The sequence below is a fragment of the Comamonas humi genome (assembly GCF_054782535.1).
The window spans coordinates 55,775-112,310 of sequence record NZ_BAAGSH010000003.1 but is presented as its reverse complement, the minus strand read 5'-3'; the positions used below and the strand labels follow the sequence as shown (position 1 = coordinate 112,310).

Annotated in this window: 49 protein-coding genes and 2 tRNA genes (2 of these 51 cut by a window edge); 25 read left to right on the top strand and 26 right to left on the bottom strand. The window is 66.0% G+C overall.

What is annotated here, in order from left to right; translation table 11 throughout:
* Nucleotides 1-2,581, top strand: partial view of a DUF7927 domain-containing protein gene (locus tag ACYVKR_RS02845; protein WP_460479237.1) — the 3' portion only. Its footprint begins 857 nt before the window's first position; only the last 2,581 of its 3,438 coding nucleotides appear in the window; its start codon lies beyond the left edge, outside the window; the stop codon is at nt 2,579-2,581.
* A 270-nt stretch (nt 2,582-2,851) separates the two neighbouring features.
* On the opposite strand, the gene ACYVKR_RS02840 is transcribed toward ACYVKR_RS02845, so the two are convergent.
* On the bottom strand, nt 2,852-4,123 hold the full coding sequence (locus ACYVKR_RS02840; protein ID WP_460479236.1) for a Shedu immune nuclease family protein: 1,272 nt from the start codon (nt 4,121-4,123) through the stop codon (nt 2,852-2,854).
* Nucleotides 4,124-4,526: 403 nt separating this feature from the next.
* Here ACYVKR_RS02840 and ACYVKR_RS02835 point away from each other — a divergent pair, with 403 nt between their 5' ends.
* Together ACYVKR_RS02835 and ACYVKR_RS02830 are read left to right on the top strand one after the other, a co-directional pair.
* Complete coding sequence (locus ACYVKR_RS02835) at nt 4,527-6,128, top strand: ATP-dependent nuclease (protein ID WP_460479235.1); 1,602 nt, start codon at nt 4,527-4,529, stop codon at nt 6,126-6,128.
* Nucleotides 6,121-7,215: a DEAD/DEAH box helicase family protein gene (locus ACYVKR_RS02830; RefSeq protein WP_460479234.1), complete on the top strand. Its 1,095-nt coding sequence runs from the start codon at nt 6,121-6,123 to the stop codon at nt 7,213-7,215. Before ACYVKR_RS02835 ends, ACYVKR_RS02830 begins: the two co-directional genes overlap by 8 nt.
* 312 nt (nt 7,216-7,527) lie before the next feature.
* Here the strand turns inward: ACYVKR_RS02830 and qatD are convergent, their stop codons facing one another.
* From qatD to cysS, 9 genes are all read right to left on the bottom strand, one after another.
* Nucleotides 7,528-8,262: a TatD family hydrolase gene (qatD, locus tag ACYVKR_RS02825; protein WP_460479233.1), complete on the bottom strand. Its 735-nt coding sequence runs from the start codon at nt 8,260-8,262 to the stop codon at nt 7,528-7,530.
* Nucleotides 8,259-9,551 (bottom strand): Qat anti-phage system QueC-like protein QatC, encoded by a 1,293-nt coding sequence (qatC, locus tag ACYVKR_RS02820; protein WP_460479232.1) that lies wholly within the window; start codon nt 9,549-9,551, stop codon nt 8,259-8,261. The genes qatD and qatC overlap by 4 nt, the downstream gene beginning before the upstream one ends.
* Nucleotides 9,548-10,186, bottom strand: coding sequence for a Qat anti-phage system associated protein QatB (gene qatB, locus ACYVKR_RS02815; protein ID WP_460479231.1), 639 nt, complete (start codon nt 10,184-10,186; stop codon nt 9,548-9,550). The genes qatC and qatB overlap by 4 nt, the downstream gene beginning before the upstream one ends.
* A gap of 188 nt (nt 10,187-10,374) precedes the next feature.
* On the bottom strand, nt 10,375-12,252 hold the full coding sequence (locus ACYVKR_RS02810) for a KAP family P-loop NTPase fold protein (RefSeq protein ID WP_460479230.1): 1,878 nt from the start codon (nt 12,250-12,252) through the stop codon (nt 10,375-10,377).
* Nucleotides 12,253-13,090: 838 nt separating this feature from the next.
* Nucleotides 13,091-13,183, bottom strand: a tRNA-Ser gene (locus ACYVKR_RS02805).
* Between the two features lie 24 nt (nt 13,184-13,207).
* Complete coding sequence (locus tag ACYVKR_RS02800; protein WP_460479229.1) at nt 13,208-14,488, bottom strand: aspartate kinase; 1,281 nt, start codon at nt 14,486-14,488, stop codon at nt 13,208-13,210.
* 91 nt (nt 14,489-14,579) lie between these two features.
* Nucleotides 14,580-15,530, bottom strand: coding sequence for a tRNA lysidine(34) synthetase TilS (gene tilS / locus ACYVKR_RS02795; RefSeq protein ID WP_460479249.1), 951 nt, complete (start codon nt 15,528-15,530; stop codon nt 14,580-14,582).
* Between the two features lie 153 nt (nt 15,531-15,683).
* Complete coding sequence (locus ACYVKR_RS02790; RefSeq protein WP_460479228.1) at nt 15,684-16,658, bottom strand: acetyl-CoA carboxylase carboxyltransferase subunit alpha; 975 nt, start codon at nt 16,656-16,658, stop codon at nt 15,684-15,686.
* Between the two features lie 157 nt (nt 16,659-16,815).
* Nucleotides 16,816-18,258: a cysteine--tRNA ligase gene (gene cysS / locus ACYVKR_RS02785; protein WP_460479227.1), complete on the bottom strand. Its 1,443-nt coding sequence runs from the start codon at nt 18,256-18,258 to the stop codon at nt 16,816-16,818.
* Between the two features lie 152 nt (nt 18,259-18,410).
* Here cysS and ACYVKR_RS02780 point away from each other — a divergent pair, with 152 nt between their 5' ends.
* The 6 genes from ACYVKR_RS02780 to ACYVKR_RS02755 all read left to right on the top strand — a co-directional run bounded on the left by ACYVKR_RS02780 (nt 18,411) and on the right by ACYVKR_RS02755 (nt 22,961).
* Nucleotides 18,411-18,983 (top strand): tetratricopeptide repeat protein, encoded by a 573-nt coding sequence (locus ACYVKR_RS02780; RefSeq protein ID WP_460479226.1) that lies wholly within the window; start codon nt 18,411-18,413, stop codon nt 18,981-18,983.
* Nucleotides 18,984-19,060: 77 nt separating this feature from the next.
* Nucleotides 19,061-19,642 (top strand): peptidylprolyl isomerase, encoded by a 582-nt coding sequence (locus tag ACYVKR_RS02775; RefSeq protein WP_460479225.1) that lies wholly within the window; start codon nt 19,061-19,063, stop codon nt 19,640-19,642.
* A 37-nt stretch (nt 19,643-19,679) separates the two neighbouring features.
* A complete protein-coding gene (locus ACYVKR_RS02770; protein ID WP_460479224.1) occupies nt 19,680-20,186 on the top strand; it encodes a peptidylprolyl isomerase in 507 nt (168 codons plus the stop codon).
* A gap of 8 nt (nt 20,187-20,194) precedes the next feature.
* Nucleotides 20,195-21,007, top strand: coding sequence for a metallophosphoesterase family protein (locus ACYVKR_RS02765; protein ID WP_460479223.1), 813 nt, complete (start codon nt 20,195-20,197; stop codon nt 21,005-21,007).
* On the top strand, nt 21,004-21,831 hold the full coding sequence (locus tag ACYVKR_RS02760) for a M90 family metallopeptidase (RefSeq protein WP_460479222.1): 828 nt from the start codon (nt 21,004-21,006) through the stop codon (nt 21,829-21,831). Before ACYVKR_RS02765 ends, ACYVKR_RS02760 begins: the two co-directional genes overlap by 4 nt.
* A 71-nt stretch (nt 21,832-21,902) precedes the next feature.
* Nucleotides 21,903-22,961: an acyltransferase family protein gene (locus tag ACYVKR_RS02755; protein WP_460479221.1), complete on the top strand. Its 1,059-nt coding sequence runs from the start codon at nt 21,903-21,905 to the stop codon at nt 22,959-22,961.
* Here ACYVKR_RS02755 and ACYVKR_RS02750 read toward each other — a convergent pair.
* Nucleotides 22,955-23,626, bottom strand: coding sequence for an alpha/beta hydrolase (locus tag ACYVKR_RS02750; protein WP_460479220.1), 672 nt, complete (start codon nt 23,624-23,626; stop codon nt 22,955-22,957). The genes ACYVKR_RS02755 and ACYVKR_RS02750 overlap by 7 nt on opposite strands.
* 47 nt (nt 23,627-23,673) lie before the next feature.
* Here ACYVKR_RS02750 and ACYVKR_RS02745 point away from each other — a divergent pair, with 47 nt between their 5' ends.
* The gene (locus tag ACYVKR_RS02745; protein WP_460479248.1) at nt 23,674-24,696 is read left to right on the top strand and encodes a P1 family peptidase; all 1,023 of its coding nucleotides are present in this window, start codon (nt 23,674-23,676) and stop codon (nt 24,694-24,696) included.
* Nucleotides 24,697-24,708: 12 nt separating this feature from the next.
* On the top strand, nt 24,709-26,055 hold the full coding sequence (locus ACYVKR_RS02740; RefSeq protein WP_460479219.1) for a TAXI family TRAP transporter solute-binding subunit: 1,347 nt from the start codon (nt 24,709-24,711) through the stop codon (nt 26,053-26,055).
* A 104-nt stretch (nt 26,056-26,159) separates the two neighbouring features.
* Here ACYVKR_RS02740 and ACYVKR_RS02735 read toward each other — a convergent pair whose 3' ends face one another.
* Both ACYVKR_RS02735 and gshA read right to left on the bottom strand, forming a co-directional pair.
* Nucleotides 26,160-28,505 (bottom strand): FUSC family protein, encoded by a 2,346-nt coding sequence (locus tag ACYVKR_RS02735; protein WP_460479218.1) that lies wholly within the window; start codon nt 28,503-28,505, stop codon nt 26,160-26,162.
* A 79-nt stretch (nt 28,506-28,584) separates the two neighbouring features.
* Nucleotides 28,585-30,108, bottom strand: coding sequence for a glutamate--cysteine ligase (gshA, locus tag ACYVKR_RS02730; RefSeq protein ID WP_460479216.1), 1,524 nt, complete (start codon nt 30,106-30,108; stop codon nt 28,585-28,587).
* Between the two features lie 258 nt (nt 30,109-30,366).
* Here gshA and ACYVKR_RS02725 point away from each other — a divergent pair, with 258 nt between their 5' ends.
* A complete protein-coding gene (locus ACYVKR_RS02725; protein ID WP_460479215.1) occupies nt 30,367-30,657 on the top strand; it encodes a 2Fe-2S iron-sulfur cluster-binding protein in 291 nt (96 codons plus the stop codon).
* A 132-nt stretch (nt 30,658-30,789) separates the two neighbouring features.
* Here ACYVKR_RS02725 and icd read toward each other — a convergent pair whose 3' ends face one another.
* Complete coding sequence (icd, locus tag ACYVKR_RS02720) at nt 30,790-32,058, bottom strand: NADP-dependent isocitrate dehydrogenase (RefSeq protein ID WP_460479214.1); 1,269 nt, start codon at nt 32,056-32,058, stop codon at nt 30,790-30,792.
* Between the two features lie 199 nt (nt 32,059-32,257).
* Between icd and ACYVKR_RS02715 the strand changes: the two genes are divergently transcribed.
* Both ACYVKR_RS02715 and ACYVKR_RS02710 read left to right on the top strand, forming a co-directional pair.
* Complete coding sequence (locus ACYVKR_RS02715) at nt 32,258-32,650, top strand: hypothetical protein (protein ID WP_460479213.1); 393 nt, start codon at nt 32,258-32,260, stop codon at nt 32,648-32,650.
* A gap of 85 nt (nt 32,651-32,735) precedes the next feature.
* Nucleotides 32,736-33,224, top strand: a complete 489-nt coding sequence (locus tag ACYVKR_RS02710) for a DUF192 domain-containing protein (RefSeq protein ID WP_460479212.1) — start codon at nt 32,736-32,738, stop codon at nt 33,222-33,224.
* Between the two features lie 205 nt (nt 33,225-33,429).
* Here the strand turns inward: ACYVKR_RS02710 and ACYVKR_RS02705 are convergent, their stop codons facing one another.
* The 4 genes from ACYVKR_RS02705 to ACYVKR_RS02690 all read right to left on the bottom strand — a co-directional run bounded on the left by ACYVKR_RS02705 (nt 33,430) and on the right by ACYVKR_RS02690 (nt 38,947).
* Complete coding sequence (locus ACYVKR_RS02705) at nt 33,430-35,661, bottom strand: NADP-dependent isocitrate dehydrogenase (RefSeq protein ID WP_460479211.1); 2,232 nt, start codon at nt 35,659-35,661, stop codon at nt 33,430-33,432.
* A gap of 304 nt (nt 35,662-35,965) precedes the next feature.
* Nucleotides 35,966-36,550, bottom strand: a complete 585-nt coding sequence (locus tag ACYVKR_RS02700; RefSeq protein ID WP_460479210.1) for a superoxide dismutase — start codon at nt 36,548-36,550, stop codon at nt 35,966-35,968.
* A gap of 161 nt (nt 36,551-36,711) precedes the next feature.
* The gene (gene xseA / locus ACYVKR_RS02695) at nt 36,712-38,034 is read right to left on the bottom strand and encodes an exodeoxyribonuclease VII large subunit (protein WP_460479247.1); all 1,323 of its coding nucleotides are present in this window, start codon (nt 38,032-38,034) and stop codon (nt 36,712-36,714) included.
* A gap of 37 nt (nt 38,035-38,071) precedes the next feature.
* Nucleotides 38,072-38,947 (bottom strand): LysR family transcriptional regulator, encoded by an 876-nt coding sequence (locus ACYVKR_RS02690; RefSeq protein ID WP_460479209.1) that lies wholly within the window; start codon nt 38,945-38,947, stop codon nt 38,072-38,074.
* A gap of 145 nt (nt 38,948-39,092) precedes the next feature.
* On the opposite strand from ACYVKR_RS02690, the gene ACYVKR_RS02685 reads away from it, so the two are divergent.
* Genes ACYVKR_RS02685 through cobT form a run of 3 tightly spaced genes read left to right on the top strand, consistent with a single transcriptional unit; the run spans nt 39,093 to nt 42,297 of the window.
* On the top strand, nt 39,093-40,604 hold the full coding sequence (locus tag ACYVKR_RS02685) for an MFS transporter (RefSeq protein WP_460479208.1): 1,512 nt from the start codon (nt 39,093-39,095) through the stop codon (nt 40,602-40,604).
* Nucleotides 40,605-40,641: 37 nt separating this feature from the next.
* Nucleotides 40,642-41,169 (top strand): GNAT family protein, encoded by a 528-nt coding sequence (speG, locus tag ACYVKR_RS02680; protein WP_460479207.1) that lies wholly within the window; start codon nt 40,642-40,644, stop codon nt 41,167-41,169.
* Between the two features lie 42 nt (nt 41,170-41,211).
* On the top strand, nt 41,212-42,297 hold the full coding sequence (cobT, locus tag ACYVKR_RS02675) for a nicotinate-nucleotide--dimethylbenzimidazole phosphoribosyltransferase (RefSeq protein WP_460479206.1): 1,086 nt from the start codon (nt 41,212-41,214) through the stop codon (nt 42,295-42,297).
* An 86-nt stretch (nt 42,298-42,383) separates the two neighbouring features.
* Here cobT and nth read toward each other — a convergent pair whose 3' ends face one another.
* The gene (gene nth, locus ACYVKR_RS02670) at nt 42,384-43,025 is read right to left on the bottom strand and encodes an endonuclease III domain-containing protein (protein ID WP_460479205.1); all 642 of its coding nucleotides are present in this window, start codon (nt 43,023-43,025) and stop codon (nt 42,384-42,386) included.
* Nucleotides 43,026-43,488: 463 nt separating this feature from the next.
* Here nth and ACYVKR_RS02665 point away from each other — a divergent pair, with 463 nt between their 5' ends.
* The 8 genes from ACYVKR_RS02665 to ACYVKR_RS02630 all read left to right on the top strand — a co-directional run bounded on the left by ACYVKR_RS02665 (nt 43,489) and on the right by ACYVKR_RS02630 (nt 48,057).
* Nucleotides 43,489-44,112 (top strand): MotA/TolQ/ExbB proton channel family protein, encoded by a 624-nt coding sequence (locus ACYVKR_RS02665; protein ID WP_460479204.1) that lies wholly within the window; start codon nt 43,489-43,491, stop codon nt 44,110-44,112.
* Nucleotides 44,113-44,128: 16 nt separating this feature from the next.
* Complete coding sequence (locus ACYVKR_RS02660) at nt 44,129-44,554, top strand: ExbD/TolR family protein (RefSeq protein ID WP_460479202.1); 426 nt, start codon at nt 44,129-44,131, stop codon at nt 44,552-44,554.
* Between the two features lie 94 nt (nt 44,555-44,648).
* Nucleotides 44,649-45,620, top strand: a complete 972-nt coding sequence (gene lpxK, locus ACYVKR_RS02655; protein WP_460479246.1) for a tetraacyldisaccharide 4'-kinase — start codon at nt 44,649-44,651, stop codon at nt 45,618-45,620.
* Between the two features lie 35 nt (nt 45,621-45,655).
* On the top strand, nt 45,656-45,853 hold the full coding sequence (locus ACYVKR_RS02650) for a Trm112 family protein (protein ID WP_460479201.1): 198 nt from the start codon (nt 45,656-45,658) through the stop codon (nt 45,851-45,853).
* Nucleotides 45,854-45,896: 43 nt separating this feature from the next.
* Nucleotides 45,897-46,391, top strand: coding sequence for a hypothetical protein (locus ACYVKR_RS02645; protein ID WP_460479199.1), 495 nt, complete (start codon nt 45,897-45,899; stop codon nt 46,389-46,391).
* An 80-nt stretch (nt 46,392-46,471) separates the two neighbouring features.
* Nucleotides 46,472-46,990, top strand: a complete 519-nt coding sequence (locus tag ACYVKR_RS02640; protein WP_460479198.1) for a hypothetical protein — start codon at nt 46,472-46,474, stop codon at nt 46,988-46,990.
* Nucleotides 46,991-47,102: 112 nt separating this feature from the next.
* Nucleotides 47,103-47,918 carry a 3-deoxy-manno-octulosonate cytidylyltransferase gene (gene kdsB, locus ACYVKR_RS02635; protein WP_460479197.1) on the top strand — a complete coding sequence of 272 codons (816 nt, stop codon included), beginning with the start codon at nt 47,103-47,105 and terminating at the stop codon, nt 47,916-47,918.
* Between the two features lie 65 nt (nt 47,919-47,983).
* Nucleotides 47,984-48,057, top strand: a tRNA-Gly gene (locus ACYVKR_RS02630).
* Nucleotides 48,058-48,107: 50 nt separating this feature from the next.
* Here the strand turns inward: ACYVKR_RS02630 and ACYVKR_RS02625 are convergent.
* The 7 genes from ACYVKR_RS02625 to ACYVKR_RS02595 form a co-directional block, all read right to left on the bottom strand.
* Nucleotides 48,108-50,117 (bottom strand): polysaccharide biosynthesis protein, encoded by a 2,010-nt coding sequence (locus tag ACYVKR_RS02625; RefSeq protein WP_460479196.1) that lies wholly within the window; start codon nt 50,115-50,117, stop codon nt 48,108-48,110.
* A 293-nt stretch (nt 50,118-50,410) separates the two neighbouring features.
* Nucleotides 50,411-51,628, bottom strand: coding sequence for a DegT/DnrJ/EryC1/StrS family aminotransferase (locus ACYVKR_RS02620; protein WP_460479195.1), 1,218 nt, complete (start codon nt 51,626-51,628; stop codon nt 50,411-50,413).
* Nucleotides 51,629-51,672: 44 nt separating this feature from the next.
* Complete coding sequence (locus tag ACYVKR_RS02615) at nt 51,673-52,347, bottom strand: acetyltransferase (RefSeq protein WP_460479194.1); 675 nt, start codon at nt 52,345-52,347, stop codon at nt 51,673-51,675.
* 106 nt (nt 52,348-52,453) lie between these two features.
* The gene (locus tag ACYVKR_RS02610; protein WP_460479193.1) at nt 52,454-53,044 is read right to left on the bottom strand and encodes a sugar transferase; all 591 of its coding nucleotides are present in this window, start codon (nt 53,042-53,044) and stop codon (nt 52,454-52,456) included.
* Nucleotides 53,041-54,315 carry a glycosyltransferase family 4 protein gene (locus ACYVKR_RS02605; protein WP_460479192.1) on the bottom strand — a complete coding sequence of 425 codons (1,275 nt, stop codon included), beginning with the start codon at nt 54,313-54,315 and terminating at the stop codon, nt 53,041-53,043. The genes ACYVKR_RS02610 and ACYVKR_RS02605 overlap by 4 nt, the downstream gene beginning before the upstream one ends.
* Nucleotides 54,316-54,347: 32 nt before the next feature.
* Nucleotides 54,348-55,841: a hypothetical protein gene (locus tag ACYVKR_RS02600; protein WP_460479190.1), complete on the bottom strand. Its 1,494-nt coding sequence runs from the start codon at nt 55,839-55,841 to the stop codon at nt 54,348-54,350.
* A gap of 27 nt (nt 55,842-55,868) precedes the next feature.
* On the bottom strand, nt 55,869-56,536 hold the 3' end of the coding sequence (locus tag ACYVKR_RS02595) for a hypothetical protein (protein WP_460479189.1). 673 nt of this gene lie beyond the right edge of the window; the window shows 668 of its 1,341 coding nt (coding positions 674-1,341); the start codon falls outside the window, past its right edge; it ends in the stop codon at nt 55,869-55,871.

The following is a 56,536-nucleotide window of genomic DNA, read 5'->3' as shown; positions in this document are numbered from 1 at the left end:
GCTGCTCAGCTGCGGCTTCATCGAGCTGGATAGGCTTCCCTTTGGCGCACTAAATGGCAGCTACGGCATGATCGCCGGCGATGGAGTCCAGGCTGGCAACGGCAAATACTATTACGTCGCCGCCAGCGGAAACCTGTTGTGCTTCGACCCGGCCGCTGGCACGGATGGCGCATCCTGCGGGGCTTTCAACGACCTGGGCAACAACCAGAAAGTACCCGCCGTGGCGGGGCCAGGCTACTTTGCCGAAGTGGGCACTTATGGCAAATACGTGTACTTTACGCATTCCCGTAACGGGCAAACCTATCTCTACGGTTATGACGTGTCGGGTGCGAGTCCGGTTGCCGTCACGGCACAGAATACCGGTCCTACACAAGATGCGACGGCGACTAGCTATGCAGCCAGTGAAGTGTTTCCCGTGGTCTCTCAGACGGGAGTGGTGCTGGGGGCCTGTGCTGTCTACAACTCAGCCTGTTTCGATACCTCCAACAATCCCATTGCGAATCCATGGACCCAGCGGCAGTATTCCTACCGCCCAAACGTTGCCAATCCTGCGGCAGGATTCGCATTTGGCACCGGTGTGCTGATCGGCACCAAGTACTACACCACGGTGGGCAGCACCAGCACCAATTGCTATGACTTCGCCAACTGGAGTGGAACAGGTGCGGTGCCGGCCTGCAGTGGATTCAATGGCCCGGGCACTCGCGACAGTTATTCCGTGCGCCCATTGGCCAACCTGCCGGGCTGCATGGCGATTAACGGCGATGGTGCGCAGATCAAGGTCTTCAATCAAGTTACCGGCGGTGCCTGTGTCAGCGGTTCGGCCTCGGTGCCCCCAACCGCGCCTTCGGCCTATTACTGCGATGGCACGTCGCATACCTCCCAATGGGACAAGCTGACGCTGCTGGGCCTTACGGGTTCCGAATATGGGCAGGCCGTCGCCACCGTGTACGACATGAATGGCGCGGCCGTGCCAGGCTTCTCCAACGTGGTGATGAATGGCACCACGCTCGATATTTCTTCGCTGCCCGTCTCCGGCAACTATGCATCACTCTCTGCGGCGATCACGTTGACGGGCGTGACCGACCAGGCGGCCGTCAACAAGGCTTCGGCCACGCTGTCGTGGGCCGGCGGCCCGATGCAGATGTGCTACCGGACCACGGTACCGCCCCTGGCCTGTGGCAGCAGCACACCGATGTCGAACGTCGCTCAGGCGGTGACCACCGCGGGCAATGTGACGGATGGCCCCGCCGGCACGTCCAGCGGTACGGCCCTGTTCACGGCGGCACCGACGGCAGCGCAGTGCCGGCTGAACTTCACCAAGACGGCTTCCGCCCCCATCCTGCAGCCGGGCGGAGCGCTGAGCTATACGATCACGGTGACGAACCTGGGCACGATGCCCTACTCCGACGCGGCCCCGGCCTCATTCAGCGACGACCTGAGCCAGGTGCTGGCCGGCGCGACCTATCTGACGGCCACGGCCACGTCAGGCTCGGCCTCGTATGCCACGCCGATACTGTCCTGGAGTGGCCCGCTGGCCGCAGGTGGTACGGCTACGGTCCAGTATCTGGTGACGGGTGGGGCCAACCCGCCAGCAACCTTGGCCAATACGGTGGTGTCGCCCCAGCCTTCGAACTGTCCATCCAATGCGCCGGCGGCGGAGTGCACAGCCGTCGTCACCCCAGTGCCGCAGGTCAGCATCGCCAAGAGCACGCCGGCGACGACGTTGACGTCCGGGGGGCAGATCGTCTACACCATCGTCGCCAGCAATACGGGTACTGTAAGTGCAACAGGTACGGTGGTGTCCGATCCGCTGCCGGCTGGCATCGCGAGCCAGACTTGGACTTGCTCCAGTGCGGGCGCTTCCTGTCCGAACCCGAGCGGCTCGGGTAGCCTGAATGAAACGCTGACCAGCTTTCCGGCGGGCAGTACGGTGACCTATACGGTGACGGCAACCGTGAGTGCCGATCCGCCGGCACACGTCACCAACACGGCGACAGTCGTGCCGCCGGCCGGTGGCATATGCGCCCCGAGCCAGACCCAGCCGCCCTGCAAGAGCGAAGTGACGGTGCCGCCCGCGCCGCAGGTGAGCGTCACCAAGACAGCGAGCACCGACAAGCTCAGCCCGGGCGGCACGATTGTCTACACGGTGACGGTGACCAATACCGGCACGCTGCCCGCTGACAACACGCAGGTGTCCGATCCGCTCGCCGCTGGCCTCACCGCGTATTCGACGACCTGTGCCGCCACGGGCGGCGCGCTGTGCCCGAATGGCGCGGGCCCGAGCACTGGTCCGCTGAACGAGACGATTGCCACCCTGCCGGTTAGCGGCAGCGTGGTCTATACGATCACCGCAGCCGTCAGCTCCAACCTGACCAATGCAGTGACCAATACCGTCCGCGTCACGCCGCCACCGAACGGCCTGTGCACGCCAGGCAATACCGCGCCGCCATGCACGGCAACGGTGACCAGCGCCCCGCCGCCTTCAACGGCAGCCGTACCGCTGGATGCGCGCTGGATGTTACTGCTACTCGCCGCGCTGCTAGCTATGCATGCTGTGCGCCGGATGCTCCAACAACGATAGCGTTTACACAGCGGGAGCCCTGAGCTCCCGTTGTCAATCAGGAAGGGTATTACGCACCCACCGGGCATGCGTCGTTGATCTGGTCGTTGTCCATTGACTATTTAGCAATACCAAATGAAGGCTCATTGCCGCTCCAGGCTGGTTGCGGTTGGTTGTGCCTGGCTCTGCCAGCGACTGCTGACCTCAACACCGGTCATCCGGGTCGGCGAGGACCAGCGTTGAATACTCGTGTAGCGCCTATTAGCGCGTGCGCGTCGTGTTGAAGCCAGACTACTCGGCCGTCGGAGACGCCGGTGCCACGCTGAGGGCCGGTCCGCTGCGTAACTGATCGAGCACCGCTTGAACCCGCGCCAGTAGGTCATCGTAGGTGACGATGTCGACGACACCTTTGGAATCGCGACGCAGCACTTCGAATTCGCGCCGTTGCGCATTGGACAGCGTGTTGCTGCGCCCCATGATCACAATGCCGGAGGGGTTGACGATCCGAATCCGAAAACCCACAGGCAGGTCGGCTCGCAACAGTTGGGTCAAGTAGTCCTCACCAGCCGGCCCCCAACGGCTAAGATGCCTCAGGTAATGAGTGACCTGCCCCATGGCACCGACTAGGTCGCGCATCGGTAAATGGTGATCGCGATAGCGCACCGGCAACATGATGGGCTTGCCCATCGGCTTCTTGATCTCGATGACGTCGACGTTACCTGATGCATCGACCAAGAGGATGTCGATGCGCCGCCAAGTGCAGGCGTCGGCGTCCCAAAGCCTGACCTCGGCGAAAGCCTTGATGTACCTGGGATTCAGTAGCAGGATGATCTCTACGATCTCCAATTGCCACTGCGCCTCGGAGGTTCCTGCCTCGTTGGCCAACATGGCCTGCAGCCGTTCCAGAGCGAAGGCGTATTTGGCGATGTCGAACTGGCGAAAGGGGGCCTCAAGGTTTGGCGCGGTCGCCACGGTGCGCCTGTCGACATAGACATTTAGCAGCGCTTCCGCGTCGATTGCCGGCTCGGCGTACTGGCGAACCACAGTTGCGACACGCGCCTGGACATAGCGGCGAAGTTCGTACGGCGTCGGGAACTGGTTCAGCAACCGCTCGTATTCGGGGATCGGAATGGCGTCCGGATCTGGGCCGCCGATGACGATGCGCTCAAGGCCGAGGCTTTGAACGATGTTTAGGATGGACACCTTGCGTTCGGCACTGAACCATTTCCAGTTGGGCCGCGCGTCCTGATGCAACAGGACCGGTGTCTCAAAACCAAGGACCCGGGGCTTGAATCGGAAGTACACGCCGTCTGCTGTCGCAATGGCAAACACCAATCGATTGTCGTCAATCCACAGGATGTCATCGTCATCGCCGGCAGCATTGGTTTTTTCTTTGGCAGCGTCTTCCACAAGGTCCTTCGACGTGAGGTGGAACGTGCCCTTCACAAGCAGCTCTTCGTCCCGTTCGAACCTTTCGCGAACCCAACTGGTGTCGTCGCGCGGGCGGTAGATGAGATAGAGCTCGTTGTCGGAGACTTCGAATTCGACGGCAGGTTTGGTCATGCTCACTTCTGGACGAGGCGATTTTCATCGTGGCCAACGACGTCGATGTCGTCGCAATCAGCAGGGAGTGCCGCCGGTCAACAGTGGATGCGTTCAACGGTGTCCGGTTGGTCCTTACGGCGCCTCGGCACTGATCTTAAAGACAAAGCTTGGTTGCATGCACTTCACTCACTGAGGCGGCAGGAAGTCTGCAACTTGGCCGACTGATCATGTATTACTTGGTCTTTTAGCATGCTGGCGTAATTCGAGACAAGCGCCTCGCCTTTGGCTCCCTCGGTGCGTGGGGAAGGTTGCGGTGACGCCCGCCTTGCTCTTGCCGTCGTGTTCCCAGCCAGCCTAACGCTGACGAACGGCGTGCGGCACAATCCCAAGACGCAACACGTTCGAGTGCAAGGGAGGTTCAGTGATCAAGAAGATTCGAATCCGCGGGTATCGCATCCATCGCGATTTGACGATCTACCCAAATCCAAAGCTGAACCTCATCGTCGGAGGCAACGAGTCTGGCAAGTCCACGCTTATAGAGGCCATCGTGCTGGCCCTCACCGGGAGAATAAATGGGCGAAGCGCCGCCGAGGAACTCAATCCGTACTGGTTCAACGCTGCCGATGTTGCCGACTTCATCGTCAAGCGAGCAGCCGGCGAACTGACGCGGCTGCCAGAAATTGACATTGAGATCTTCCTGGACAACGTCCCGGAACTTCAGGAGCTCTGCGGGGCCCACAACTCCAACCTGCCCACCGAGGCATGTCCGGGCGTGCGGGTCCGCTGCTTGCCCAATCCCGACTATCTGGCGGAACTCCAGGCTTGGGCGACTGCGCCAACCCCGCTCCTTCCTGTCGAGTACTACTGCGTCGAATGGTCGACCTTCGCGGACGTGAGACTGACCATGAGGCCGCGGGCGCTAACGACCGCAGTGATCGACGCGCGCACCGTGCGCAGCTCTGGCGGCGTTGACTATCACTTGCGGCAGATTCTGGGCAGCCAGCTCGAACCACAGGAGCGGGCCAGCATCTCCCTTCAGTACCGTCAGGCCAAGGCGGCGCTGTCGGAATCGGCCTTCAAGACGGTGAACCAGCGCATCGGGCAGCTTCACGCGGCACTGCATGCCCAGCCCATCGCGCTTGCGATGGACCAGACGGCGCGGACCTCCTGGGAGGAGTCAGTGGCTCCCCATGTGGCGGGCGTCCCGTTCACGATGTCCGGGCAAGGACAACAGTCAGCGATCAAGATCGCGCTGGCCATGAACCGGCATGCGGGTCATGCCAAGTACGTTACCATCGAAGAGCCTGAAAACCATCTGAGCCATACGAGCCTAGCTACGCTGCTGGACAGGATGGGCGCCTTGGCCAGCGATGACCAGCAGCTCTTCATCACGACTCACAGTTCAAGCGTCCTCAACCGGCTCGGCATTGAAGCCCTGCAGTTCCTCGGCCCAGCCGCCCCCGTCAAGCTCGATGAGTTAAGTTCGGGGACCGTGGGTTATTTCAAGAAGCTACCGGGCTTCGACACGCTGCGGCTCGTACTGGCCGACAAGATTGTTCTGGTCGAAGGTCCGTCGGACGAGATCATTTTCGAGCGGGTGTTCGTGGACCTCTTCGGCAAGCGTCCAATGGCATGCGGCATCGATGTCGTGAGCATGAGGGGGTTGTCGCTGGCTCGCGGCCTGGAACTATGCCATCGCCTGGGCAAGAAGGTTGCGGCGACGCGTGACAACGACGGCATCGACCCGGCCGAGCTCCGAAAGCCGTTAGCGCAGTGGCTGGCCGCCGGCCAGCGGGAGGTGTTCATCGGTGAAGTCGCCCATGGCCACACGTTGGAGCCACAGCTGATCCATCACTGCGGCGAGGCGCAGTTGCGCACCATCCTCGGGATTACCGACACGGCAAACCTCGAAACCTGGATGACCCGTGAGAAAACGGAAGCCGCGCTGCGCATCGCGAGCTCCTCAGAGGCCGTCACGGCGCCTGCCTACATGCTGCAGGCTGCAAAGTTCATACATGGCTAAGCGGGTCACGCTGGCGGTAGCTGGGTCACGCAAGACCCAGGGCATCGTGGAGCACTGCGCAAGCCTGCCAGCGGCGCGGCGAGTCCTTGCGTTGACCTACACACAGAAGAATCAACAGGAACTACAGGACCGCCTAGCCCGGCACGCTGGCGACCACCTGAACATCGAGGTGCTCGGCTGGTTCACGTTTCTCCTACGGCATTTCGCTAAACCCTTCCTCCCCTTCATGTTCCCCGGCGAGAAGATTCGGGGCTTCAACTTCGAAGGCATGCCGTACCGCATGGCCAAGGGCAAGGCGCGCTTCCTCGACAAGGGAGGTGCCGTCTACCGGTCAGAGCTCGGCCGCCTTGCTTTCGAGCTGATCACTGCCAGCAAAGGCGCGCTCATCCGCAGGTTGGAGGGTATCTACGACGAGATCCTGATCGACGAGGTGCAGGACTTGAGTGCCTACGACTGGGACATCCTTGATGCGCTGCTGAGCTCCAGCATCGAAATATGGATGGTTGGCGACATCCGCCAGGCCGTTCTCGCGACAAATGGGCGCAGTTCCAAGAATAAGAAGTACGCCTACGCGGATGCAATCAACTGGTTCAGAACCCGCGAGAAAAAGGGCCTCGTCGCGATCAGCGAAAGCACCGTCACCTGGCGATGCCACCCTCAGATCGCGGCGTTCTCGGACCTGATCTTCGACTCGTCGTGGGGCTTCCCGAGCACCGTCTCGAAGAACGAGACGGTAACAGGCCATGACGGCGTGTTCCTGATCCGTGACGAGCACGTCGCGGCCTACGTGTCCGCCTACAGCCCGCAGAGCCTGCGCCACTCCGCCTCTTCCGCGAAAAAACTGGACCTGGCCTTCATGAACTTTAAGGTGGCCAAGGGGGCTACTTTTGCGCGTGTGCTGATCGCGCCAACATCCCCGATCACCGATTTCATCCGAAACGGTGCCAGCATGGAACCACTAGCAGCATCCAGCTTCTACGTCGCGGTGACGCGGGCCGAGCAAAGCGTTGCCATCGTGCTCGACGATCCGGGCGATTCGAAACTTCCGTACTGGACGCCGCCTGTGAGTACTGGACACCGCCGGTGATTGCCGGCCACGGCAGCAAGCCTGACACCCGCGCGTTACTGGCGGTCGCTGGGACCAAAGACAGCTTGGTGGCAACCAGCGGGAATTCATCGGTGGCCACCGGCAGCAATCGCTGCAAAGTCGAGGTTGGTAGTTTGGAACCTGCTGCAGGCTGTCTGTAGCCGCTCAGTGTTGGCAGGTGAACGTCGGCTCAAGCCGAAACCGGTCGAACGATCATCAACACGGCGGATGTCCATGAGCGCAGGCGTGGGTGCGAATGACGCAGGCACCCAACCGGCTGTTGATAGTCTGAAAACTACTCGCGGTGCGATTTCAGGCGTGGTTAACGAGTAACCGATTTAAGTTGGCCGTCAACTGGTCCTCAACTCCTGCGGTAGACATGGACCAAACCTCCGCCAGCTCGCTGCACACCTTCCATGCGTCCCAAGGTTTTAAAGGCGCTGAACCATCTAACGTAAAGGGACCATCGGTCTCAGGCAGCACCCTGTCAATCGGCATCCTTGCCGCTAGACCCCGCCCCTTTTCGCCTGCCAACATCGCCGGCCCTACGCTAAACCAGCATCCCAACCTTATCGCCGCTTGGAGTTCCGTGAGTCCGCCTGAGAACCAGTGCAGGACAGGCAAGCCAACCGCGCCGGCTTGAGCAAGGAGTTCGACCGTCCGTCCAGCCGCCCCGCGGGAGTGAATGCTAATGACCCGCCCCCCCTGCCTGGTGCACTCTGCAAGAGCCGCTCGAAAGATGCGCTCTTGCAGAGCGAGGCTCGCCCGGAAGCGTGATGAGCCGTCCAGCCCGATTTCGCCGATGAACCTTGCGTTAGCAACACCGCCGACAAGCTGATCGAGCTCCATGGACTTCGCCGACGCGACCTCTGGATGCAGCCCAAGGCCGACCTTGATGTTCTCCAGGCCGGAGAACACCCGCGAGGTGGCCGTGTATGCCCTCGGACTGGTCGTGACAACCAACGTAAACCTGTTGCGGGTGTTGGTTTCGCGTGCCAACACCAGCCCGTTCTGGTACAGGTCGAGATGCGAGTGAAAGTCAATCACAGGACACGGTGATCGCGGAGAAGGCGACCCAGCTCAGCCAGCCCACGCTCAACAACACCTTCGAACGCTACGCGCTCACTTGGGCTCGCGAAAGCAGCAAACTGTCCCGCCGTGAAGGCCCGCACGCCGCTCTCCTCAACCTTCATCACAGCTGCCGCGACGGCGGCTACGTCGTTGGCCCCCCGTTCAGGTTGAGCGGTTTTCAGATCGCTGAAGTGATAGCCCTTGGGGGTTGTGTCGGTGATGCCTGAACATAGGAAGGCCGACCTTCGTACTAGGCAGGGAACGCAGCGACCACAGTGTTGCAACCCGTACACCGCATACCGACCGCAGCTCGTCGACTGTCCCGCCAGCTCGGAAAGGCGAAGCTTATCGAGGCAGCGCTCCATCATTTCCGCCTTCGTCATCGCTGCGTAAGGCAATTGAAGGTTGGCAGGGATTCCTAGTCGCGACCAGATGGCCTGGAGGCGACGCATGAACACCGGGTGTGTGGTTTTGGTACTCAGACTCCCTACACGTCCGGCGTTCAGAGGGACGTTCAGGCTGATAAGACCGTTCTCAGGGACGATTACATCTAGCGAGGTACTGCCCGTTGCGTCGGCGTGGCTATCTGCCGCGAGGGCCGCGAATGCGAAAAATACGATGGATCTGCCACGCGTGGACCCTTCTCCATCACGCTGCGGCTTTAGCCAGATGTTCTGATTCCACTGAAGATGGCGGTCACCACCACCGAGTGTCCGCGCATAGAGGACCTGAGTTTCTGAGTCACCCTTGGCGATATGTGACACGAAGATGGGGGAACGCCCACCCGCTGTCAAGTCGAGCGCCCCAACCAGACTGTCCAATCCGCCGGAGAGAAGCGACACGCAGTCCGCGTCATGGACTACGCGATGCTTGGGAATCGGTGGCGGGTAACCACCCTCCAGAAAGCTGATGTGCCAGAAGTCACCGGTCAAAAACCGTAGCGTTTGCTGGATGTCGTCCGTAAGCTCCACGAACGGTGCCGGCTCGTAGAGGACCACCTCCAATTCGATTACACGCGTCCAGCCATCGGCCGACAGGTTGCGCTCTACGGCATGGTCAGCGGCGTTGACAGCAAGGGCCAGGGTCAGGAAGTCCCAACTTGCTTTCCCAGGTTCGACACCTGCGCGCTTGATATCCTCAATGAGCGAAGCGCCCACGATGCTGACATCCGGGAGTCCATCGTGTCCGTACATCGAGAAGTACGTGACATCGGCTGAGCGATTCTCGGGAATGGCGTCCTTCGGTGCACAAAAAATTCTGGTCATAGCTCTGCCTCGAAGAGCTCGAATGTCATCATCAACGCCTCCTGAAGAATCGCATCGAGTTGGTTCCGCGTTGGGTTCGCAACCGTGCCTTTCAACATGTCTACATGTAGACCAATCTCGTTCTTGAGGAAGCGCCGCATCTCTCGTTCACGGATTACAACAGTTGTAGGATCAAGCTGAGCGCTCTCGAAAACTGGCCCTAAGTCGAAGCACAGACGATTGGCGGCTTCGATGGCCAGGTATCCCTTTATCAGCTCCCAGATGTCGTTGACATGCATGGACAAGGGATCGACGCTGGTGTCATCCCTCAGCAGTTCGTGCAGAGCCAGCGCCATAGCGTCCCGAAATGACTCTTCGTCAGGGCTCCCACCAGTCGGCGCTAGCTCACGGACTATGGCGTCCACCACGTCTTCAGCCGACGGATTGGTTGCTTGTAGGTTCTCAACCCACTGGCGAGCTTCGCTGGACGCGCCCTGGCTCACCGCATTCAGGAATGAAAAGAGTGATGACCCGGCACGAGTGGAGGCCCGCATGCGGCTCGCCGCAGCTTGCGCACCGCCACTTCCGCGTCGCGAGTATTGCCCTAAGGCCTTGCGAAGGTGCTGTGAGTCGCCGTTCCGGAGGAACTTTCCCATCTCCCGACGGGCGTCGCCGTAGCGGGCCGGTGGCGCGACACCAGCAGCACCCGCAGGTGAGACTGCAGGTTCCGCGTCCCCAGGTGGAACCGCCCCTCCTTCGCCAACTGCCACAGCAACGTCATCGAGCCACGGTGGATCAAGGCTCACGCCAGACCCTGGACCGGCACTTGAAGTGGATGTGCCCATTACTTCGCCCCCTTCTGGAGGTACTGGCGCGACTTGGCCAGCGTCTCGGGGTCATCCGCCCAGTTGCTGAGCAGGGCTTGAGCCCAATCCCTCTGCCGAAGCAACGGCATCAGTGCCACATGACGCTTGCTTCCTGGAATCTCGGAGAACACAGATGCGAGCTGAACTCCCAATTGAGGATGAGCGTCAGTGCAATTCAGGCATCGAACGATGTCTTCCTCCTGCCACTGGTCCTCTCGCGCCTTGCGCACCGCCCGATTTAGAATTCGCGACACATCTCCCTCGCCAAGGGCCGCCAGTCGAGGCACGAGCAACTTTGACACGTCAGTCGCTTCCATGGTTGCCTCCAGTAGCTTCTTGGCCTCCGCCGACAAATCGTCATAGGCCGCCAGGCCCAAGCTGCGGTCGCGGCTGAGATGAAGGATGGGCCGTAGGTCTTTCGTCGCGAGTTGTGGATTCAGCCTGACCCACTGCTCATAGAAGTCACCGGCCCAGGACGGATGCGGCGGCTCATACTTTTCTGCGGACTGGGCTGCTTTTTCGACGCCGACGAGGAACGCTGCCTTCCCATCGGCGCTTGATGCGACCGACTTGGCCAAAAACTCGAATGCAGCGCTTGAAGCACACCGCTCAAAGAGCTGAATCTTCACAAGTTCCTGCAACGCCAGAGGCATGTCCATCGCACCGGCAACGGTCTGCCGAATCATCAAGTTGTTGAGAAAGCGTTTGATGAGACGCGGGTTGCCCGCGATTTCGGCAGAGGTCACGAGCAGCGGCGCGAGTTGGTCCGCGATGTCGAGCTCTCTGGACACCACCGCCTTCTCGGCCGCGAACGCCTCATCGAGAAACTCTCGTGAAATCCCTGCCTCCCAAGACTTCTTGAGGCGAGCAAGAACAACAGTCTGGCCGCTCGCCTGAACCTCCTCCGACATTCGCTTCTGCCGAACGGCCAGGTCGGTCAGGAGCAAGGCCAGATATGCTTTGACTTCGTTCACGCCGAGCCGCGGTACGCGCAAGGGAATCTGAATGAGCTTGTCAAAATAGCTGGTGACCAGCCCCTCCTCAATTTCCACGCCTTTGAAGTGAGCTCGGACTGCCCCTCGAATCATGCTTTCGTCGGCGGCAATGAGGAAGGCGGTTCTTTTGACGTGCAGAAGCAAGCGCATTGCCTCCAGCGTGCTGATCGCTGTGTTTGGAAGGCATCGGTCGAGGTCGTCGACGAAGACCACCAAGTGCACGTCGAGCTTCTCCAACAGCTCCTCGAAGGCCTGGCGGAGGCCCTCGATCTCTTTTGGAAGAGAGGTTTCCTTCTTCTCGCCGATCATTTCCTTCAGCTCGGGGCTCAACTCGGAATACGCCTCTTGCACAGCCTTGAGGTTTTCTGCACGCGTCTGTTCGTCGTTCAGGCCCTGAACCAAGCCGCTGACAGCGCCGAACAGCGTTCCCAGTGGACCCGCCGCTACGGTTCCGACCGCGACGTGTGCAATGACCGGTGCGGCAAGTCGACCAACCTTTAAAAGCTTGACCCTCTTGGCGAAGTCCAGCGCCTTGTCAATGAAAGTTTTGCGCTTACTTGCTTCCTCAACCAAACGGTCGGATACCGCCTGAAGAAGCGCCTGACGAGCGTCCTCGTAGCCTTGGTAGAGCCATGCGTTGAACTCCATCAGGATGTAAGAGGACTCATCGCCATCCTTCTTGGTGCCTGCCTCGAGGTGCGCGCGAACATGCTTCACTAGCGTTGATTTGCCTGCGCCCCATCCACCGGATATTCCAATGGTCAAAGGCGTCTCCCCCGCATCCCGTATGAGGGTTGCGGCCGCGTTGGCGACCAGGCCAAAGTTCAGCAGGTCAACCTCGGCCTCGATGTCGTGCCACATCTCCATTCCTCCCTGATTTCTTCGCTGCCGTTGGAGGCCGGATGCGATGCATCGAACGCGTTGTCGCGATGCGTTAGCTCTTGGTCCCCTCGCACGCGTGGCTCGCTCTATAGCAGGAACTGAGCGGGCCGATCCAGCCTGACCGAACAACTGTAACAGGTCTTATCGGGTGCCTCATTCGTGCTGGCGTGGCCGACTGGCGAGGTCGCTTTTGAATGCGCTGTGGCCGCGATCTGGGTGCTGCTCAGTCCCAAGGACTGCTTGCTGCAGCTTTGAGGGCCATGTTGAACCTTCGCTTGGCCACCCTCGTGCACGGCAGCTTTGAGACCTTGGGGCTACCTCCGCTTTGGGTTGGGCGAGTCCGCCGCATTAGCAGGCACGTGTCGTTCACGGCGCGACACGGAGAGGTGGCGACGGGATGGCCGCTGTGCCACCTTTCGGCAAAGGTCATGGTGGCACCGGGCACTGTGCTGAAGGTCGGCTTGATGGTAGTCAGCGTGAGTCCGCCACATCACCGTGACCGGCGGCAATCGCTGCCAAGCCGTCTTTGACCTTGAAGGTAGGCCTGGGTACGCCACCCCATCTGCTGACGAACCTTCCTCGCTTTTCCCTCGGAAAAACCTGACCTGTCCGAAGGCCTTTGTTGAAGCCTTGAGCAGCAAGCCGACGGCAAGATCAATCTGGGCAGCCACTCGCGTGCCCCGCGACGCTCGAGTTCTTCAAGACCGTACAAAAGAAGAAAGGCGGCAAACCGAAGCTTGCAGCCTTTGCTTTTTGTGGGTTTTTATGTGGTACAAAAATCAAATATCTTCGTAAGATGTTGATTTTTATATCATCTTGGCGGAAACGGAGGGATTCGAACCCTCGATGAGGCTCTACACCCCATACTCCCTTAGCAGGGGAGCACCTTCGGCCACTCGGTCACGTTTCCAATCCGCGTATTCTAACCCGAAAATTAAGCCTCTTTCGGCAAATCGGTAGCATCCAGGCCAAAGGCCGTATGCAATGCGCGCACGGCCAGTTCCAGGTACTTCTCGTCGATGACGACGGAGGTCTTGATCTCAGAGGTGGAGATCATCTGGATGTTGATGCCCTCTTCGCTCAGCGCGCGGAACATGGTGCTGGCCACGCCCACGTGGCTGCGCATGCCGATGCCCACGATGCTGACCTTGCAGATGTTGGGGTTGCCGACGACCTCGTCCGCGCCCAGCTTGGGCACGACCTTTTCGCGCAGCAGCTCGATGGTGCGGTTGTAGTCGCCCTGGCTGACGGTGAAGCTGAAGTCGGTCTTGCCGTCCTTGCTGATGTTCTGCAGGATCACGTCGACATCGATGTTCGCGTCGGCCACCGGACCCAGGATCTGGTAGGCGATGCCGGGGGTGTCGGGCACGCCCAGGACGGAGATTTTGGCTTCGCTGCGGTTGAACGCGATGCCGGATACGACGGCCTTTTCCATTTTTTCGTCTTCCTCAAAGGTGATCAAGGTACCGGACCGGGCTTCTTCGTCCAGTGCGATATCCCAGGGCGTGAAGCTGGAGAGCACGCGCATGGGCACTTTGTACTTGCCGGCGAATTCCACCGAGCGGATCTGCAGCACTTTGCTGCCGAGGCTGGCCATCTCCAGCATCTCTTCGAAGCTCACCGTCTTCAGGCGGCGGGCGCTCTGTACCACGCGCGGGTCGGTGGTGTAGACGCCGTCCACGTCGGTGTAGATCAGGCACTCGGCAGCCTTCAGCGCCGCAGCCACGGCCACGGCCGAGGTGTCGGAGCCGCCACGGCCCAGCGTGGTGACGTTGCCGTCGGCATCCACGCCCTGGAAGCCGGTGACGATGACCACCTTGCCCTGGGCCAGGTCGTTCTTCACCCGCTTGTCGTCGATGGAGTCGATGCGCGCCTTGGTGTAGCTGCTGTCGGTGCGGATCGGCACCTGCCAGCCCGCGTAGCTGACCGACTGCATGCCTTCGGCCTGCAGCGCAATCGCCAGCAGCGCGGACGAGGCCTGCTCGCCGGTGGCGGCCAGCGCGTCCATCTCGCGGTAGTAGGACTGGTCTGCCTTCGCAGGCGCCAGTTCGCTGGCCAGGCCGAGCAAGCGGTTGGTTTCGCCACTCATGGCGCTGGGCACCACCACCATCTGGTGGCCTGCACGCGCCCATTTGGCGACGCGTTTGGCAACATTGCGGATGCGCTCCGTGGAGCCCATGGATGTGCCGCCGTATTTGTGAACGATCAATGCCATTGGATATCAGGATGACGAAAAACGGGGGTCGGCGCTACTGCAAATTGTTTTGGCACGCCGTCGGATTCGTCTTTATTCAGACCAAAACCCGCTAATTGTACCAATCGATCACTTCACCCTGGCGTTCGATGTGTCCCCGGCCCGTCTTCAGGTGGATTCGGTGGCCGCGCGTGGTGCAGTGTGCAAGCTGGCGCAGCAGCTCCTGCAATTGCGCCGCCGAGGGCGTGGTCTGGTGATGGGCCTTGAGCCAGTGGCGCAGCACATTGGCCTGGCGCTGCGCGCTCAGGGCCTGCAGCGCACGGATGTTCGGCGGCACGCCGACCAGGGCGAGGTCTTGCGCGGCCAGCTCCTGCAAGAGCTGCGCGGCATCGGCCGCATGCGCGGCGCTGCGGGCCAGCGTGGCGCGGATGGCGGGGAAGGCGCCCTCCAGCGCCGGCAGCACCTGGGCGCGGATGCGGTTGCGCGTGAAGGCCGGATCGGCGTTGGTGGGGTCTTCGATCCACGGCACGCCCGCCTCGCGCAGCGCCGCGCGGATGTCGGCAGCGCCCAGACCCAGCAATGGGCGAAACCAGGCCAGGCCATTGCGCTGCCACTGCGCCGGCATGCCGGCCAGCCCGGCCACGCCGGCGCCGCGTGACAGCGCCAGCAGCACGGTCTCGATCTGGTCGTCGCCATGCTGCGCGAGCGCGATGGAACGGATCGCCAGGCCACCCACGCCTTGCTGCGCCGCCTGCGCCAGCGCGCCGTAGCGGGCGATGCGCGCCGCGTCCTCGGGGCTCTGGCCGCTCTGGTGGCGAGCGTCGACTCGCACCACCGCCAGCGGCACCTGCCACTGCGCGCACAGGATTGCGCACTGCGCCTCGAAGGCATCGGCCGCGGCCTGCAGCCCGTGGTGCACGTGGATGGCCGCCACCTGCCCCGGCCAGCGGCGCGCCGCCGCCCACAGCAGCGCGGTGGAGTCGGCGCCGCCACTGAAGGCCACGGCCAGCGGCAGCGGCGGGTTCCAGTCGGCCAGGGCGTCGGTGAGGCAGTGGATGGGCATGGCGTGGGGATAAAGCAAAGCCTCCACGAAGGAGGCTTGTGCTGGCATGGTAGCCAACTCTCAAAAAATGAGCTGCTTGCGCTTGTTCAGCAAGGATTTCAAATGTTTTTCATATTGAAACCGACCTGCAGCAGGCGCCAGCAGCTATGCTTTTCAGTGATCGGCCTTGGTGTCGTTGAAGCGGCCGTAGCTCTGCAGGCGCGCGTAGCGGCGGTCCAGCAGTTCCTTGGGCTTGAGGTCGGCCACCTGGCGCCACACGTCGCCGAGCGCGCGCTTGAGCAGCGCGGCCATCTGCTTGTGGTCGCGGTGCGCGCCGCCTACGGGCTCGTGCACGATCTTGTCGACCAGGCCCAGCGCCTTCAGGCGGTGCGCGGTGATGCCCATGGCGTCGGCGGCGTCCTGGGCCTTGTCGCTGGTCTTCCACAGGATGGAGGCGCAACCCTCGGGGCTGATGGTGGCGTAGATCGAGTACTGCAGCATCAGCACCTGGTCGGCCACCGAGATGCCGAGCGCACCGCCCGAGCCGCCTTCGCCGATGATGGTGGAGATGATGGGCACCTCGAGCTGCGACATCTCGTAGATGTTGCGGCCGATAGCCTCGGACTGGCCGCGCTCCTCGGCGTCGATGCCGGGGAAGGCGCCGGGCGTGTCGACGAAGGTGAACACCGGCAGCTTGAACTTCTCGGCGGTCTTCATCAGGCGCAGCGCCTTGCGGTAGCCCTCGGGCTTGCTCATGCCGAAGTTGCGCAGCGTGCGCTCCTTGGTGTCGCGGCCCTTCTGGTGGCCGATGACCATGCAGGCGTTGCCGTTGAAGCGCGCCAGGCCGCCGACGATGGACTGGTCGTCCGCGAAGTGGCGGTCGCCGTGCATCTCGACGAAATCGGTGAAGATCTCGCGCACGTAGTCCATGGTGTAGGGACGCTCGGGGTGGCGCGCGATCTTGGTGATCTGCCACGGCGTGAGCTCGCCATAGATGTCCTTGGTGAGCTGCAGGCTCTTCTTGCTGAGCTGGTCGATCTCTTCCGAGATGTCGACCGCGCTCTCGTTCTGCACGTAGCGCAACTCTTCGATTTTGGTTTCGAGCTCGGCAATCGGCTGCTCGAAGTCCAGGAAGGTTCTTTTGGCCATTTTTATCTCTCCTCACAGGGCCGCGGCCCTGGAAAACGCCCGACAGTGTACCCGCAGGGCGATGGCAGGTTCAAGTCGGCAAATACTATTGTTTTGGTAGCTTATAGCGCTTATGTATAGGGCGCTACTGGCCGATTTACCTGGATACGCCCATGCCCTACTGCACGGCGGCCCAGGTCGTGCCCTGGGCGGAATCCTTCAGCGCAATGCCTTGCGCCAGCAGCTCGTTGCGGATGCGGTCGGCCTCGGCAAAGTTCTTCGCCGCCTTGGCCGCGGCGCGCGCGGCGATCTGCTCTTCAATTTGTGTTTTTGAAGGGCGGGACACAATGGCAGGCACACCAAACCGCACCGGCGAAAGCGAAGAAGGCTCCAGCACCGTTGGCGGCATCCACTGCAAATAGGCATCAGGATCGCCTTGCAGTAGGCCCAGAAGACCGCCCAGCGCTTTCAACAAACCAGCAGCTTTGAGTCCACGCGTGCGATTAACTTCGCCCGCCAGCTCGAACAGTACGGCCACCGCCTCGGGCGTGCCGAAGTCCTCGTCCATCGCGGCCTTGAAGCGCGCGGCATGCGGGTCCGCCCAGTCGATGGCAGTCGCAGCCGGCGCCGGCACCGAGGCCAGCGCCGTGTACAAACGGCGCAGCGCGGCGCGCGCGTCGGCCAGGTGCGCGTCGCTGTAGTTCAGCGGGCTGCGGTAGTGGCTGCGCACGATGAAGAAGCGCACCGTCTCGGCGTCGAACTCCTTGAGCACGTCACGGATGGTGAAGAAGTTGCCCAGGCTCTTGGACATCTTCTCGTTGTCCACGTTGATGAAGCCGTTGTGCATCCACACCTGGGCCAGTTGCTTGCCGCTGGCACCTTCGCTCTGCGCGATCTCGTTCTCGTGGTGAGGGAACTGCAGGTCGGCGCCGCCGCCGTGGATGTCGAAGCTCTCGCCCAGCAGCGCGCAGCTCATGGCCGAGCACTCGATGTGCCAGCCCGGGCGGCCCGCGCCCCAGCGGCTGGCCCACTTGGCCTCGTCGGGCTCGCTGTCCTTGGCCTGCTTCCACAGCACGAAGTCGAGCGGGTCCTGCTTGCCCTCCTGCACCGCCACGCGCTCGCCGGCCTGCAGGTCGTCGAGCGACTTGCCCGACAGCTTGCCGTAGCCCGCGAACTTGCGCACCGCGTAGTTCACGTCGCCGCCCGGCGCCTGGTAGGCCAGGCCCTTGTCCTGCAGGGTGTCGATCAGCGACAGCATCTGCGGCACGTACTCGGTGGCGCGCGGCTCGTGCGTGGGCCGCTCTATGCCCAGCGCGTCAGCGTCCTCGTGCAGCGCGGCGATCATGCGGTCGGTCAGGCTGCGGATGGTCTCGCCGTTTTCGACCGCGCGGCGGATGATCTTGTCCTCGATGTCGGTGATGTTGCGCACGTAGTCCAGCGTGTAGCCGCTGGCGCGCAGCCAGCGCTGCACCACGTCGAAGGCCACCATGGAACGCGCGTGTCCGAGGTGGCAGAGGTCATAGACCGTCATGCCGCACACATACATGCGCACATGGCCCGGCGTGAGCGGGGTAAACGTCTGCACCTCACGCGACAGCGTGTTATAGATACGCAAGCTCATGGAAAATGGATGGAAGGGCCCGGCCGGGACAGCGCCCGCCGCAGCGTCAGACAATGGTTTTCGCGTCGCGGCAAGGCATAAGAGCCCGCCGCTACAATGCCCGCAAGTATAAGCCGCGCAGCCACTGCACCGGCTATGACACACTGCCACCCATGCACTTCCTCCCCATCTCTCTCTTTTCGCGCCACCTCGCCGTTGCCGCCCTCGCGTGCTGCGCGGCCCTGGCCCATGCCGACGAATACAGCGCCGTCGAGAAGCTGCTCAAGGGCGGCCGCGCCCAGCAGGCGCTGGAGCAGATCACCGACAAGGTCGCCAAGGCGCCGCGCGATCCGCAATGGCGCTTCCTGCGCGGCGTGGCCGAGGCCAACCTGGGCCAGGCCGACAAGGCCATCGCCACCTACACGCAGCTGACCGAGGAGTACCCCGAGCTGCCCGAGCCCTACAACAACCTGGCCGTGCTCTACGCCGGCCAGAACCAGCTCGAGAAGGCCAGCTCGGCGCTGCAGGCGGCCATCCGCGCCAACCCGCAGTACGCCACCGCCCACGAGAACCTGGGCGACATCTACATCAAGCTGGCCGAGAAATCCTACGCCCAGGCCATCCAGCTGGCGCCTGCGCAGCAGCCACGCCTGCAGCCCAAGATCAGCAGCCTGCGCCTGCTGGTCACGCCCACGCAGCCGGCAGCCGGCACGGCGGCGGAAAAAAACCCTGTCTCCGCCCCTTGAATTCGCCGCGCGCCCCCAAATAACTCCGTTAGCATCGGCGCCCGCGTCTCTTTTGCGCTCCCCATAGGAATCCCTGCATGATCAGCAAGCGACAGACCCTGCTCTCCCTCTCGGCCCTGGCCTTCACCTCGGTGTTCGCGCTGTCGGTCCAGGCCGCGGACAAGCCCGAGGTCAAGCTCAGCACCTCGCTGGGCGACATCGTGGTCGAACTGGAGCCGCAGAAGGCCCCCAAGACCGTGGAGAACTTCCTGCAGTACGTGAACGAGAAGTTCTACGACGGCACGGTGTTCCACCGCGTGATCAACGGCTTCATGGTGCAGGGCGGCGGCTTCAGCGCCGACATGCAGCAAAAGCCCACGCGCGCGGCCATCCCGCTCGAGGCCAGCAACGGCCTCAAGAACGACACCTACACCATCGCCATGGCCCGCACCTCGGACCCGAACTCGGCCACGGCGCAGTTCTTCATCAACGTCAACAACAACGACATGCTGAACGCCCCCAAGCCCGACGGCCACGGCTACGCCGTGTTCGGCAAGGTCGTCAAGGGCATGGACGTGGTCGACAAGATCAAGCTGGTGGCCACCGGCAACCGCGGCCCGCACCAGAACGTGCCCACGACGCCGGTGGTGATCCAGTCCGCCACGGTCGTCAAGAAATAACGCTCTCCCTCTTCTCACCCATCAAGGAAACCCAACCATGAGCAATCCCCAAGTCGAACTGCACATCAAGGACTACGGCGTGATCACGCTGGAGCTGGACGCGGCCAACGCCCCCAAGTCCACCGAGAACTTCCTGGCCTATGCCAAGAGCGGCCACTACGACGGCACCATCTTCCACCGCGTGATCCCCGGCTTCATGGTCCAGGGCGGCGGCTTTGCCTCCGGCATGGACCAGAAGCCCACGCAGGCCCCGATCCAGAACGAAGCCGCCAACGGCCTGAAGAACAACAACTACACCATCGCCATGGCCCGCACCAGCGACCCGCACTCGGCAACGGCGCAGTTCTTCATCAACGTGGCCAACAACGACTTCCTGAACCACAGCTCGCCCACGCCGTCCGGCTGGGGCTACGCCGTGTTCGGCAAGGTGGTCAAGGGCACCGAAGTGGTCGACCAGATCAAGGGCGTGAAGACCGGCAGCCGCGGCATGCACCAGGACGTGCCCAAGGAAGAAGTCATCATCGAAAAGGCAGTCGCCCTGTAAATCCGCCTATGGCCATCGCCACCGACACACCGGCTTTCGGGGCCATGGCCGACCTCGCTGCTCCCGCTGGCTGGAGCAGCATCGAGATCATCTCCGACCTGCACCTGCAGCCGTCGGAGCCCCACACCTTCGAGGACTGGCAGCGCTACCTGCGGGCCAGCACAGCCGGTGCCGTCTTCATCCTCGGCGACCTGTTCGAGGCCTGGGTCGGCGACGATGCGCTGCTCGAGCCCGGCAGCTTCGAGGCGCAATGCGCCGCGCTGCTGCGCCAGGCTGCCCGGCAGCGCCCCCTCTTCTTCATGCACGGCAACCGCGATTTCCTGATCGGCGACGCGTTTGCCCGGGCTGCTTCGCTTCGCCTGCTGCCCGATCCCACGCCGCTGGCTTTCCTCGGCCGGCGCTACCTGCTCAGCCACGGCGACGCGCTGTGCCTCGATGATGTGGAATACCAGCGCTTTCGCGCCCTGGCGCGCAGCAGCGCCTGGCAGGCCCAGCTGCTGGCCCAGCCGCTGGCCGCGCGCCGCCAGCTCGCCGGCCAGATGCGCAGCGAAAGCACCGCGCGCCAGCAGCGCGAAACCATCTACGCCGACGTGGACACGGCCGCCGCCCTGGCCTGGCTGGATGCGGCACAGGCCGACACGCTGGTCCACGGCCACACCCACCGCCCGGCCGAGCACGCGCTCGATGCAGCGCACCGCCGCGTGGTGCTCAGCGACTGGGACACGGACACCGATCCACCGCGTGCCGAGGTGCTGCGCATCGACCGCCAGGGCCTGCGCCGCATCGCGCTGGCGGACTACCTGCGCCAGCCGCCGCAATGAGCTGGCTGCGACGCATGGCCAACGCGGTGCGCGCCGCCGTGGCCCCGGTGCCCGCCGTGGCCTCCGGGCTGTGGCTCGAGGCCATCCACGGCTATCCCTTCCTGCAATCGCTGCCGCTGGAAGATCAATCCAAGCTGCGCGCGCTCAGCGCCCTCTTCCTGCACCACAAGCAGTTCCATGGTGCGCACGGCCTGGTCGTGACCGACGCCATGGCCGTCACCATCGCCGCGCAGGCCTGCCTGCCGCTGCTGCACTGGGGCGATGCCCGCGCAGCGCTGCGCAACTACGATGACTTCGTCGGCATCGTCGTGCACCCGGTCACCATGGTCGCTACCCGCGATGCGCTCGACGAGGACGGCATCGTGCACCGCCACCAGCAGTTCCTCGACGGCGAGGCCATGGAGCGCGGCCCGGTCACGCTGAGCTGGCAGGCCATTGCCGACAGCGGCGCGCATGCCGAGCGCGGCAGCAATGTGGTGATCCATGAGTTCATGCACAAGATCGATATGCGCAACGGCCATGCCGATGGCTACCCGCCGCTGCCCGCCGGCTTCCTGGGCGCCGCCAGCGCCGCCGAGGCCCGCCAGCGCTGGCTGGGCACCTGGCAGCCGGCCTTCCAGCACTTCCGCGAGGCCGTCGTCAAGGCCCAGCGCTTCGGCGAGCCCGCCCCCTGGCTCGACGCCTATGGCGCCACCGCGCCGGGCGAATTCTTCGCCGTGGCCTGCGAAGCCTACTTCGTCAACCGCCCGCAGTTCCGCGCCGAATGGCCCGAGCTGGACCGGTTGCTGCAGGCGTATTTCCAACACACGCCTTACATCCGGTAGCATAGCGCGCTTTGCACCCCCTGCGCGAGGCACGGCAGTCCCTCTGAAAAGCGCAGACTTTCCACTCTCCCATGCGCGTCGAACACCGCAACCATTTCGATCTCGTTCGCCTGCTGACGGCCTGGTCCGTCATCGTTGCGCACCATTTCCCCATCACCGGTGCCACGGCACCCGGCTGGCTGAGCAACCAATGGCTCCATTGGGCCTGGCTGGGAGGCGTGGCGGTGATGACCTTCTTCGTCATCAGCGGCTACCTCGTCACCCTGAGCTGGCGGCGGGAGCCGCGCCTGCTGCCATTCATGTGGAAACGCGTGCTGCGGCTCTGGCCGGCGCTTTTCGTGTCCGTGCTCGCCTGCGTCTTTGTGTTCGGCCTGGCCTTCACTTCGCTGCCGGCCCATGAATTCCTGGCATCGCCTGGTGTTCGCGCGTTCGCCGTCAACCTGTCTCTGCTCAAGGCCGAAACCGGCTTGCCGGGGGTGTTCACCGGGCAGCCGGTGCCGGAAGCGATCAACGGCCCCTACTGGACGATTCCGCTGGAATTCCTCTGCTACTGCGCGCTGGCCCTGGCCGGCGTGCTGGGCCTGCTGAAGCACCGCACCTGGGGCTCGTTGGCGTGCGGCGGCTACATGCTGTGGTACCTCGTGTTCCGGAATGAGGACATTTCCGGCGAAATCCAGCTCTGGCCCATGTACACGGCGTATTTCGCGGCCGGCGCCCTGATCGCGCTGAATGCCGGCTGGTTCCACCGCCATGTGCGCAAAATCCTGGCCCTGCTGCTGCCCCTGTGCCTGGCAGCCTATTTCTTCACCCCCTACCTGGCCACCGCGCGGTTCCTGCTCTGGCCCGCGCTCATCATCGCGCTGGGCAGCATTCCTGCCCGCAGCGACTGGCTGCGGCGCTGGGGCGATCCTTCTTACGGCGTCTACCTGTATGGATTTCCGATCGCCCAGTCGGTGACCATGCTGTGGCCCGGCCTCCCGTTCACCGCCAACCTGGCGATTTCCATCACGGCGGCCACGGCCATGGGCGTGCTGTCCTGGAAGTACATCGAATCGAAGGCGCTCCGCTTCAAGGATAGGTTCTCACCGGCACCGCTGCAGCTGGGCGGCGCCCAGCCGCATTTTCAGTAGGTCCCGGCCAGCGACTTGAGCCACAGCACGCTGTCGCGCAATTCCTGCGGATGCAACTCGTGGCGGCACGGGTACTCGCGGTAGTTCAGCGCCAGCGGCAGGGGCTGCACATGGTCGCGCACCCGGTGCGCCATGGCCAGCGGGATCACGTCGTCCTGCGTGCCGTGGCTCACCCACAGGCCATGGCCCTGCAGCTCAGCCGGCGCGGCCTGCTGGGCCAGCATCTCGGCCAGCAGCCGACCGTGCCAGACCATGGCGGCCTGCAGCAGCGCGGGCCGCGTCAGCAGCAGCGACAAGGCCATGATGCCACCCTGGCTGAAGCCGCCCAGCACCGTGCGCGCGGGCGGCACCTGCAGCTGCTGGCCGGCTGCTACGCAGGTCTGCTCGATCAGCGCGCGGCTGGCCTGCTCCTGGGCTTCGTCGATGATGCGGCCGCCATCGGGCCGCAGGCCGAACTGGAACCAGCCGTAGGAGTTGGGGCCCAGCGTGATCGGCGCGCGCAGGCTGAGCACATGGAACTGCGCCGGCAGGTAGTCGGCCAGGCCGAACAGGTCCTGCTCGTTGCTGCCCACGCCGTGCATCAGCACCAGCAGCCAGGCCTCGCCAGCCCCGGCTGCTTCGATGGCAGCAGGGCGGTACAAATGTTGTAGCGGCAAATCCAGCATCTCGTGTCCCTTTCAAAAAGCTTGCCGCACAATACCGGGCCATGACCATGCCATCACGCAGCCCGGCCGGCAGCATCACCCGCGTTCGCGGCATCGAGGTAGGCCACTATACCGACACCCGCCGCCCCACGGGCTGCACCGCCGTGCTTGCGCGGGGCGGCGCCGTCGCAGGCGTGGATGTGCGCGGCGCCGCGCCCGGCACGCGCGAGACCGATCTGCTGCACCCCAGCAACTTCGTGCAGCAGGTGCACGCCGTGATGCTCGCCGGCGGCAGCGCCTGGGGGCTGGATGCGGCCTCGGGCGCGATGCGCTGGCTCGAGGAGCAAGGCGTGGGCCTCGACGTGGGCGTGGGCCGCATCCCGCTGGTGCCGGCCGCGGTGCTGTTCGACCTGGCGGTGGGCGACATGCGCATCCGCCCCGATGCGGCCGCCGGCTATGCCGCCTGCCAGGCGGCGGGCAGCGTCGATCCGGCCCAGGGCAATGTGGGCGCCGGCGCGGGCGCCGTGGTGGGCAAGCTGTTCGGCATGGGCCGGGCGATGAAGGGCGGCATAGGCACGGCCTCGTGCACCGTCGGCGGCGTGACGGTGGGCGCGCTCATCGCCTGCAACGCCGTGGGCGATGTGGTCGACCCGGCCACCGGCCGGCCCGTGGCCGGCGCGCGCACCGCCGATGGCCAGGCCCTGCTCGACGCCCGGCGCGCGCTGCTCGCTGGCGAGACCGCCACCTCCATCATCCAGGGCACCAACACCACCATCGGCGTGATCGCCACCGACGCCGCCCTCACCAAGGCCCAGGCCCACCGGCTGGCCACGGTGGGGCACGACGGGCTGGCGCGCGCCATCAACCCGGTGCACACCATGTCGGACGGCGACACGCTGTTCTGCCTGGGCACCGGCCTGGCCGACCCGGGCCACATGTCGGCCAGGCCAGGCATGGCCGTGCTCGCCACCATGGCCGCCGAGGCCGTGGCCCAGGCCACGCTACAGGCCGTGTGGGCCGCGCAGGCCATCGCGCTGGCCGCGCCGCATGCGCTGGCCCTGCCCTGCGCTTCCGACTTCCTCCCCCGCTGAGATTCCGCCCCCATGCGCCGCGCCTACGCCATCCGCCAGACCATCACCACCGCGCTGCTGAATATCCGCGACGCGATCCTCTCGGCCGGGCCGCTGGCCATCCTGGCCGTTGCGCTGCCCATCCTGGCCTACTGGTGGCTCAAGCCCACGCCGCCCGACGAGGTGCGCCTGTCCACCGGCCCGGCGCAGAGCGCCTACGCGGCCTTCGGCGAGCGCTACCAGGCGGCGCTGGCGGCCAACGGATTCAAAGTGGACCTGGTGGCGAGCGAGGGTTCGTCCGACAACCTGAAGCTGCTGCGCGAAGGCGCGGTGGACCTGGCCTTCGTGCAGGGCGGCTCGGGCGGCATCCAGCCCGAGGACCTGGAATCGCTGACCTCGCTGGGTGCGCTCTTCGTCGAGCCGGTGTGGCTGTTCTACCGCAGCGACGCGGCACAGAGGCTGGGCAAGCCGCGCATCGCCAACCTGGGCCAGATCAAGGGCTGGCGCGTGAACGTGGGCACCGACGGCAGCGGCGTGCCCACGCTGCTCGAAAAGCTGCTCGGCGCCAACCACGTCGAGCTGAAGGACGTGCAGCTGTCGCACCTGTCCGAGACGCCGGCGGTGGTGGAGTTCCTGGCCGGCCGCATCGACCTGCTGGTGCTGGTCTCGGCGCCCGAGTCGCTGATGGTGCAGATGCTGCTGCAGACGCCCGGCGTGCAGCTGATGGACTTTCCGCAGCACGAGGCCTACAGCCGCAAGTTCAACTTCCTCACGCCGGTGACGCTGCCGCGCGGCATCGTCGACCTGGCGGCCAACATCCCGCCACACGACGTGCGCCTGGTGGCCTCGACCACGTCGCTGCTGGTGCGCGAGGACGTGCACCCGGCGCTCAAGCAGATCTTCGCGCAGGCCTCGCAGAACATCCACAGCAGCGCGGGCTGGTTCAACCGCGCGCGCGACTTTCCCAACACCAAGAGCAGTGAGCTGCCGGTGGCCAGCGAAGGCGTGCGCGCCATCAACGAGCCTTCGCCGTGGCTGCAGCGCTACCTGCCGTTCTGGCTGGCCAACCTGATCGAGCGCATGGGCCTGGTGCTGGGCGTGATGATCGCCTTCCTGCTGCCGCTGTCGCGCATCGTGCCGCCGCTGTACCAATTCCGCGTGCGCTCGCGCGTGTTCCGCTGGTACGGCCGCCTGCGCGAGATCGAGCACGAGATGGAGGAAGGCGGCTTTGACCGCGACAAGCTGCGCGAGGAGCTGGACCAGCTCGCCCGCCGCGTCGAAGGCGTGAGCGTGCCGCTGTCGTACGCCGACGAACTGTATGCGCTGCGCAGCCATATCCGCGGCGTGCGCAAGAAGCTCGATGCGCTGGGCGCCAAATAAAAGATAGCTGCTGGCGCTTGTTACTGCTTGGTTTCAGATATAAAAATATCAAAAAACCAATAACAGCAAGCGCCAGCAGCTATTGTTTTTGAATAGCCACCTGCTCAGGACTCGCGCCGCAGCGCCTGCGTGATGCCCGCCGCGTTCGCGTGCATGCGCCGGGCGATGTCCTGCGCCGCGGCCAGGCGGCGCGCCAGCCAGGGCAGCAGGTCGCGGTCGCCGGTGTCGGGGATGGGCTCCATCACATTGGCCGGCCGCTGGGCCGGATCGCCCGCCGGCTCCTGCGCGCCCGCGGGCGGCTGCAGCGGCGCGAGCAGGCTGCGCTCGATGGCCTCGGCGCTGCGCTGCAGCTGCTGCACCACGAAGGGCTGCGGCGTCTTGCCGCGCCGCATCATCATCAGGATCTTGACCGACGACATCTGCCCCAGCAGCTGGTAGCAGTGCGCCTGGAACTGCTCCAGCTGGCGCAGCGGCGGCCGCACCGCGCGCGGCTCCAGCAGCGAGCGGTTGGCGGCCTGCACCAGCGCCGAGAGGCTGTCGTAGGCCTCGCGCCGCGCCAGCCGCCAGGCCAGCTCGGGCGCGTTGTCCACCGCCTGCAGCTGGCTGGGCATCAGCGAGGCCTTCACATGCGTGGCCTGCGCCTTCAGCACCCGCTGCACCAGCGCGGGCAGCTGGTTGCGCTCCCATGACGGCAGCACGTAGGCGAAGGCCCAGGCGATGCCGGTGCCGATCAGCGTATCGACCATGCGCTCGAGCATGTCGAACGACATGCTGCCCTGCGCATTCAGCGTGTGGGCCTGCACCAGGCCCAGCACCGTCGCGCCGATGGCCGCGTACAGGTAGCGCCTGAGCGCGAAACCGTGCGTCACCGCCTGCGCCACCGACAGGCACACGATCAGCGCCACCGGCGACGGGTGCGTGGACAGGATGGCCAGGCTCAGCAGGCAGCCCAGCAATGTGCCCAGCACGCGGTTGTTGCGCCGCTCCAGCGTCTGCGACAGGCTGCCGCGCAGCACCACGATGATGGTCAGCAGCACCCAGTAGGCATGGGCCTTCCACGGCAGCAGCTGGGCCACGAGGTAGCCCGCGGCGATGGCCAGCGCGGCGCGGATCGCATGGCGCAGCGGCGGCGCGTCCCAGCTCAGCAGGCCCTTGAAGGGCGCCCACGACCAGGTCGTGGGGCTGACGAACATCTGCCAGCTCGCGCGCACCACGGCCACGTCCGGCTCGGCCTCGTCGCGCGCCAGCTGCACCAGGTAGCGCACCTCGTCGTGGATGCGCAGCATGCGCTGGTTCACGCTGCGCGACAGCGAATCGGGCGACAGGTCCAGCTCGGTGCCGGTAGGCACCGATTCCTCCAGGCGGCGCGCGTCCTGCGGCGCTTCCTGCCGGGGCAGGTGCCGGCGCAGCGGCCCGAGCAGTGCCGACAGGTCGGCCATGGGCGCGGGCCGCTTCATGCCCAGCAGCGCATCGGCCAGCGCCGCCACCTCGATGGACAGCGCACGCAGCACCGCCTGCTGCGCCTGCAGCGCGGCCTCGTACTGCGGCAGCTTGCGCAGCTGCTCCAGGTCGAGCTCGCAGGCCAGCAGGTGGTCGCGCACCTCCAGCATCTGGATCAGCATGCCGGCCAGGCGCTGGCGCCGGGCCGTGCGCGGGCTCTCGAAGACGATGTCGCGCGCCGCCTGCAGCTGGTCGCCGAAGCTCGCGTGCCGCGCCAACAGGCGGCCCATGTGCAGCGTCTGGCGCGACCAGCCGCCGAGCGGCTGCGAGGCGTCGGCGCGCGCATGGCCGAAGGCCTCGCCCTCCACGTCCTCGCGGTCCAGCCCCATGCTGCGAGCCGACGCGGGCAGCACCAGGCGCGCCTGCTCCAGCATCAGCGCCGCCAGCGACAGCAGGGTGTCGGCGATGAACTGCACGCGGTAGCGGTGGTTCAGCAACGCGTTCATCGCCACCGCGTAGGGCAGGTAGATGGCCGCGCCCAGCGCGAAGAACTCGGCCGACAGCAGCGCCGCCTTCAGCTCGGACTCGTGCGGCAGCACCGGCGTGGCCATGGCGAACACCATGGCGAAGACCAGCGACATCGCGATGGGCGCGCCGCGCTTGCCCCAGGCCATGGCCAGGAAGGCGAGGAAGGTGAAGGCCACCACCGCCGGCCCCAGCGCCCAGGGGTTGGGGTGCAGCAGCTCGACGGCGAAATACACCGGCGCGCCGAGCAGCGGCGCCGGCAGCATGCGCCAGAACTTGCCCCGGCGCGGCGCCGGCGCATCGGGCACGATGGAGATGATGGCCCCCACCGCGGCGGCGGCCGACGCGGCCTGCCCCCACACCAGGTGCACTATGGAGGACACCAGGAACAGGCCCAGCGCCGCCTCCACGCCATTGAGCACATAGTGGTTCAGCACGGCGCGCCGCAGCGAGCGCCAGCGCTTGTCGGTATCGAGGATGGGCATGCGCCGATTATCCATAGCGCCGGGCATGCGCTGCCGGGTTTTCAGCAGGCGCCGCCGTGGCGCGCGGCGCCGAAGGGCGTCAGCCCAGTCTTTCGGGCGACATGTAGTACTGCCGCCATTCCTCGAAGCCCATGGTGTCCGCGGCTTCCAGCGCCTTCTGCGCCTGCAGCGACTCGTCGGCCAGCGCGGTGTAGTGCGTCTGCTGCGCGTCCGTCCAGGGACGGGCGAGCGTCGCATCGCGGGCCAGGTTCGACTGGGTCAGCGCAAAGGCCACGAAGTTGTCGCCATGCTGGCGCACCGCATCGAGCACGCGGGCCGACGGCGTCAGCTCGGGCGCCTGCAGCAGGCGCTGCGCGGCCTGCAGCGCATCCGAGTAGGCATGCGTGCCGTTGGCCGCATCCAGCGACGCGGCGATGGCCGTGCAGTCCTGCAGCACCTCGGCCGCCCAGTCGGTCAGCAGCACGGGCTGGCCATTGCGCATCAGCTGCACGCCGCGCTCGCGGCCTCGCTCGGCCGTCTGGTGCTGGTTGTGCTTCATCTCGGCGATCTCGGCCGGCGTGTCCGGCGGGCTGTCGGCCAGCAGGCAGTGCAGCAGGAATACGTCGAGCAGGCGCATGGTGCCCGGCGCGATGCCCATGGTCTCGAAGGGATCGATGTCCATCAGGCGCACTTCCACGTACTCCACGCCGCGCTCGCGCAGCGCATGCAGCGGGCGCTCGCCGCGGCGCACCGTGCGCTTGGGGCGGATGGTGCCGTAGAACTCGTTCTCGATCTGCAGCAGGCTGGTGCCCAGCTGGTTGTACTCGCCGCCGGGGTTGATGATGCCGACCTTCTCGTAGGCCGGATACGGCCGGTTCAGCGCCTCGTACAGCGAGTCGGCATAGCCCTGCAGGTGGTTGTAGCTCACGTTGAGCGAGGCCTGCGCGTCGCTCTGGTAGCCCAGCCGGCCCATGCGCAGCGAGGTGGCGTGCGGCAGGTAGACGGCCTGGCCGTTGTCGCCCAGCGGCTGCAGGCTGTGCTCGCGCCCCTTGACGAAGCAGGGACACAGCACCGGCGAGGCGCCGAACAGGTACAGCAGCACGAAGGCATGGCGGCGGAAGTTGCGGATCAGGCCGAAGTACTCGTCGCTGCCGATGCCCGGCATCGACCAGTTGTAGTGGATGCCCGAGATCGTCTGCATGCGCCGGCCGTAGCGGTGGCCCAGGCCCATGCGGTAGACGCTCTTGGAGCGGCCGATGTTCGACAGGCCGTAGCGCCCGATCGGGATGGTCTCGTCCGACGGCAGGTAGCAGGGCATGCTGGTGTCCCACAGCGTCTCGCCGCTGTCCTGCAGCACGCGGTAGGCGAACTGGTGGATCTCGGACAGCTCGGCCAGGCACTCGTCCACGCCCCGGTGCACGCCGGTGATGATCTCGATCTGCGACTCGCTGAAATCCGTGGTGATGCAGCCGTGCGTGAGCGCCGAGCCCAGCGCCGCCGGGTGCGGCGTGAGCGCGAGCTGCCCCTGCTGCGTGACCCGCAGTCCTTCCTTCTCTATGCCGCGGCTGATGCCTTGCAGACGCGAGGCGTCGATGGCCTGAAGGCGCTCGGGGATATGGTTCATCTATGCAGTTCCCAATCTAAATTTGCGGCGACGGTAGCACGCGAAGTCGCCGCGCGCTTGCAGCTCCGCATTCATCCCGCGCACTCTACAGCATATGCTTATGCCCGAAAGCTGCGGCCCGCCGATCATGCTAGGCGCCGTATTTATCCAGAAAATCCAGGGACAACCATGTGGATAAGTGCCGGATTTCCTAGTAGAAACCCGGTAAGCCCATGTTTTTAGGGCTAACATGTCGGATTGCCCAATTTCTCAGCAGCCATGTCCATCACGCCCCCGCTCTTCAACGCCCAGATCGACCAGGAAGACATCCAGGTGGATGCCTGGGCCGACCAGCCGCTGCTGCAGTCGCTGGAGGAAGGCGGCGTCGACTGGCCGAGCTCGTGCCGCAACGGCACCTGCCGCACCTGCGTGGGCCGCCTCAAGTCGGGCACGGTGCGCTACGAGATCGAGTGGCCGGGCCTGAGCCCGGAGGACTTCGAGGCCGGCTGCGTGCTGCCCTGCGTGGCCTACCCCGAAGGCAACGTGGTGCTGCTGCGCGGCGAGTATTGACCCCCCCTGAGCGGCTGCGCCGCTTCCCCCGGGGGGACGACGGCCTTTGCTGCGGGGCGGCCCTTGCTGGCCGTCCCGCCGCTCGAATCCGCCAGTACCCTAGGCCGCCAGCGATGCCAAAGGCCTAACTCCCTACAGGTTGGCGATGTGCTCGGCCATGACCGCGCCGAAGCCCGAGCAGCTCACCTGGGTGGCGCCGTCCATCAGCCGAGCGAAGTCGTAGGTCACCCGCTTGGACTGGATGGACTGCTCCATCGCGCGGATGATGACGTCGGCCGCCTCGCCCCAGCCCAGGTGACGCAGCATCATCTCGGCCGACAGGATCGCCGAGCCGGGGTTCACATAATCCTTGCCCGCGTACTTGGGCGCGGTGCCGTGCGTGGCCTCGAACATGGCCACCGAGTCGGACAGGTTCGCGCCCGGCGCGATGCCGATGCCGCCCACCTGCGCGGCCGCCGCGTCGGAGATGTAGTCGCCGTTCAGGTTCAGCGTGGCGATCACGCTGTACTCGGCCGGGCGCAGCAGGATCTGCTGCAGGAAGGCATCGGCGATGCTGTCCTTGATGGTGATCTCGCGGCCGGTCTTGGGGTTGGCCAGGCGCATCCAGGGGCCGCCGTCGATCACCGTGGCGCCGAACTCGCGCGCTGCCAGCGCATAGCCCCAGTCGCGGAAGGCGCCCTCGGTGAACTTCATGATGTTGCCCTTGTGCACCAGGGTCACGCTGGGCTTGTCGTGATCGATGGCGTACTGGATGGCCTTGCGCACCAGGCGCTCCGTGCCCTCGCGCGACACGGGCTTGAGGCCGATGGCCGAGGTCTCGGGAAAGCGCAGCTCGCGCGCGCCGAACTCCTCGCGCAGCACCTCGATCAGCCGGCGCGCATGGGCCGATCCGGCCGCGAACTCGATGCCGGCGTAGATGTCCTCGGAGTTCTCGCGGAAGATCACCATGTTGGTCTTGTGCGGCTCCTTCAGCGGCGAAGGCACGCCGGCAAAGTAGCGCACCGGCCGCAAGCACACGTACAGGTCGAGCTGCTGGCGCAGCGCCACGTTGAGCGAGCGGATGCCGCCGCCCACCGGCGTGGTCAGCGGGCCCTTGATCGACACCACATGGTCACGCACCGCGGCCACCGTCTCTTCGGGCAGCCACGCGTCGGGTCCATACAGCCGCGTGGCCTTCTCGCCGGCATAGACCTCCATCCAGTGGATGCGGCGCTGCGCGCGGTAGGCCTTGGCGACCGCGGCATCGACCACCTTGCGCATCACCGGGGTGACGTCCACGCCCACGCCATCGCCCTCGATGAACGGAATGATGGGCTGGTCGGGCACGGCGAGCGAGCGGTCGGCACGGACCGTGATGCGCTCGCCCTGCGCTGGTACCTCGATGTGTTGAAAGCGGCTCATGTCAGGCAATCTCCTCGGTTGAAATGGATGGAGCAAACTCGTGAAACATGGCTCCATCTTGCTTCACAAAATTTTATCCAAAACCATGCGACCCCGCGTCAACAGGGCATCTCTTGCTAGCGTTGTAGAAGTACGGTGCGGCGATTCGCACCGGAGCTCAAACAACTGAGCGGCCCTAGCCATGAGAGGAAATAGTGGTATGAAAAAACTTCTTGCTGTCCTGATTGCCGGAACCTTCGCCGCAGGCGCATTCGCCCAGGCCCCCGCCACCGCGCAAAAGCCGGCCACCGCGCCCGCTGCAGCGGCAACGCCAGCCACTCCGGCAACGCCAGCGACGCCCGCTGTGCCGGCCACTCCCACCACCTCGGCGACCCCGGCTGCTTCGGCCATGCCAGCGACTCCGGCAACGCCTGCCACCCCGGCCGCTGCCGCCGGCGACGCCTCCAAGCCTGCCGCAGCCGCTGCTGCCAAGCCGGCCGCCAAGGCCGATGCCGCCAAGAAATCGGCCCAGCATGCCAAGAAGGCCCACAAGGAGGCCCACAAGGCCGCCTCCACCGGCCCGGGCAAGGCAGAGGCCCCCAAGCCCCAGTAATCTCCGAAGCCCTTCAAAAGCCCGCAGAATAGACAGGTTCTGCGGGCTTTTTGCCGCGCGCAAGACCTGTCTACCCGGATCGACCATGAAAACCTTGTCCCCTGTTGCTGTTGTTCCCCCTGCCCTGGCGCCGCGGCGCTGGGCCCTCGGCCTGGCCGCGGCCGTGCTGGCCTGCGCGGCCCAGGCGCAGAGCCCGCAGATGGATCTGCGCCGCACCGAGATCACCGCCGGCATGTTCCGCATCCATGCCCAGGTGGCGCAGACGCCGCAGCAGCGCGAGATCGGCCTGATGCACCGCAAGGAGATGCCGGCCAGCGAAGGCATGCTGTTCGTCTTCGAGCAGCCCGGCGTGCAGTGCTTCTGGATGAAGAACACGCTGCTGCCGCTCACCGCCGCCTTCGTGGCCGATGACGGCACCATCGTGAACCTGGCCGACATGCAGCCGATGACGGAGAACCCGCACTGCTCGGCCAAGCCGGTGCGCTATGTGCTGGAGATGAACCAGGGCTGGTTCGCGCAAAAGGGCGTCAAGGCCGGCGCCAAGCTCGCCGGCCCTCCCTTCCCCGCGCGCTGACGGCAGGCCAGGCATGCTCCTGATACAGGAGCTGCTGGCGCTTTTCAGGCAAGTATCTTCCATCGATTCATAGCCAGGTTTGGCTGCAGGCAAGCGCCACCAGCTCCTGTATCGATAGCATTCCAGCCCATGAAAAAACGGCCACCCTTGCAGGTGGCCGTTTGTGGTGGTGCCGGGGCGGCGCCGCAGCGCCCGCCCTGCCCGCTTAGACGAGTGCGTCGATGGCGGCGTTGAAGGTGGCGCTCGGGCGCATCACCGCATCCATCTTGGCCACGTCGGGCAGGTAGTAGCCGCCGATGTCGGCCGGCTTGCCCTGCACCGCGGCCAGCTCGCCAACGATCTTCTGCTCGCTGTCGGCCAGTTGCTTGGCCAGCGGTGCGAACTTGGCGGCCAGTTCCTTGTCCTCGGCCTGGGCGGCCAGCGCCTGGGCCCAGTACAGCGCGATGTAGAACTGCGAACCGCGGTTGTCCAGCTCGCCGGTGCGGCGCGAAGGCGACTTGTCTTCGTCCAGCAGCTTGCCGGTGGCCTGGTCCAGGGTCGTGGCCAGCAGCTTGGCGCGGGCGTTGCTTTCCTTGATGCCCAGGTCTTCGAGGGACACGGCCAGCGCCAGGAACTCGCCCAGCGAATCCCAGCGCAGGTGGTTCTCTTCGACCAGCTGCTGCACGTGCTTGGGCGCCGAGCCGCCGGCACCGGTCTCGTACATGCCGCCACCGGCCATCAGCGGCACGATGGACAGCATCTTGGCCGAGGTGCCCAGTTCCATGATCGGGAACAGGTCGGTCAGGTAGTCGCGCAGGATGTTGCCGGTCACCGAGATGGTGTCCAGGCCGCGGGCCACGCGCTCCAGCGTGTAGCGCATCGCGCGCACCTGGCTCATGATCAGCAGATCGAGGCCCTTGGTGTCGTAGTCCTTCAGGTAGGTCTGGACCTTCTTGATCAGCTCGGCCTCGTGCGGACGGTAGGGGTCGAGCCAGAACACGGCCGGCATGCCGGAGTTGCGGGCGCGCGTGACGGCCAGCTTCACCCAGTCGCGGATCGGGGCGTCCTTGACCTGGCACATGCGCCAGATGTCGCCGGCTTCCACGTCCTGCGACAGCAGCACCTCGCCGGTGGCGAGGTCGACGATGTTGGCCACGCCGTCCTCAGCGATCTCGAAGGTCTTGTCGTGCGAGCCGTATTCCTCGGCCTTCTGCGCCATCAGGCCCACGTTGGGCACGGTGCCCATGGTCTTGGGGTCGAAGTTGCCGTGCCACTTGCAGAAGTTGATCATCTCCTGGTAGATGCGGGCGAAGGTCGACTCTGGCATCACGGCCTTGCAGTCGGCGGGCTTGCCGTCGGCGCCCCACATCTTGCCGCCCTGGCGGATCATCGCGGGCATGGACGCGTCAACGATCACGTCGTTGGGCGAGTGGAAGTTGGTGATGCCCTTGGCCGAATCGACCATGGCCAGCGCCGGACGGTGCTCCTGGCACTTGTGCAGGTCGCGGATGATCTCTTCGCGCTTGGACTCGGGCAGGGCCTTGATCTTCTCGAACAGGTCGACCATGCCGTTGTTGACGTTGATGCCCAGCTCGTCGAACAGCTTGCCGTGCTTCTCGAAGGCTTCCTTGTAGTAGATCTTCACGCAGTGGCCGAAAACGATGGGGTGCGAGACCTTCATCATCGTCGCCTTGACGTGCAGCGAGAACAGGATGCCGGCTTCCTTGCAGTCGTCCAGCTCGCGCTCGTAGAAGTCGCACAGCGCCTTCTTGCTCATGAACATGGAGTCGATGATCTCGCCGTCCTGCAGCGCGACCTTGGGCTTGAGCACGATGGTCTTGCCGCTCTTGGTGACCAGCTCCATCTTCACGTCGCGCGCCTTGTCCAGCGTCATCGACTTCTCGCCGTGGTAGAAGTCGCCATGGTGCATGTGCGACACATGGGTCTGCGACCACTGCTTCCACTCGCTCATGGAGTGGGGGTGCTTCTTGGCGTAGTTCTTCACGGCCAGCGGCGCGCGGCGGTCGGAGTTGCCCTCGCGCAGCACCGGGTTCACGGCCGAGCCCAGGCACCGGTTGTAGCGCGCCTTGATGTCCTTTTCCTGCTCGTTGGCCGGGTTCTCGGGGTAGTTGGGGATGGCGTAGCCCTTGCCCTGCAGTTCCTTGATGGCGGCCGTCAGCTGCGACACCGAGGCGCTGATGTTGGGCAGCTTGATGATGTTGGCGTCGGGCGTCAGCGTGAGCTTGCCCAGTTCGGCCAGGTTGTTCGGCACCTTCTGCGCGTCGCTCAGAAATTCGGGGAATTCGCCCAGGATGCGGTTCGCCACCGAAATGTCGCTCTCGGCCACATTGATGCCGGCAGCGCTGGCAAAGCCGCGCACGATGGGCAGGAACGACGCCGTCGCCAGCCGGGGCGCTTCGTCGGTCAGGGTGTAGATGATGGTGGGTTGGGTGGTCATCTGGTCTTTCCAATGGAAAAAATGAGGCGCGCGGCGCGCAGGCATCTCGTGCCGCCGCATCCTTGAATTTTGGTGCAACGCAATATCACAATACGAAATTCAAGACGATGGCATTGTCGCGTTTTTTCAAGTCTTATACAAGACTGATCCCCCACATTCTGCTGGGACGTCGGCCCGTTTTGCTCACCTATCGATAGCTGTCAGCGCTCACCCCATCTGCGCCAGAACCGTTTTTCCCATAAAAAAAGCTCCCTCGAAGGGAGCTCTGCTTGCGGCGCCGGCGGTGTCGCCGGCAGCGCAGGCCTTAGGCGAAGTTCTGCTCGGCGAACTTCCAGTTCACCAGGCTGCCCAGGAAGGTCTCGACGAACTTGGGGCGCAGGTTGCGGTAGTCGATGTAGTAGGCGTGTTCCCAGACGTCCACGGTCAGCAGGGCCTTGTCGGCGGTGGTCAGCGGCGTGCCAGCGGCGCCGGTGTTCACGATGTCCACGGAGCCGTCGGCCTTCTTGACCAGCCAGGTCCAGCCCGAGCCGAAGTTGCCCACGGCGGATGCCTGGAAGGCCTTCTTGAACTCGTCGAAGCTGCCCCACTTCTTGTTGATGGCGTCAAGCAGGGCACCGGTCGGAGCGCCGCCGCCGTTCGGGGTCATGCAGTTCCAGAAGAAGGTGTGGTTCCAGATCTGGGCCGCGTTGTTGTAGATGCCGCCGGAAGACTTCTTGACCACGTCTTCCAGTTCCATGTTTTCAAACTCGGTGCCCTTTTGCAGGTTGTTCAGGTTCACCACATAGGCGTTGTGGTGCTTGCCATGGTGGTACTCCAGGGTTTCCTGGCTGTAGCCGAACGGTGCCAGTGCGTCGATGGCATAGGGCAATGGGGGCAGAGTGCGTTCCATAGTTGTTTCCTCGTGGTTGAAGTATTGGCTTGGCCAGCAGCCCGGCCCGCGTCGGCGGCGGGCTGCGCATGTCCTCGGCCATTGTAGAAAGGAAAAAGTCCCCGCGAGCGAATGCGGTTAGGTTTGCGGCATTCACTGACAGCATAAGTTCTATGGCGCGCCTACAGCAGCCGCGGCTGGGTCACCACCATGTCCAGGCCGCCGTCGGCAAGCTGCGCGCGCACGGCCGTGCCCGCCGGCGCCTGCGCCACCCGGCTGATGACCTGGCCGTCGCCGTCGGTGAGCAGCGCATAGCCGCGCGCCAGCACCTGCTGCGGGTTCAGCAGCTCGAGCCGCGTCTGCGCGTGCCCCAGGCGCTGCTGTTGGCGCTCCTGCCAGCGCGCCACCACCGCCGGCAGGTCGCGCGCCAGCTGCTGCTGGCGGTGCTCGCCGGCCAGCACGCGCTCACGCACCGCAGCCTGCAAGCGCTGGCGCCATTGCTCCAGCTGCCACTGCTCGCGCGCCACCAGGCCCGAGGGCCGGCCGAGCTGGCGCGCGGCGTGGTCCAGGCGCTGGCCCTGGCGGTCGAGCTGGCGCTCCAGCGTCTCGCGCAGGCGGCGCTCGGCTAGGTCGAGCGCGCCCAGCCAGGCATCGCGCGGCTGCGACACCAGCTCGGCCGCCGCCGTGGGCGTGGGCGCGCGCAGGTCGGCGCAGAAGTCGGCGATGGTGAAATCCGTCTCGTGCCCCACGCCGCTGACCAGCGGCACCGGGCTTTGCACAATGGTGCGCGCGAGCTTCTCGTCGTTGAAGCCCCACAGGTCCTCGATGGAGCCGCCGCCGCGCACCAGCAGGATCACGTCGATGGGCACGCCGCCCTCGCCATCCCCCTGCTCCGCCAGGCGGTAGAGCTTGCGCAGCGCCTCGACCAGCGAGGCCGGCGCCAGCGCGCCCTGCACCAGCGCGGGCGCCAGCACCACCGGGATGTGCGGCACGCGGCGCTTGAGCGCGGTCACCACATCGTGCAGCGCCGCCGCGCCAGCCGAGGTGACCAGGCCGATGCCGCGCGGCATCAGCGGCAGTGGCCGCTTGCGGCCGGCGTCGAACAGGCCCTCGCTTTCAAGCTGGGCCTTGAGCCGCAAGAACTGCTCGAACAGCGCGCCCTGCCCCGCGCGCTGCATGTCGTCGACGATCAGCTGCAGGTCGCCGCGCTGCTCGTACACGCCCAGCTTGCCGCGCACCTCGACCAGCTCACCGTCGCGCGGCGCAAAGGCCAGGTTCTGGGCCGAGCGGCGGAACATGGCGCAGCGCAGCTGGCCGGTCGCGTCCTTGAGCGAGAAATAGCAATGCCCGCTGGCCGCGCGCGAAAAGCCGCTCAGCTCGCCGCGCACCGCCACCGGGTTGAAGCGGGCCGAGAGCGCATCGGCCACCGCGGTGCACAGCGCGCCCACGTCCCACACATGCGGCTGCGGGCGCTGCCCGCCGGCGCTCCAAAGGTCGGAATCCATCGTCATGCGCGCAGTGTAGCCTTGGCTGCAGGCGGCATCAGCCGCCGCGCAGCAGCAGCTCCGCCAGCCGCTGCTGCAGCCACAACGCGGTGCCGTCGAGCGCCGCACCCTGCAGGCTGAGCATGCGCACGGCCAGCGGCGGCAGGCGCAGCTCGGGGCAGTCCAGCGCGACGATGCGCGGCTCGATGTCGGGCGCCTCGGCGATGTTGCGCGGCAATATGCCCCAGCCTATGCCGTCGGCCAGCATGTCGGCCAGCACGTAGAAGCTCTCCGAGCGCCAGATGCGCGGGCTGATGACCAGGTCTTCCACGCCCTCGATGTGCATCACCAGCTGGCGGTGGCCGGCCAGGTCTTCGCGGGTGGTGCGCGCCTGCGCGGCCAGCGCATGGTTGCGCGCCACGAACACCATCTGCGGCACGCCGGCCACGTAGCGCTGGGCGAACTGCGCATCGATGGGGCCGCGGTCGAACTGGAAGGCCAGCGCGGCCTGCTGCGACTGCACCGCGTGGGCCACTTCGGCCGCCGTGCCGTTGAGCAGGGTCAGCTCCAGCGCCGGGAACTGCAGCGCCAGCTCCCGCAGCAGCCGCGCGATCGGCGGGTACGGCAGGGCCTCGTCGATGGCCACGCACAGCTGCGCGGCCTGGCCGGCGGCCAAGGCCTGGGCGCGCAGGTCCAGCGCCTGCGCCTGGTTGAGCAGGGCCCGCGCCTCCAGCAGCATGACCTCGCCCGCCGGCGTGAGCTGCACCGAGCGTCCGACACGCTGGAACAGCGCCAGCCCGAGGTCGGCCTCCAGCAGGCCCATGGCCATGCTCACCGCCGACTGCGCGCGGCCCAGGCGCCGCGCGGCCTGCGTCATGGAGCCGCAGTCGGCCACGGTGGCGAATTGGTTCAGGCGTTCGAGGGTCCATTCCATACATCAATTTTACTGATGTGTTTGAACTTTTATCAAATTAAAAACTGATTTATCTTTGGAATAAATGCGATAGCCTCATTCAATCAAAACCGCCGTCCTGGATGGCGGAGGCAGGCCGCAAAACATTCACACCAAAGAGGATCACATGCACGCCACACCTTCCGACACCACCGTGTCTTCGCCGCTGGGCGCCCGCCGCTGGCTGGTGCTGGCCATCGTGTCGGTCGCCCTGCTGCTCATCGTCATCGACATGACCGTGCTCTATACGGCGCTGCCGACCCTGACCCATGACCTCGCGGCCAGCAACTCGGCCAAGCTGTGGATCGTCAACATCTACGCGCTGGTGGTCTCGGGCCTGCTGCTGGGCATGGGCACGCTGGGCGACCGGCTGGGCCACAAGCGATTGTTCCTCGCGGGGCTGGCCGTGTTCGGCGCGGCCTCGCTGATGGCTGCCTTCGCCCCGACTCCCGGCGTGCTGATCGCGGCGCGCGCGCTGCTGGGCGTGGGCGCGGCCATGATGATGCCGGCCACGCTGTCGCTGATCCGCCTGAGCTTCGCCGACGAGAAGGAGCGCGCGCTGGCCATCGGCATCTGGGCCTCGGTGGCCTCGGGCGGCGCGGCCTTCGGCCCGGTGCTGGGCGGGCTGCTGCTGGAGCATTTCTGGTGGGGCTCGGTCTTCCTGATCAACGTGCCCATCGTGCTCATCGCCCTGCCGCTGGCCTGGCGCTATGTTCCCGCCAGCGAAGGCAACCGTGAGCGCCCCTGGGACCTGACGGCCTCCCTCCAGGTGATGCTGGGCCTGGTGGCCGGCACCTATGCCATCAAGGAGCTGGGCAAGCAGTCGCCCGACTGGGCCGTGGCCGCACTGGCCCTGCTGGTGGGTATCGCCTTCCTGTGGATCTTCGTGCGCCGCCAGCGCGCCAGCGCCCACCCGCTGCTGGACCTGGCGCTGTTCCGCAACCGCGAATTCAGCCTGGCGGTGATCGCCTCGCTGGTGGCCGCGGCCACGCTGCTGGGCCTGGAGCTGCTGTTCAGCCAGCGCCTGCAACTGGTGCTGGGCCACAGCCCGCTGCAGGCCGGCTGGGCCGTGCTGCCGCTGCCGGTCGCGGCCTTCATCTCCGGCCCGGTGGCGGGGCGCCTGCTGCCGCGCTGGGGCAGCGCCAGGCTGCTGACGCTGTCGCTGCTCGTGTCGGGCCTGGGCATGGGCTCCTTCATCGTGCTGTACCAGGCCTCGGCGCTGTGGCAGTCGCTGAGCCTGGTGGTGCTGGGCCTGGGCATTGGCGCGGCCATCACCGCGGCCTCGGCCACCATGCTGATGCGTGCGCCGGCCGACCGCGCCGGCATGGCGGCCTCGGTCGAGGAGGTGTCGTTCGAGCTCGGCGGAGCCCTGGGCGTGACCGTGATGGGCAGCCTGCTGTCGGCTGTCTACGCCCACTCGCTCGAGCTGCCCGCCGAGGCCGCGGCGCTGCCGCCCACGGTGCGCGACAGCCTGGACGAGGCCTTGATGGCCGCCGAACAGCTGCCCGCCGATGCCGCCCATGGCTTGGTGCGGGCCGCCGGCGCCGCCTTCGACCAGGGCTTCGCCGCCGTGCTGGTGCTGTCCACCGGCCTGCTGCTGGCCACGGCCTGGGCGGCATGGCACACACGCACGCGCTGAGCCCGCCAACACTTCCTCTACTAGAAAGGATCCATTCATGAACACCACCATCCAACTGCGGCCGCTGGAGCGCGAGGACCTGCGCTTCGTGCACCTGCTGGACAACAACGCCAACGTCATGCGCTACTGGTTCGAGGAGCCCTATGCCACCTTCGACGAGCTGAGCGGCCTGTACGACGCCCACGTGCATGACCAGAGCGAGCGCCGCTTCGTGGTCGAGCACGGCCAGCAGCGCGCGGGCCTGGTCGAGCTGGTGGAGATCAACCTGGTCCACCGCAGCGCCGAGTTCCAGATCATCGTGGCGCCCGAGCACCAGGGCCGGGGCATCGCGGCGCCGGCCACCCGGGCGGCGCTGGACTATGGCTTTCGCGTGCTGAACCTGCACAAGATCTACCTCTACGTGGACAAGGAGAACGCCAAGGCCATCCATATCTATGCCAAGCTCGGCTTCCGGCCCGAGGGCGAGCTGGTGGATGAATTCTTCTCCAACGGCCAGTACCGCAGCGTGATCCGTATGTACCGGCTGCAGCCGGAGTACCTGAAGGAAGCGGCCACGCGCGCCTGATGGGGCCACAATGGCGCCCGGATATTGCTTTCGATGCCCCTCATGAACACCCCGACCCTTTCTGACGCAGCGCAGCCGCTGCAGCTTCCCGCCATCGCCTCCATCCACGACGCCGCGCTGTCCGGGCGCGTGCAGCAGCTCATCGACCACAAGACCAAGCCACTGGGCTCGCTGGGCCGGCTCGAAGCCCTGGCCCACCGCGTGGCCTGCATCCTGGGCAGCGAGGCGCCGCGCCTCGATCAGCCGCAGATGCTGGTGTTCGCGGCCGACCACGGGCTCACGGCCCAGGGTATCTCGGCCTTTCCCGCCGACGTGACCTGGCAGATGGTGGAGAACTTCCTGGCCGGCGGCGCCGCGGTGAGCGTGCTCTCGCGCCAGCACGGCATCGCGCTGAACGTGGTGGACTGCGGCGTGGCGCGCGACTTCGCCCCGCGAGAAGCTGCCGCAGGCCAGCCCAAACTCTGGCGCCGCAAGGTGGCCTACGGCACGCGGGACAGCAGCCAGGGCCCGGCGATGAGCGCGCACGAATGCGCCGTCGCCATCCGCAACGGCATGGCGCTGGTGCGCGCGCTGCCGGGCAACGCCGTGCTGCTGGGCGAGATGGGCATAGGCAACACCTCGTGCGCCTCGCTGCTGCTGTCGCGGCTGTGCGGGCTCGATATCGCCCAGGTGACCGGCGCCGGCACCGGCCTGTCGGCCGACGGCGTGGCGCGCAAGGTGCAGGTGCTGCGCCAGGTGCTGCAGCGCCATGCCGAGGTCACCGAGCCGCTGGACGCGCTGGCCGCCCTGGGCGGGCTGGAGGTGGCGACCATGGTCGGCGCCGTGCTGCAGGCGGCGGCCGAGCGCCGCGTGGTCGTGGTCGACGGCTTCATCAGCAGCGCCGCGGTGCTGGTGGCGAGCCGGCTGCAGCCCGCGGTGCTGGAGCGCTGCGTCTACGCCCACCGCTCGGGCGAACCCGGCCACACGCTGATGCTGGGCGCCCTGCAGGCCCAGCCGCTGCTCGACTGGCAGATGCGCCTGGGCGAAGGCTCGGGCGCCGCGCTGGCCTGGCCGCTGCTGGAATCGGCCTGCGCCATGCTGCGCGAGATGGCCAGCTTCGCGTCGGCGGGCGTCAGCGAAAAATCATAGCTGCTCGCGCTTGTTTTTCCTTGGTTTCAGATAAATTCATACCTGAAACCATGGATTAGCAAGCGCCAGCAGCTACTGTTTTTGAATCAGTGCGGCGCGGCTGTCTTCGGCGAGAAGTCGCAATACGGCGCCACCACGCATTCCCAGCAGCGCGGCTTGCGCGCCTGGCAGACGTAGCGGCCCAGCAGGATCAGCCAGTGGTGCGAGTCCACCGCGTACTCGGCGGGCACGCGCTCCATCAGTTGCAGTTCCACCGCCAGCGGCGTCTTGCCGGGCGCCAGGCCGGTGCGGTTGCCCACGCGGAAGATGTGCGTGTCCACCGCCATGGTCGGCTGGCCGAAGGCCACGTTCAGCACCACGTTCGCCGTCTTGCGGCCCACGCCGGGCAGCGCCTCCAGCTCCTCGCGGGTGCGCGGCACCACGCCGCCGTGCCGCTCCACCAGGATGCGGCAGGTCTGCATCAAATGCTTGGCCTTGCTGCGGTACAGGCCGATGGTGCGGATATAGCCCTCCAGCCCTTCCAGCCCCAGGTCGAGGATGGCCTGCGGCGTGTTCGCCGCCGGAAACAGCCGGCGCGTGGCCTTGTTCACCCCCACGTCGGTGGCCTGGGCCGACAGCAGCACGGCCGCCAGCAACTCGAACACCGAGGTGTATTCCAGCTCGGTGTTGGGCATGGGGTTGGCCGCCTTCAGCGTGGCGAAAAAGGGCGCTATCGTGGATGTTTTCATGGCAGGCCCGGATTATCAACCAAGGCCGGGCCGTTCGCAGCAGCGCAACACGCCTCCATTTCACCAGGGCAAAACACCCCCACCGGCCCCGGCGCCGCGCCAGCGCTGCATCGGGGTGGTGCCCGCGGCCTGCATGGCGCCCCGGCGGGCCGGGATGGGCCAGTAGTCCACAGAAAGCGATGGGCACAACCACGTCACACTGCCGTCACAGAGTGTAGCAATACCGCCCGAACTCACGTGCAATACATTGATTTATATGAATTTTTTGCCGCGTAATTTTTCAGCAATCTAACGAAACGCCCATGATTGCGTCACTTGCGCCGCCCGCAGGCCGATTACCCACAAAGTTATCCACAGAAAATGTGGAAGACCTGGGGCTCGACTCCTCCCTCAAGAACGGTGGAACCCGCCGCGCAGCTCGGAGATAATCACCCGTTGATCTATAGCAGAGGGGGAGAGAGACTTGTTTTCCATTATCCAAGCCGCAGGCTGGCCGATCTGGCCGCTGATCGCCTGCTCGATACTCGCGCTGGCCCTGGTCGTCGAGCGCTTCCTGGCGCTCAAGGCCGCCAAGGTCGCACCCGCCGACCTGCTGGGCGAGGCGATCTCCGTCTCGTCGCCCCACCTGCCCACGCCCGACGTGGTCAACCAGCTCAGTCAGAACTCGGCGCTGGGCGAGGTGCTGGCCAGCGGCCTGCGCACGCTGAACAACGACCCGCGCATCAGCGACGAGGACCTGCGCGCCGCGATGGAAGGCACGGGCCGCACCGTGGCCCACCGGCTCGAAAAGTACCTCACCGCGCTGGCCACCATCGCCTCTGCGGCGCCGCTGCTGGGCCTGCTGGGCACGGTGATCGGCATGATCGAGATCTTCGGCTCGCAGTCCGGCGGCGGCAACAACCCGACGCAGTTGGCCCACGGCATCTCGATCGCGCTGTACAACACCGCCTTCGGCCTGATGGTCGCCATCCCCACGCTGATCTTCTGGCGCTACTTCCGCAGCCGGGTCGACGCCTACCTGCTGACGCTGGAGCTGTCGGCCGAGCAGTTCCTGCGCCACCTGAGCGGCCAGCGCCGCCGCGGCTGACCCGGAGGCCCCGCGCATGAACTTCCGCCCGCGTGCCAAGGAGGAGCCGGAGATCAACCTGATCCCGTTCATCGACGTCCTCCTGGTGATCTTGATCTTTCTGATGCTGTCCACCACCTACAGCAAGTTCACCGAGCTGCAGCTCACGCTGCCGGTGGCCGACGCCGAGCAGCAGCGCGACCGCCCGCGCGAAATCATCGTCGCCGTCGCGGCCGACGGCCGCTATGCCGTGGCCGGCGAGGCGCTGGATGGCAAGTCGGTGGACACCCTGGCCAGCGCGCTGCGCAACGCCGCCCGTGCCGGCAAGGACAGCGTGGTCATCATCAGCGCCGATGCGCTGGCCCCGCACCAGGCCGTGGTCTCGGTGATGGAGGCCGCGCGCCGCGTCAGCCTGAGCCAGATCACGTTTGCAACGCAATCGAGCGCCAGCGCACGCAAATAAAGCGCCAATAGCTATTGTTTTTGCATTGAACCACGCCCGCAACCCCAGCCCCGATCAGGCGCTTACGCGCGCCTGGCAGCGGCGCGGCCCGGGCATGCGCGCGCTGCTGCCGCTGGCCTGGCTGTATGGCGCGCTGACGGCGCTACGCCGCCAGCTCTACCGCCGCGGGCTGCTGCGCAGCTGGCGCGCGCCGGTGCCGGTGGTGGTGGTGGGCAACGTGATCGCCGGCGGCGCCGGCAAGACGCCCGTCACCATCCACCTGGTGCAGCGGCTGCAGGCCCTGGGCTGGCAGCCCGGCGTGGTCTCGCGCGGCTATGGCCGCGCCGAGGGCAACCCGGCGCCGCTGCCGGTGGCACCGGACAGCACGCCCGCCCAGGTCGGCGACGAGCCGCTGCTGATCGCCCGCGCCACCGGCGCGCCCGTCGTGGTCTGCAGCCGGCGCGCCGATGCCGTGCAGGCGCTGCTGCGCGAGCACCCGGCGTGCGATGTCGTCATCTGCGACGACGGCCTGCAGCACCTGGCGCTGGCGCGCGATCTCGAGGTCGTGGTCTTCAACCGCCAGGGCGTGGGCAACGGCTGGCTGCTGCCGGCCGGGCCGCTGCGCGAGCCCTGGCCGCGCGCCTGCGACTTCGCGCTCTACGCCGGCGAGCCGCCGCCGGGGCTGGCGCACAGCGCGGCCGGCGCCTGGCCCGTGCAGCGCGCGCTGGCCGACCATGCCGTCAACCGCCACGGCGAGCGCATCCCGCTGGCTTCGCTGGCCGGCCGGCCGGCGCATGCCGTCGCCGCCATCGCCTACCCCGGCGAATTCTTCGCCATGCTGCAGGCCCGGGGCCTGCAACTGGCCGCCACCGAAGCCCGCGCCGACCACGACGGCTTTGCCGGCTACCGCTGGTCTGGCCGTAAAATTCCCGAAGCCGTGCTGCTGTGCACCGAAAAGGACGCCGCCAAGCTCTGGGCCGTGGAGCCCGAAGCCCTGGCCGTGCCGCTGGTCACCGCCATCGCACCGGCCTTCGCCGAGGCCGTCCACGCCCGGCTACGCTCGCTGACCCCTCTGCGCCCGGCCTGACACGGCCCTGCATCTACTCTCGAAAGCGCCTCACCATGGACCCCAAACTGCTGGAACTGCTCGTCTGCCCCGTCACCAAGGGCCCGCTGCGCTGGGACCGCGAGCGCCAGGAACTGGTCTCGCGCAGCGCTCGCCTCGCCTACCCGGTGCGCGACGGCATCCCGATCATGCTGGAGAACGAGGCCCGGCCGCTGACCGACGCCGAGCTGGAAAGCAGCGACAACGCGCGTTAACCCCAATGGACGGTGATTTGCAGATTTTGACAATCCAGGCTCCATGCAAACGACCATCCTCAAGAAGACGGCATTCGGCTCCCAGGCGCTGAAGAGCCGCGACCCCGTGCTGCCGCAGCGGCTGCGCGCCGCGTTCATCCTGTTCGACGGCCACAAGAGCGTGGCCCAGGTGGCTGCGCTGCTGCCCACCGCCGGACCGGGTGCACTGAACGCCGAGGATGTGCAGTCCCTGCTCGAGTCCGGCCTGCTGGAAGCGCTAGCCGACACACCCCGGGCAACGCCACTGGAGCCCATCGCCGAGCCTGCCCCGGACTCGCTCTCTCCGTCCGAGCAACACCAGCGCTACCTGCACGCCTACCCGCTGGTCAATACGCTGGTGGTGGACCTGGGACTGCGCGGCCTCCGCCTGCAGGCGGCCTTGGACAAAACCCAGGGCTACGACGGCCTGGTGGCCCTGCTGCCTCGGCTGCGCGAAGCCGTCGCCGCCCCGAAGCTGCAGCCGCTCGAAAAGCTGCTGCTGGAGCCGGCAGGCGCCTGAAATCCGCCACGGCCCCGCGCACGGCAACGCGCGTTAACACCAATGGACGGTGATTTGCAGATTTTGACAATTCAGACTCCATGCAAACCACCCTCCTCAAGAAGACAGAACTCGGCGCCCAGGCCCTGAAGACCCGCGACCCGGTACTGCCGCAGCGCCTGCGTGCCGCTTTCATCCTGTTCGACGGCCACAAGAGCGTGGCGCAGGTGGCGGCGCTGCTGCCCGCCGCCGGGCCGGGCGCGCTGAACGCCGAGGATGTGCAGGGACTGCTGCAGGCCGGCCTGCTGGAAGCGGCAGACGCCGTGCAGGCGGCGCCAGCAGCAGCTCCTTCGGAAGACACCCCTACCGAGCCGGCGACAGTTTCTTCCCCAGACCCGCTCTCGCCCGCTGAACAAAGCCAGCGCTACATGGCCGCTTACCCAGTGGCCAGCGCGCTGGCAGCCGATCTGGGCCTGCGCGGCTTTCGGCTGCAATTGGCCGTCGAGAAGGCCCAGGGCTACGACGGCCTGGTGGCCTTGCTGCCCCGGCTGCGCGAAGCCATCGCCACGGCGAAGCTGCAGCCGCTCGAAAAGCTGCTGCTGGAACCGGCCGGCGGCTGAAGTCCGGCACGGCCCGGCGCGGGCATACCGGCGCGGGCGTACCGGCGCGGGCGTACCGGCGCGGGCCTACAATCGTCCGGTTTCCGACCTTCCACCTGACGCCCTTCCCGCCATGGTCTCCTCTCTCCGCTTCACCGTGCTGATCCCGTCGCGCATGGCCTCCACGCGCCTGCCCAACAAGCCGCTGGCCGACATCGCCGGCCTGCCCATGGTGGTGCAGGTGGCGCGCCGCGCCCAGCAGAGCCATGCCGCCCGCGTGGTGGTAGCGGCCGACGACGAGCGCATCGTGCAGGCCTGCAGGCAGCACCAGGTGGAGGCGCTGCTCACTTCGCCCGATCACCCCAGCGGCAGCGACCGGCTGGCCGAGGCCTGCACGCAGCTCGGCCTGGACGGCGACGATGTGGTGGTCAACGTGCAGGGCGACGAACCGCTGGTGGCGCCGGCGCTGATCGACGCGGTGGCCGGCCTGCTGGTGGCCCGCCCCGAGGCCAGCATGGGCACGGTCGCGCACCCGCTGGCCAGCCTGGAAGACCTGCACAACCCGAACGTGGTCAAGGTGGTGCTCGACGCGCAGGGCCTGGCCAGCTATTTCAGCCGCGCCCCCATTCCCTGGGCACGCGACCATGTGGCCAGCCACTGGTGGCTCAACCCGCAGCTGACGCAGACCCCCGGCTTCGCGCCGCTGCACCACATGGGCCTGTACAGCTACCGGGCGCGCTTCCTGCGCGCCTTCCCGGCGCTGGCGCAGGCGCCCACCGAGCAGATCGAGTCGCTGGAGCAGCTGCGCGCGCTGTGGCACGGCCACCGCATCGCGGTACACACCACCCCTGACCGGCCCGGCACCGGCGTGGACACGCCCGAAGACCTGCAGCGGGTGCGGCAGCTGCTCGGCACCCAGTCCGCCATCCAGGCATCGGCCTCCAACTGACGGCCGGGCCGCCCCATTCTGGTACTACAATCAGCGCCTGCATGGCGGCCCTATAAGCCCATCATGCGGGCGTCGTTCAATGGTAGGACCTGAGCTTCCCAAGCTCAAGACGTGGGTTCGATTCCCATCGCCCGCTCCAAGTAATTCGCCAGAGCCCCAGCGGCGCTCGCTGGCGCCGCACCGCTCCCCTCATCTCCCGTAAAGCCTGTGGGGCTGCCCCACGCCCAGGCCCGGCTTCGCGGCGCCCCGGTCCTGCTGGCGCTGGCCTTCCAGGTAGACCCAATCGACCAGGCCGTTGGCCGGCCGGTAGCCCGATACCAGCTTCAGCAGCAGGTCCCGGGTGGCCTGGATGTCGAACCGGGCCATGGCGGACTCCAGCACGCCCAGCTCCCGCACCAACTGCGGCCATGGCAGGAAGGACTCGTGGGCCTTCAGGATGCGGGGATGGCTGGTTGGCTGCGCGCCATCGCCGATCAGCAGTTCCTCGTACAGCTTCTCGCCCGGACGCAGGCCGGTAACGCGGATCTCGATGTCGCCATGGGGATTGCTCCTGTCGCGCACCCGCAGGCCCGACAGCTCCACCATGCGGCAGGCCAGGTCGTAGATGCGCACGGGCTCGCCCATGTCGAGCACGAACACGTCGCCGCCGCGGGCCATCGCCCCGGCCTGCATGACCAGTTGCGAGGCCTCGGGGATGGTCATGAAATACCGGGTGATGCCGGCATGCGTCAGCGTGATGGGGCCGTTGTGGGCGATCTGCTTGCGGAACAGCGGCACCACCGAGCCCGACGAGCCCAGCACATTGCCAAAGCGCACCATCGTGAAGCAGGTGTCCAGGTCGGCCCGGTTCGCCAGGGCCTGCAGCACCATTTCCGCCAGGCGCTTGCTGGCCCCCATCACATTGGTGGGCCGCACGGCCTTGTCGGTGCTGATGAGCACGAAGTTCTCCACGCCATGGGCGGCGGCCACGCGGGCGCAGATCCAGGTGCCCCAGACGTTGTTGCGCACCCCTTCGAGCATGTTGTGCTCCACCAGCGGCACGTGCTTGTAGGCCGCCGCATGGTAGACCGTGTGGGGGCTCCAGGTGGCGACGATTTCGGTCATCCGGCGTTCGTCCGTCACCGAGGCCAGCAAGGGCACCAGCTCCACCGCGGCCGATTCCCCCGAAGCCTCGGGGCGCGCCTGCAGCAGGGCCTGCAGCTCCTGCTGCACCTGGTAGAGCGAATACTCGCTCTGCTCCACCAGCAGCAGTCGGCGGGGGCCGCACTGCGCGATCTGGCGGCACAGCTCCTGGCCGATCGAGCCGCCGGCGCCCGTCACCATGACCACCTTGCCCCGCACATGGCGCTGCATCAGCTGCGCATCGGGCTCCACGGCGTCGCGGCCCAGCAGGTCCTCGACATCGATCTCGTGCAGGTCGCTCAGGTCCACCCGGCCGTTCGCCAGGTCCGCCACCCCCGGCAGCGTGCGCACATGCACCGGGAAGGAACGCAGGAAGTCGACGATCTCCAGCCGGCGCTTGCGGCCCAGCGAGGGAATGGCCAGCAGCACGTCCGAGACGGCATCGGTCTCCAGCAGGGCCGACAGGTTTGCCGGCGCATGCACGGGCACCATGTCCATCTGGCGGCCCTGCAGGTCGGGATCGTCATCGATGAAGCCCATCAGGCGGTGCTCGGAGGAATGGCGCAGCGCCGATGCCAGCTGCCGCCCGGCCGAGCCGGCGCCGAAGATCATGACGCCGGAGGCCTTGCGCCTGTCGAGGATGCTGCGGTACAGGTCACCCAGGGTGAAGCGCACCAGCACCCGGCTGGCCCCCACGCCCACCAGCATCAGCAGCGGCTGCAACACGCCGATGGCGCGCGGCACGCCGGCCACCCCCTGCCAGGTGAAGATGGCGACATACGGCAGCGTATAGACCGCCATGGCGCGGACCAGCGCCAGCATGACCTGCCAGCCCGCGTACCGGAAGACGCTGGCATACAAGCCATACCAGTAGAAGATGGGCACGGACAGCGCGACCGCCGCCGCGATTGCCTTCCAGTGCGCGGGCTGCAGCACGACCCAGCCCTCCAGGCGCAGGCACAGTGCCAGCCATACGGTGGCAATGCACATCAGGGTGTCGACGGCCAGCGCCAACAGCCGCTTGGCCGGGCGCGGCATGCGCACCAGGTGGTTGGCTAGCGAGTTGTCTTTCCACATTGCTTTTTCCTCCCTCTATTGCCGGTGAATCCGCCGCCCACCCAAGGCGGGAAGCAGCGAAGAAACGAACCGATTTCCGTGCGGCCGCCACCGTCGGTGGCTGGGTCCGGGCAACAGCCCTCCCTGGCCCGCGAACGGCCATGGAGCCCGCGTCTGCGCGCGGGGGCTGCGACAAAAATTCAGTGCTTGCGGCCGTCGCCGCCCTGTAGATGGGCGCGAAACCGCCTGCCGCGCCTCACGGGGCGGCAGCAGAACGTGGGCCTGGCGGAGTGCCGCCGGCCGTCACGGGGCAGCTATTCGCAGCTGCAGTCCTGCAGTACCGGTGCCGGTACCGACGCCATGCCCAGCACCTTGTCGAGTGCGCGGCAGGTTTGGTGGATTTCCTCGGCCGTGAGCGTGGGATGCACCAGCAGCATCAGGCTGGTCTCGCCCAGCTCGCGCGCCACGGGCAGGCGCTCAGCGGGGCGCCAGCCGGTGCCGTCGAAGGCCTTTTCCAGGTATACCTCGGAGCAGCTGCCCTGGTAGCAGGGCACGCCTTCGGCGACCATGGCCTCGACGATGCGGTCGCGGCTCCAGCCCGGCGCCAGGCACTCGGGCTTCACATACAGGTAGCACTTGTAGTGCGCATGCATGCTGCCGGTGGGCATGGCGGAGAAATCCGGCACGCGCACCGCCGCATGCGGCCTGCAGGTCGCCCAGATGACCTTGGCATTGGCCATGCGCCGCACCGTCCAGTCGACCATGCGGCGCAGCTGGATGCGGCCGATGGCGGCCTGCATCTCCAGCATGCGCCAGTTGGTGCCAAAGCTCTCGTGCAGCCAGCGGAAGCCCGGCGGATGCCGGCGCTGGTACACCGCCTCGTGGCTCTTGCCGTGGTCCTTGTACTCCCACATCGCGCGCCACAGGGCCTCGTCGTTGGTCGTGACCATGCCGCCCTCGCCGCCGGTGCTCATGATCTTGTCCTGGCAGAACGACCAGGCGCCGATGTGGCCGATGGCGCCGACGCTGCGGCCCTTGTAGCGCGCGCCATGCGCCTGCGCGCAGTCCTCGATCACCTTGAATCCATGGGTGTCGGCCAGCGCCATGATCGGGTCCATGTCGCAGGGCCAGCCGGCCAGGTGCACGCAGATGACGGCCCGCGTGCGCGGGCTGAGCACCCGGGCGATGGTGGCGGCCGACAGGTTGCCGCTGTCTGGCTCCACATCGGCGAACACCGGAATGGCCCCGGCGTTGACGACGCAGGAGATGCTGGCGATGAAGGTGCGCGGCGTGACGATGACCTCGTCGCCCGGGCCTATGCCCAGGGCCTTGAGCGCGACGTCCAGCGCCAGGGTACCGTTGGCCAGCGCCACGGCGTGCGGCACGCCCGCCCAGGCGGCGAACTCCTTCTCGAACTCGCGGCACTCGGTGCCGGTCCAGTAGTTCACCTGGTTCGACTGCAGGACGCGGCACACGGCCTCGGACTCTTCGGGAGTGAAGCTGGGCCAGGGGGAAAAGGGGGTATTGAGCATGGGATGAACACCTGAAAATGGGGATGAACCAAAGGGAAGGCCCATCAGGCCCCGGAACACGCGCTGGGCAGCGGCCGCGCGGGATTGCCGACCACGGTGGCGCCGGGCTCCACGCTCTTGGTGACCACCGCGCCCATGCCCACGACCGCGCCGCGGCCGATCACCAGCGGCTGGCCCGGCCGGCCCTGCTTGAGGATGGCGCCGGCGCCGATGTAGGCGTGGTCCTCGACCACCACGTTGCCGTTGCAGTGCACGCCCGGCGCGAAGGTGACGAAATCGCCGATCACGCAGTCGTGCTCCACATAGCTGTAGAGGTTGGCGTGGAAGTGGCGGCCGATGCGGATGTTGCTGGTCAGCGTGGCGAAGGGGCTGAGCACCGCGCCCTCGCCCAGCTGCACCTCGTCCATCCGCACCACGTTGGCGGCGGCCACGCTCCAGGCGCGCACGCCGTCCTGCCCGCAGCGCAGCGCCAGGCGCTCGCGCACCGCGCCGTTGGCGATGGCCAGCACCGCGTGCCGCGCTGCGGCCGGCTCGGCCAGGAACTGGGCGTAGCTCAGCAGCCGGTGGCCGTTTACCCGCTCCGCGCCCGGCGTGTCGTCGATGAAGACCAGGCGCTCGGCGGGCACGCCCGCCTGCGCGAGCTGCTCTCGTGCCAGCGGCATCACGCCGCGGCCGCAGCCGCTGGCGCCGTAGACGCCATACAGGTCATGTGGTGGCATTGGGACCTCCTGAAAGCTCATTTTTTGATAGCTGCCAGCGCTATCTGTGTCATGGTTATGAATCGTTTTGACATTGAAATCCCCGGTGAACAAGCGCAAGCCGCTATCATTTTTCACCGGTAAAGCGGGACATGGTCGCCTCGCCCGCCGCGCTGATGCCCTCGCGCACCAGCACCTTCTTCACCGTCAGCCACAGGATCCGGATATCCAGCCACAGCGTGCGGTGGTCCACGTACCAGACATCGAGCTGGAATTTCGCTTCCCAGCTGAGCGCGTTGCGCCCATTGACCTGCGCCCAGCCGGTGATGCCGGGGCGGACCTCGTGGCGGCGCGCCTGCTCGGGCGTGTAGAGCGGCAGGTATTCCATCAGCAGCGGGCGTGGGCCCACCAGGCTCATGTCGCCCTTGAGCACGTTCCACAGCTCGGGCAGCTCGTCCAGGCTGCTGGCGCGCAGGAAGCGGCCAAACGGCGTGAGCCGCTCGGCATCGGGCAGCAGCTGCCCGTCGGCGCCGCGGGCGTCCGTCATCGTGCGAAACTTGGCCATCTCGAAAGGCCGGCCCCGCAGGCCCGGGCGCTGCTGCCGAAACAGCACCGGGCTGCCCAGCCGACGGCGCACCAGCGCGGCCAGCACCAGCAGCGGAATCGCCAGCGCCAGCAAGGCCAGCGCGGACACGAGGATGTCGAACAGCCGCTTCATTTCGCGTCCACCCTGTCGCCCGCTTCCGCTGGCGCGCGGGCTGCCTCCGCCGCTTTCGGCGCCGCCGCCAGCACCCAGTCGCCCCACTGCGCGGCCAGGCCGGCGCGGCCAAACTCGCGTTGCGCCAGGGCCTGCGCCCGCCGGCCCATGGCCTGCAGGGCCGCGCGGTCGTCCGCCGCCTGCTCCAGCGCATCGGCAAAAGCCGCTGGGTTCTCGGGCGGCACGGCAAAGCCGCAGGCGTTGCGGCCGATCAGGTCGGCCAGCCAGCCCGGGTAGTTGTTCAGCACCGGCAGGCCGGCGGCGATGTAGTCGAAGAACTTGTTCGGCGAGGTGCCGTAGTAGAACGCAGGCACGTTGGCCAGCACCTGCAGCCCCAGGTCCGCGCGCGCCATCAGGCCCGCCAGGCGCGCCTTGCCCACGGGCTCGTGGAAGACCACCTGCTCCAGACCTTCGCGCCGGGCGCGCTGCTGCAGCGCCGATTTGAGCTTGCCCTGGCCGATCAGCAGCAGCTTGATGTCGCGGCGCCCGCGGCGCTGCAGCTCGGCCGCCGCGTCGAGCACGGCATCCAGCCCGTTGGCCATGCCGTGCGTGCCGGCGAACACCGCCAGCAGGTCGCCGTCCCGGATGCCTTCGGGCTGCCACGGCTCCACGGACTGGCCGAAGATGTCCAGGTCGCAGCCATTGGGCACCAGCGCGATGCGGTCGCGGGGCACGCCGCGCCGCTCGATGCCTTCGACGATGCCGGGCGACAGGCCGATCAGCCGCTGCGCCGAGCGGTAGCTCGCCCATTCCAGCAGGGACATGGCGCCCAGCACCAGCGGATTGCGGATGACGCCCATGGCCTTGGGCAGCTCGGGCCAGAGATCGCGTACCTCGAACACGAAGGGCTTGCGCCGCAGCCAGCGCGCGGCGATGCCGGGGATGCCTGCCGTCAGCGGCGTCGTCGTCGCAAAGACCACGTCGCAGGGCGCAGTCAAGGCCACGCCCACGCTGCGCAGCGCGAACTTGGCGAACAGCAGCGTGCGCTTCACGAAGCCATCGCGGTTGGAATAGGCCAGGTCGAACTCGACGACGTCGATGCCGTCGACCTGCCCGCAGCGCCGGCCCCGCTGGAACGGCCCCGACAGCCCGGTCTCGCCGCCGCCGTAGCTGCCGCAGACCATGGTGACCTGGTGCCCCCGCGCGACCAGGTGGCGCGCCATCTCGTACGAGCGGATGCCGACCGCCCCCTTGGGCGTCGAGAAATGCTGGTGAAAATAAAGAACCCTCATACGCTCCTTCCAAAAACGTGCACTACAGCCGGCTACTTGACCAGGCTGGCATGGAACATGAAGCGGTTCAGGTCCCGCGTGCGCTGAGGGACGGCACTGGACAGCTCTTCGTAGTACCGCTCGACAAACGCCTTGCTCTCCGCATCCTGGCTGTTGACGAGGGTGAACAGTGCTTTGCCGATGCCTGCAAGTTCACCCGACATGCCGGACCAAGCGAGGTAGCCCCCCACAGGGATGGCACTCGACAGGCCGAATGGCGGATAGCCTGTATTGCATTTCGCGCCGTCCTGGTAGCCAACCCGGTACCAGCCATTCGCGCCGCTCCAGAAGTTCTTGAACAACGGCCGCTGCTGGTCCTGGTTCCACAGCTTCGTCGTCAGCTGATGGGCATAAGCCGTTGCCACCTCGTTGCCGATAGCCTCTTGCGCCAGCACGCCATACACGGCCGCAAAGCGGCTGCCGTAGTTGCGCATCGCGTCGAAGAGCGGCACCAGGCGCCGGGCGTGGCTGATGTCCCAGCCCACGCTGTCCACGGGACTCGGCTTCACCGGCGGGGCCTCCCGGTCCTCGCCTGCATCCGCCCGGGCCAGCTTGCTCTGCGACGAGATGCTGGGCATATCGGCACCGGTGCACTGGCCGGACGGCGGCGTACGGCCTTCATAGCCTGCGTAGCGGGTATCGCTTCGGGCCCGCCAGAAGCCCCGGTCGATTTCCGCGACCTTCCTGTGTGTCTTCGCGTCTTCGCCGATGTACGTCCTGCTCTTGAACAAGGCAGCCAACTGTCGCGCCAGTTGCCGCATGTCCGCATCCACCGAGGAAGCCGTGCCGGCTTCCTTCGTACCGGCAAGATTGGCGAGCATGACGAGCATCCAGACCTCGTGGTCACGCAAGATGCTTTTGTTCGGACTCCCCTTGACGTCGCTGCTGCTGATCTTGGTGATTTTCTGCAGGTTGTTGGTGTAACTTTTGTCTTTGCTGTAGTCGCCTAGCTTGTCAAAGGCGGTCTGCGTGCTCTTGTCGATAAACGCCTGCACCGGACCGGATGATGGCTTTGCCTCTCCACTGGACAAGGCCGCGGCCACCGTTGTCGACAGCCCCAGGAATTGGAGGCTGGTCAACTCCACCTCTTTGCCCCGCAAGCCATTCTTGGCGTTGCAGCGAGTTCCCCCTTTGCAGATCCAGCGCTGTCCACGCTTGCCGGGGCTGCTGCTCAGTGCATCAAAAACAGGAAGCAGCGTCTGTGCGATATCTGTCAGCGTTTCCTGGTCCTTGCACCGCTGGCTCATGGCGACAAAGTTGTACAGATAGACCTCTATGTCGTACAGCGGATAGACATCCCCTTCGCCCAGCATCAATCGGTTGATCTGGTTGGTGCCAATTTCTTTCTTGACGGTATTTTTCCACTGCGTTTTTACCCGCCCGTGCAATTCACCATTGCATGAAAAATCGGCAGGATCCGTCTGAGCCATGGCAAAGCCACAGAAAAAAATAATATTTACACAAAGAAAAGACTTCAATAATTTCATGAAATGCAACCCTTTAATATAAAAATATCACCCATGCATATCAGAATATGATCCATTTACCCTCCTCACACTTCCCAAAGGATTCATCAATACTTTTTCTGAGCCGCCCTTCCACAGCAGCGCCAATGCCAGCAGGATGAACAATCCATGGGTCACCACGGCCACCACCAGGGAGGTTTCAATCAAGGTCCAGAACAAAGGGACGGAAAGACAGGTGAAAAATACCCGCTCGCGGGGTCCGAGCCGTGCCGCGCCATTGATGATGGTCAGTGCCACAAAGACCATCGCTCCAGCAATCACCACGGCGATGGGACCCGCATTGCCAAATGCATCCACCGCGAAATTCACGTTCGCCGATGTCCACATGTTTCCCAAATAGTAGTCACCGATCTGAAAGGCAGCCGGCGTCTGGCTTTCCTTGGAGAAGAAATTCCCCAGCAATCCACCCGCAAAAAATGCGTGCGGCTTTCCCGAAAAATAGTCCACCCACCATCCGGAAAGTATTCCAGGAACAATGAATGCCCGGCGTACAAAAACATCGACCAGCACGGTCACCGAGAAGAAATAGAACATGCACCAGGAAAACCCCACGAAGGCGGACGCATACCCGAGCCATCCACGAAAGGAGATATTTCTTTTCAGCAGAAAATAAACTACAAAGATCAAGGCGGCGCTGAAGACAAAGCTCTTGTGCG

Excerpts from the sequence above, each read along its gene's own strand:
- ACYVKR_RS02840 (WP_460479236.1), bottom strand. The coding sequence starts at position 4,123 with ATGACCAAACCTGCCGTCGAATTCGAAGTCTCCGACAACGAGCTCTAT.
- ACYVKR_RS02830 (WP_460479234.1), top strand. The coding sequence starts at position 6,121 with ATGGCTAAGCGGGTCACGCTGGCGGTAGCTGGGTCACGCAAGACCCAG.
- qatC (WP_460479232.1), bottom strand. The coding sequence starts at position 9,551 with ATGACCAGAATTTTTTGTGCACCGAAGGACGCCATTCCCGAGAATCGC.
- qatB (WP_460479231.1), bottom strand. The coding sequence starts at position 10,186 with ATGGGAAAGTTCCTCCGGAACGGCGACTCACAGCACCTTCGCAAGGCC.
- ACYVKR_RS02810 (WP_460479230.1), bottom strand. The coding sequence starts at position 12,252 with ATGTGGCACGACATCGAGGCCGAGGTTGACCTGCTGAACTTTGGCCTG.
- ACYVKR_RS02800 (WP_460479229.1), bottom strand. The coding sequence starts at position 14,488 with ATGGCATTGATCGTTCACAAATACGGCGGCACATCCATGGGCTCCACG.
- tilS (WP_460479249.1), bottom strand. The coding sequence starts at position 15,530 with ATGCCCATCCACTGCCTCACCGACGCCCTGGCCGACTGGAACCCGCCG.
- ACYVKR_RS02790 (WP_460479228.1), bottom strand. The coding sequence starts at position 16,658 with ATGGCCAAAAGAACCTTCCTGGACTTCGAGCAGCCGATTGCCGAGCTC.
- cysS (WP_460479227.1), bottom strand. The coding sequence starts at position 18,258 with ATGAGCTTGCGTATCTATAACACGCTGTCGCGTGAGGTGCAGACGTTT.
- ACYVKR_RS02780 (WP_460479226.1), top strand. The coding sequence starts at position 18,411 with ATGCACTTCCTCCCCATCTCTCTCTTTTCGCGCCACCTCGCCGTTGCC.
- ACYVKR_RS02775 (WP_460479225.1), top strand. The coding sequence starts at position 19,061 with ATGATCAGCAAGCGACAGACCCTGCTCTCCCTCTCGGCCCTGGCCTTC.
- ACYVKR_RS02770 (WP_460479224.1), top strand. The coding sequence starts at position 19,680 with ATGAGCAATCCCCAAGTCGAACTGCACATCAAGGACTACGGCGTGATC.
- ACYVKR_RS02765 (WP_460479223.1), top strand. The coding sequence starts at position 20,195 with ATGGCCATCGCCACCGACACACCGGCTTTCGGGGCCATGGCCGACCTC.
- ACYVKR_RS02760 (WP_460479222.1), top strand. The coding sequence starts at position 21,004 with ATGAGCTGGCTGCGACGCATGGCCAACGCGGTGCGCGCCGCCGTGGCC.
- ACYVKR_RS02755 (WP_460479221.1), top strand. The coding sequence starts at position 21,903 with ATGCGCGTCGAACACCGCAACCATTTCGATCTCGTTCGCCTGCTGACG.
- ACYVKR_RS02750 (WP_460479220.1), bottom strand. The coding sequence starts at position 23,626 with ATGCTGGATTTGCCGCTACAACATTTGTACCGCCCTGCTGCCATCGAA.
- ACYVKR_RS02745 (WP_460479248.1), top strand. The coding sequence starts at position 23,674 with ATGCCATCACGCAGCCCGGCCGGCAGCATCACCCGCGTTCGCGGCATC.
- ACYVKR_RS02740 (WP_460479219.1), top strand. The coding sequence starts at position 24,709 with ATGCGCCGCGCCTACGCCATCCGCCAGACCATCACCACCGCGCTGCTG.
- ACYVKR_RS02735 (WP_460479218.1), bottom strand. The coding sequence starts at position 28,505 with ATGCCCATCCTCGATACCGACAAGCGCTGGCGCTCGCTGCGGCGCGCC.
- gshA (WP_460479216.1), bottom strand. The coding sequence starts at position 30,108 with ATGAACCATATCCCCGAGCGCCTTCAGGCCATCGACGCCTCGCGTCTG.
- ACYVKR_RS02725 (WP_460479215.1), top strand. The coding sequence starts at position 30,367 with ATGTCCATCACGCCCCCGCTCTTCAACGCCCAGATCGACCAGGAAGAC.
- icd (WP_460479214.1), bottom strand. The coding sequence starts at position 32,058 with ATGAGCCGCTTTCAACACATCGAGGTACCAGCGCAGGGCGAGCGCATC.
- ACYVKR_RS02715 (WP_460479213.1), top strand. The coding sequence starts at position 32,258 with ATGAAAAAACTTCTTGCTGTCCTGATTGCCGGAACCTTCGCCGCAGGC.
- ACYVKR_RS02710 (WP_460479212.1), top strand. The coding sequence starts at position 32,736 with ATGAAAACCTTGTCCCCTGTTGCTGTTGTTCCCCCTGCCCTGGCGCCG.
- ACYVKR_RS02705 (WP_460479211.1), bottom strand. The coding sequence starts at position 35,661 with ATGACCACCCAACCCACCATCATCTACACCCTGACCGACGAAGCGCCC.
- ACYVKR_RS02700 (WP_460479210.1), bottom strand. The coding sequence starts at position 36,550 with ATGGAACGCACTCTGCCCCCATTGCCCTATGCCATCGACGCACTGGCA.
- xseA (WP_460479247.1), bottom strand. The coding sequence starts at position 38,034 with ATGGATTCCGACCTTTGGAGCGCCGGCGGGCAGCGCCCGCAGCCGCAT.
- ACYVKR_RS02690 (WP_460479209.1), bottom strand. The coding sequence starts at position 38,947 with ATGGAATGGACCCTCGAACGCCTGAACCAATTCGCCACCGTGGCCGAC.
- ACYVKR_RS02685 (WP_460479208.1), top strand. The coding sequence starts at position 39,093 with ATGCACGCCACACCTTCCGACACCACCGTGTCTTCGCCGCTGGGCGCC.
- speG (WP_460479207.1), top strand. The coding sequence starts at position 40,642 with ATGAACACCACCATCCAACTGCGGCCGCTGGAGCGCGAGGACCTGCGC.
- cobT (WP_460479206.1), top strand. The coding sequence starts at position 41,212 with ATGAACACCCCGACCCTTTCTGACGCAGCGCAGCCGCTGCAGCTTCCC.
- nth (WP_460479205.1), bottom strand. The coding sequence starts at position 43,025 with ATGAAAACATCCACGATAGCGCCCTTTTTCGCCACGCTGAAGGCGGCC.
- ACYVKR_RS02660 (WP_460479202.1), top strand. The coding sequence starts at position 44,129 with ATGAACTTCCGCCCGCGTGCCAAGGAGGAGCCGGAGATCAACCTGATC.
- lpxK (WP_460479246.1), top strand. The coding sequence starts at position 44,649 with ATGCGCGCGCTGCTGCCGCTGGCCTGGCTGTATGGCGCGCTGACGGCG.
- ACYVKR_RS02650 (WP_460479201.1), top strand. The coding sequence starts at position 45,656 with ATGGACCCCAAACTGCTGGAACTGCTCGTCTGCCCCGTCACCAAGGGC.
- ACYVKR_RS02645 (WP_460479199.1), top strand. The coding sequence starts at position 45,897 with ATGCAAACGACCATCCTCAAGAAGACGGCATTCGGCTCCCAGGCGCTG.
- ACYVKR_RS02640 (WP_460479198.1), top strand. The coding sequence starts at position 46,472 with ATGCAAACCACCCTCCTCAAGAAGACAGAACTCGGCGCCCAGGCCCTG.
- kdsB (WP_460479197.1), top strand. The coding sequence starts at position 47,103 with ATGGTCTCCTCTCTCCGCTTCACCGTGCTGATCCCGTCGCGCATGGCC.
- ACYVKR_RS02625 (WP_460479196.1), bottom strand. The coding sequence starts at position 50,117 with ATGTGGAAAGACAACTCGCTAGCCAACCACCTGGTGCGCATGCCGCGC.
- ACYVKR_RS02620 (WP_460479195.1), bottom strand. The coding sequence starts at position 51,628 with ATGCTCAATACCCCCTTTTCCCCCTGGCCCAGCTTCACTCCCGAAGAG.
- ACYVKR_RS02615 (WP_460479194.1), bottom strand. The coding sequence starts at position 52,347 with ATGCCACCACATGACCTGTATGGCGTCTACGGCGCCAGCGGCTGCGGC.
- ACYVKR_RS02610 (WP_460479193.1), bottom strand. The coding sequence starts at position 53,044 with ATGAAGCGGCTGTTCGACATCCTCGTGTCCGCGCTGGCCTTGCTGGCG.
- ACYVKR_RS02605 (WP_460479192.1), bottom strand. The coding sequence starts at position 54,315 with ATGAGGGTTCTTTATTTTCACCAGCATTTCTCGACGCCCAAGGGGGCG.
- ACYVKR_RS02600 (WP_460479190.1), bottom strand. The coding sequence starts at position 55,841 with ATGAAATTATTGAAGTCTTTTCTTTGTGTAAATATTATTTTTTTCTGT.